This window comes from Ollibium composti, assembly GCF_004801285.1.
Taxonomy (GTDB): Bacteria; Pseudomonadota; Alphaproteobacteria; order Rhizobiales; family Rhizobiaceae; genus Mesorhizobium; species Mesorhizobium composti.
In genome coordinates this window covers 57672-112767 of record NZ_SSNY01000011.1, presented here as the reverse complement: position 1 = coordinate 112767, position 55096 = coordinate 57672, and the positions used below count along the sequence as shown (strand labels likewise).

62 protein-coding genes (2 of these 62 only partly in view) are annotated in these 55096 nt (G+C 62.8%); 22 read left to right on the top strand and 40 right to left on the bottom strand.

What is annotated here, in order from left to right:
- The 3 genes in view from ubiV to ubiT are tightly spaced (at most 3 nt apart) and all read right to left on the bottom strand, a layout consistent with a single transcriptional unit that may run on beyond the window.
- Positions 1-68: the 5' portion of a ubiquinone anaerobic biosynthesis protein UbiV gene (gene ubiV, locus E6C48_RS17920; protein WP_136359544.1), read on the bottom strand. 832 nt of this gene lie to the left of the window's left edge; 68 of the gene's 900 nt are visible here — the first part of the coding sequence; it begins with the start codon at positions 66-68; the stop codon falls past the left edge of the window.
- A gap of 3 nt (positions 69-71) precedes the next feature.
- On the bottom strand, positions 72-1067 hold the full coding sequence (gene ubiU, locus E6C48_RS17915; RefSeq protein WP_136359543.1) for a ubiquinone anaerobic biosynthesis protein UbiU: 996 nt from the start codon (positions 1065-1067) through the stop codon (positions 72-74).
- Entirely contained in the window at positions 1064-1612 is a 549-nt protein-coding gene (gene ubiT / locus E6C48_RS17910; protein ID WP_136359542.1) for a ubiquinone anaerobic biosynthesis accessory factor UbiT, read from the bottom strand. The genes ubiU and ubiT overlap by 4 nt, the downstream gene beginning before the upstream one ends.
- Positions 1613-1815: 203 nt before the next feature.
- Between ubiT and E6C48_RS17905 the strand changes: the two genes are divergently transcribed.
- The 4 genes from E6C48_RS17905 (at position 1816) to E6C48_RS17890 (ending at position 5208) form a co-directional block, all read left to right on the top strand.
- Entirely contained in the window at positions 1816-2088 is a 273-nt protein-coding gene (locus E6C48_RS17905; RefSeq protein WP_136359541.1) for a hypothetical protein, read from the top strand.
- Between the two features lie 143 nt (positions 2089-2231).
- A complete protein-coding gene (locus E6C48_RS17900) occupies positions 2232-3752 on the top strand; it encodes a UbiD family decarboxylase (RefSeq protein WP_136359540.1) in 1521 nt (506 codons plus the stop codon).
- Positions 3737-4309, top strand: a complete 573-nt coding sequence (locus E6C48_RS17895) for a UbiX family flavin prenyltransferase (RefSeq protein WP_136359539.1) — start codon at positions 3737-3739, stop codon at positions 4307-4309. Before E6C48_RS17900 ends, E6C48_RS17895 begins: the two co-directional genes overlap by 16 nt.
- Positions 4310-4959: 650 nt before the next feature.
- Positions 4960-5208, top strand: a complete 249-nt coding sequence (locus E6C48_RS17890) for a DUF2249 domain-containing protein (RefSeq protein ID WP_136359538.1) — start codon at positions 4960-4962, stop codon at positions 5206-5208.
- A 36-nt stretch (positions 5209-5244) separates the two neighbouring features.
- Here the strand turns inward: E6C48_RS17890 and E6C48_RS17885 are convergent, their stop codons facing one another.
- The gene (locus tag E6C48_RS17885) at positions 5245-5622 is read right to left on the bottom strand and encodes a hypothetical protein (protein ID WP_136359537.1); all 378 of its coding nucleotides are present in this window, start codon (positions 5620-5622) and stop codon (positions 5245-5247) included.
- 241 nt (positions 5623-5863) lie between these two features.
- On the opposite strand from E6C48_RS17885, the gene E6C48_RS17880 reads away from it, so the two are divergent.
- Complete coding sequence (locus tag E6C48_RS17880) at positions 5864-6973, top strand: NnrS family protein (RefSeq protein WP_136359536.1); 1110 nt, start codon at positions 5864-5866, stop codon at positions 6971-6973.
- A 5-nt stretch (positions 6974-6978) separates the two neighbouring features.
- Here E6C48_RS17880 and E6C48_RS17875 read toward each other — a convergent pair whose 3' ends face one another.
- From E6C48_RS17875 to E6C48_RS17840, 8 genes are all read right to left on the bottom strand, one after another.
- A complete protein-coding gene (locus E6C48_RS17875; protein WP_136359535.1) occupies positions 6979-8403 on the bottom strand; it encodes a 4Fe-4S binding protein in 1425 nt (474 codons plus the stop codon).
- A complete protein-coding gene (locus tag E6C48_RS17870) occupies positions 8400-9254 on the bottom strand; it encodes an FTR1 family iron permease (protein ID WP_136359534.1) in 855 nt (284 codons plus the stop codon). Before E6C48_RS17870 ends, E6C48_RS17875 begins: the two co-directional genes overlap by 4 nt.
- The gene (locus E6C48_RS17865) at positions 9251-9583 is read right to left on the bottom strand and encodes a cupredoxin domain-containing protein (protein ID WP_230978836.1); all 333 of its coding nucleotides are present in this window, start codon (positions 9581-9583) and stop codon (positions 9251-9253) included. The genes E6C48_RS17870 and E6C48_RS17865 overlap by 4 nt, the downstream gene beginning before the upstream one ends.
- A gap of 72 nt (positions 9584-9655) precedes the next feature.
- On the bottom strand, positions 9656-10198 hold the full coding sequence (locus E6C48_RS17860) for an iron transporter (RefSeq protein ID WP_136359533.1): 543 nt from the start codon (positions 10196-10198) through the stop codon (positions 9656-9658).
- Positions 10199-10377: 179 nt separating this feature from the next.
- Entirely contained in the window at positions 10378-11730 is a 1353-nt protein-coding gene (gene hemN / locus E6C48_RS17855; RefSeq protein WP_136359532.1) for an oxygen-independent coproporphyrinogen III oxidase, read from the bottom strand.
- A 236-nt stretch (positions 11731-11966) separates the two neighbouring features.
- Positions 11967-12308 carry a ferredoxin FdxA gene (fdxA, locus tag E6C48_RS17850; RefSeq protein WP_136359531.1) on the bottom strand — a complete coding sequence of 114 codons (342 nt, stop codon included), beginning with the start codon at positions 12306-12308 and terminating at the stop codon, positions 11967-11969.
- Positions 12309-12326: 18 nt separating this feature from the next.
- On the bottom strand, positions 12327-12563 hold the full coding sequence (locus tag E6C48_RS17845; protein ID WP_136359530.1) for a hypothetical protein: 237 nt from the start codon (positions 12561-12563) through the stop codon (positions 12327-12329).
- A 338-nt stretch (positions 12564-12901) separates the two neighbouring features.
- Positions 12902-13330, bottom strand: a complete 429-nt coding sequence (locus E6C48_RS17840) for an RrF2 family transcriptional regulator (RefSeq protein ID WP_136359529.1) — start codon at positions 13328-13330, stop codon at positions 12902-12904.
- 227 nt (positions 13331-13557) lie between these two features.
- Here E6C48_RS17840 and E6C48_RS17835 point away from each other — a divergent pair, with 227 nt between their 5' ends.
- The 7 genes from E6C48_RS17835 (at position 13558) to E6C48_RS17805 (ending at position 18769) form a co-directional block, all read left to right on the top strand.
- On the top strand, positions 13558-13815 hold the full coding sequence (locus E6C48_RS17835) for a DUF2249 domain-containing protein (RefSeq protein WP_136359528.1): 258 nt from the start codon (positions 13558-13560) through the stop codon (positions 13813-13815).
- 67 nt (positions 13816-13882) lie between these two features.
- Positions 13883-14221, top strand: a complete 339-nt coding sequence (locus E6C48_RS17830; protein ID WP_136359527.1) for a metal-sulfur cluster assembly factor — start codon at positions 13883-13885, stop codon at positions 14219-14221.
- Between the two features lie 453 nt (positions 14222-14674).
- A complete protein-coding gene (locus E6C48_RS17825; protein WP_136359526.1) occupies positions 14675-15439 on the top strand; it encodes a GGDEF domain-containing protein in 765 nt (254 codons plus the stop codon).
- 9 nt (positions 15440-15448) lie between these two features.
- Positions 15449-15625 carry a hypothetical protein gene (locus E6C48_RS22605; protein WP_168734572.1) on the top strand — a complete coding sequence of 59 codons (177 nt, stop codon included), beginning with the start codon at positions 15449-15451 and terminating at the stop codon, positions 15623-15625.
- A 670-nt stretch (positions 15626-16295) separates the two neighbouring features.
- Complete coding sequence (locus tag E6C48_RS17815; RefSeq protein WP_136359524.1) at positions 16296-16583, top strand: DUF6522 family protein; 288 nt, start codon at positions 16296-16298, stop codon at positions 16581-16583.
- A 57-nt stretch (positions 16584-16640) separates the two neighbouring features.
- Positions 16641-18314 (top strand): dihydroxy-acid dehydratase, encoded by a 1674-nt coding sequence (ilvD, locus tag E6C48_RS17810; protein ID WP_136359523.1) that lies wholly within the window; start codon positions 16641-16643, stop codon positions 18312-18314.
- A 14-nt stretch (positions 18315-18328) separates the two neighbouring features.
- Positions 18329-18769, top strand: coding sequence for a CopD family copper resistance protein (locus E6C48_RS17805; protein ID WP_136359522.1), 441 nt, complete (start codon positions 18329-18331; stop codon positions 18767-18769).
- A gap of 30 nt (positions 18770-18799) precedes the next feature.
- Here E6C48_RS17805 and E6C48_RS17800 read toward each other — a convergent pair whose 3' ends face one another.
- From E6C48_RS17800 to E6C48_RS17765, 8 genes are all read right to left on the bottom strand, one after another.
- Positions 18800-19156, bottom strand: a complete 357-nt coding sequence (locus tag E6C48_RS17800; RefSeq protein ID WP_136359521.1) for a YbaN family protein — start codon at positions 19154-19156, stop codon at positions 18800-18802.
- 30 nt (positions 19157-19186) lie between these two features.
- Entirely contained in the window at positions 19187-19882 is a 696-nt protein-coding gene (gene ytfE, locus E6C48_RS17795) for an iron-sulfur cluster repair protein YtfE (RefSeq protein ID WP_136359520.1), read from the bottom strand.
- Between the two features lie 41 nt (positions 19883-19923).
- Complete coding sequence (locus tag E6C48_RS17790; RefSeq protein WP_230978835.1) at positions 19924-20454, bottom strand: cytochrome b; 531 nt, start codon at positions 20452-20454, stop codon at positions 19924-19926.
- Between the two features lie 145 nt (positions 20455-20599).
- Entirely contained in the window at positions 20600-21100 is a 501-nt protein-coding gene (locus E6C48_RS17785) for an NUDIX domain-containing protein (RefSeq protein WP_136359519.1), read from the bottom strand.
- 111 nt (positions 21101-21211) lie between these two features.
- On the bottom strand, positions 21212-21661 hold the full coding sequence (locus E6C48_RS17780) for a universal stress protein (RefSeq protein ID WP_136359518.1): 450 nt from the start codon (positions 21659-21661) through the stop codon (positions 21212-21214).
- A gap of 53 nt (positions 21662-21714) precedes the next feature.
- Positions 21715-22119 carry a baeRF12 domain-containing protein gene (locus tag E6C48_RS17775; protein ID WP_136359517.1) on the bottom strand — a complete coding sequence of 135 codons (405 nt, stop codon included), beginning with the start codon at positions 22117-22119 and terminating at the stop codon, positions 21715-21717.
- 126 nt (positions 22120-22245) lie between these two features.
- The gene (locus tag E6C48_RS17770; protein WP_136359516.1) at positions 22246-22695 is read right to left on the bottom strand and encodes a universal stress protein; all 450 of its coding nucleotides are present in this window, start codon (positions 22693-22695) and stop codon (positions 22246-22248) included.
- A 148-nt stretch (positions 22696-22843) separates the two neighbouring features.
- The gene (locus E6C48_RS17765) at positions 22844-23290 is read right to left on the bottom strand and encodes a universal stress protein (protein WP_136359515.1); all 447 of its coding nucleotides are present in this window, start codon (positions 23288-23290) and stop codon (positions 22844-22846) included.
- 260 nt (positions 23291-23550) lie between these two features.
- Here E6C48_RS17765 and E6C48_RS17760 point away from each other — a divergent pair, with 260 nt between their 5' ends.
- Positions 23551-24177 (top strand): YitT family protein, encoded by a 627-nt coding sequence (locus E6C48_RS17760; RefSeq protein ID WP_136359514.1) that lies wholly within the window; start codon positions 23551-23553, stop codon positions 24175-24177.
- An 85-nt stretch (positions 24178-24262) separates the two neighbouring features.
- Here the strand turns inward: E6C48_RS17760 and E6C48_RS17755 are convergent, their stop codons facing one another.
- Together E6C48_RS17755 and E6C48_RS17750 are read right to left on the bottom strand one after the other, a co-directional pair.
- Positions 24263-25630 (bottom strand): trypsin-like peptidase domain-containing protein, encoded by a 1368-nt coding sequence (locus tag E6C48_RS17755; RefSeq protein ID WP_136359513.1) that lies wholly within the window; start codon positions 25628-25630, stop codon positions 24263-24265.
- Positions 25631-25706: 76 nt separating this feature from the next.
- Positions 25707-26414: a CBS domain-containing protein gene (locus E6C48_RS17750; protein ID WP_136359512.1), complete on the bottom strand. Its 708-nt coding sequence runs from the start codon at positions 26412-26414 to the stop codon at positions 25707-25709.
- 263 nt (positions 26415-26677) lie between these two features.
- Between E6C48_RS17750 and E6C48_RS17745 the strand changes: the two genes are divergently transcribed.
- Both E6C48_RS17745 and E6C48_RS17740 read left to right on the top strand, forming a co-directional pair.
- Positions 26678-27013: a Rap1a/Tai family immunity protein gene (locus E6C48_RS17745; RefSeq protein ID WP_136359511.1), complete on the top strand. Its 336-nt coding sequence runs from the start codon at positions 26678-26680 to the stop codon at positions 27011-27013.
- Between the two features lie 80 nt (positions 27014-27093).
- Positions 27094-27848, top strand: a protein-coding gene (locus tag E6C48_RS17740) for an IS5 family transposase (RefSeq protein WP_407941015.1) whose coding sequence is annotated in 2 segments (ribosomal slippage) — positions 27094-27421 and positions 27421-27848 — 756 coding nt in all. Because the reading frame shifts where the segments join, the coding sequence is not laid out codon by codon here.
- 175 nt (positions 27849-28023) lie between these two features.
- Here the strand turns inward: E6C48_RS17740 and E6C48_RS17735 are convergent.
- A complete protein-coding gene (locus E6C48_RS17735; protein WP_136359509.1) occupies positions 28024-28425 on the bottom strand; it encodes a c-type cytochrome in 402 nt (133 codons plus the stop codon).
- A gap of 226 nt (positions 28426-28651) precedes the next feature.
- Positions 28652-29338: a VIT1/CCC1 transporter family protein gene (locus E6C48_RS17730; RefSeq protein WP_136359613.1), complete on the bottom strand. Its 687-nt coding sequence runs from the start codon at positions 29336-29338 to the stop codon at positions 28652-28654.
- Between the two features lie 308 nt (positions 29339-29646).
- Here E6C48_RS17730 and E6C48_RS17725 point away from each other — a divergent pair, with 308 nt between their 5' ends.
- The 3 genes from E6C48_RS17725 to E6C48_RS17715 are packed head-to-tail and all read left to right on the top strand — an operon-like array spanning position 29647 to position 33295.
- Positions 29647-30117, top strand: a complete 471-nt coding sequence (locus E6C48_RS17725; RefSeq protein WP_136359508.1) for a DUF2271 domain-containing protein — start codon at positions 29647-29649, stop codon at positions 30115-30117.
- Positions 30118-30141: 24 nt separating this feature from the next.
- Positions 30142-32346: a PepSY domain-containing protein gene (locus E6C48_RS17720; RefSeq protein ID WP_136359507.1), complete on the top strand. Its 2205-nt coding sequence runs from the start codon at positions 30142-30144 to the stop codon at positions 32344-32346.
- A complete protein-coding gene (locus E6C48_RS17715) occupies positions 32327-33295 on the top strand; it encodes an FAD:protein FMN transferase (protein WP_136359506.1) in 969 nt (322 codons plus the stop codon). Before E6C48_RS17720 ends, E6C48_RS17715 begins: the two co-directional genes overlap by 20 nt.
- A gap of 79 nt (positions 33296-33374) precedes the next feature.
- Here the strand turns inward: E6C48_RS17715 and E6C48_RS17710 are convergent, their stop codons facing one another.
- Both E6C48_RS17710 and E6C48_RS17705 read right to left on the bottom strand, forming a co-directional pair.
- The gene (locus tag E6C48_RS17710; RefSeq protein ID WP_230978834.1) at positions 33375-33893 is read right to left on the bottom strand and encodes a cytochrome b; all 519 of its coding nucleotides are present in this window, start codon (positions 33891-33893) and stop codon (positions 33375-33377) included.
- 64 nt (positions 33894-33957) lie between these two features.
- Positions 33958-34347 (bottom strand): PepSY domain-containing protein, encoded by a 390-nt coding sequence (locus tag E6C48_RS17705; RefSeq protein WP_136359504.1) that lies wholly within the window; start codon positions 34345-34347, stop codon positions 33958-33960.
- 143 nt (positions 34348-34490) lie between these two features.
- Here E6C48_RS17705 and E6C48_RS17700 point away from each other — a divergent pair, with 143 nt between their 5' ends.
- The 3 genes from E6C48_RS17700 (at position 34491) to E6C48_RS17690 (ending at position 39163) form a co-directional block, all read left to right on the top strand.
- Positions 34491-35153 carry a response regulator transcription factor gene (locus tag E6C48_RS17700; protein WP_136359612.1) on the top strand — a complete coding sequence of 221 codons (663 nt, stop codon included), beginning with the start codon at positions 34491-34493 and terminating at the stop codon, positions 35151-35153.
- Positions 35150-36481 (top strand): sensor histidine kinase, encoded by a 1332-nt coding sequence (locus E6C48_RS17695; protein ID WP_136359503.1) that lies wholly within the window; start codon positions 35150-35152, stop codon positions 36479-36481. The genes E6C48_RS17700 and E6C48_RS17695 overlap by 4 nt, the downstream gene beginning before the upstream one ends.
- 126 nt (positions 36482-36607) lie before the next feature.
- Entirely contained in the window at positions 36608-39163 is a 2556-nt protein-coding gene (locus E6C48_RS17690) for a cation-translocating P-type ATPase (protein WP_136359502.1), read from the top strand.
- A 17-nt stretch (positions 39164-39180) separates the two neighbouring features.
- Here the strand turns inward: E6C48_RS17690 and E6C48_RS17685 are convergent, their stop codons facing one another.
- The 8 genes from E6C48_RS17685 to E6C48_RS17650 all read right to left on the bottom strand — a co-directional run bounded on the left by E6C48_RS17685 (position 39181) and on the right by E6C48_RS17650 (position 48696).
- A complete protein-coding gene (locus E6C48_RS17685) occupies positions 39181-40023 on the bottom strand; it encodes an endonuclease/exonuclease/phosphatase family protein (protein ID WP_136359501.1) in 843 nt (280 codons plus the stop codon).
- A 108-nt stretch (positions 40024-40131) separates the two neighbouring features.
- Positions 40132-41592: a phospholipase D-like domain-containing protein gene (locus E6C48_RS17680; RefSeq protein ID WP_136359500.1), complete on the bottom strand. Its 1461-nt coding sequence runs from the start codon at positions 41590-41592 to the stop codon at positions 40132-40134.
- Between the two features lie 103 nt (positions 41593-41695).
- A complete protein-coding gene (locus E6C48_RS17675; protein ID WP_168734571.1) occupies positions 41696-42202 on the bottom strand; it encodes a Spy/CpxP family protein refolding chaperone in 507 nt (168 codons plus the stop codon).
- 225 nt (positions 42203-42427) lie between these two features.
- The gene (locus tag E6C48_RS17670) at positions 42428-42814 is read right to left on the bottom strand and encodes a DUF302 domain-containing protein (RefSeq protein WP_136359498.1); all 387 of its coding nucleotides are present in this window, start codon (positions 42812-42814) and stop codon (positions 42428-42430) included.
- On the bottom strand, positions 42811-46101 hold the full coding sequence (locus E6C48_RS17665; RefSeq protein ID WP_136359497.1) for an efflux RND transporter permease subunit: 3291 nt from the start codon (positions 46099-46101) through the stop codon (positions 42811-42813). The genes E6C48_RS17670 and E6C48_RS17665 overlap by 4 nt, the downstream gene beginning before the upstream one ends.
- A complete protein-coding gene (locus E6C48_RS17660) occupies positions 46098-47072 on the bottom strand; it encodes an efflux RND transporter periplasmic adaptor subunit (protein WP_330998630.1) in 975 nt (324 codons plus the stop codon). Before E6C48_RS17660 ends, E6C48_RS17665 begins: the two co-directional genes overlap by 4 nt.
- Positions 47073-47171: 99 nt before the next feature.
- Positions 47172-47375 (bottom strand): YgaP family membrane protein, encoded by a 204-nt coding sequence (locus tag E6C48_RS17655; protein WP_136359495.1) that lies wholly within the window; start codon positions 47373-47375, stop codon positions 47172-47174.
- A gap of 28 nt (positions 47376-47403) precedes the next feature.
- A complete protein-coding gene (locus E6C48_RS17650) occupies positions 47404-48696 on the bottom strand; it encodes an NAD(P)/FAD-dependent oxidoreductase (RefSeq protein WP_136359494.1) in 1293 nt (430 codons plus the stop codon).
- Positions 48697-48789: 93 nt separating this feature from the next.
- Between E6C48_RS17650 and E6C48_RS17645 the strand changes: the two genes are divergently transcribed.
- Positions 48790-49149, top strand: coding sequence for an ArsR/SmtB family transcription factor (locus E6C48_RS17645; protein WP_230978832.1), 360 nt, complete (start codon positions 48790-48792; stop codon positions 49147-49149).
- Positions 49150-49216: 67 nt separating this feature from the next.
- Here the strand turns inward: E6C48_RS17645 and E6C48_RS17640 are convergent, their stop codons facing one another.
- The 6 genes from E6C48_RS17640 to rbbA form a co-directional block, all read right to left on the bottom strand.
- The gene (locus tag E6C48_RS17640) at positions 49217-50470 is read right to left on the bottom strand and encodes an MgtC/SapB family protein (protein WP_136359493.1); all 1254 of its coding nucleotides are present in this window, start codon (positions 50468-50470) and stop codon (positions 49217-49219) included.
- 7 nt (positions 50471-50477) lie between these two features.
- Positions 50478-50924, bottom strand: coding sequence for a thioredoxin TrxC (trxC, locus tag E6C48_RS17635; RefSeq protein WP_136359492.1), 447 nt, complete (start codon positions 50922-50924; stop codon positions 50478-50480).
- Positions 50925-51034: 110 nt separating this feature from the next.
- Positions 51035-52579, bottom strand: a complete 1545-nt coding sequence (locus E6C48_RS17630) for a bifunctional aminoglycoside phosphotransferase/ATP-binding protein (protein WP_136359491.1) — start codon at positions 52577-52579, stop codon at positions 51035-51037.
- Between the two features lie 246 nt (positions 52580-52825).
- The gene (locus E6C48_RS17625; RefSeq protein ID WP_136359490.1) at positions 52826-53356 is read right to left on the bottom strand and encodes a sigma factor-like helix-turn-helix DNA-binding protein; all 531 of its coding nucleotides are present in this window, start codon (positions 53354-53356) and stop codon (positions 52826-52828) included.
- 137 nt (positions 53357-53493) lie between these two features.
- Positions 53494-54606 carry an ABC transporter permease gene (locus E6C48_RS17620; RefSeq protein WP_136359489.1) on the bottom strand — a complete coding sequence of 371 codons (1113 nt, stop codon included), beginning with the start codon at positions 54604-54606 and terminating at the stop codon, positions 53494-53496.
- A protein-coding gene (rbbA, locus tag E6C48_RS17615; protein WP_230978831.1) for a ribosome-associated ATPase/putative transporter RbbA crosses the window boundary here: on the bottom strand, positions 54606-55096 show its 3' end. It continues 2260 nt past the right edge of the window; 491 of the gene's 2751 nt are visible here — the last part of the coding sequence; the start codon falls outside the window, past its right edge; its stop codon occupies positions 54606-54608. Before rbbA ends, E6C48_RS17620 begins: the two co-directional genes overlap by 1 nt.

Here is a 55096-nt window from a genome sequence, read left to right as displayed (position 1 = left end):
AAGGTCGACAGCCGGTCTGCCGGCCAGTGGAAGAACAGCGGCCCCAAAGTGAGCTTGAGCGATGGCACGGCCTACCTCCACGTCTTGCGGTAGGCGCCGGTGGTCTGCCGGCCGCCTTCGGACAGGCTGGCCACGATGCCGTCGATCTCGACCGGGTCGCCGCCGTTCTCGGCGGCGTCGACCGCCCGCCGGAAGGCGCGCACCACCTCTGTGACGTAGCCCTTGCCGCGTTGGCGGCCCTCGATCTTGAGGGCGGTGACGCCGGCGTCCTTAAGCGCCACGATCATCGAGCCGGCGTTGAGGCTAACCGGATCCTCGAACAGGTAGCCGGTCTTGTCTCCAGCCGTGAACCTGCCTTTGCAGAGCGTCGGGTAGCCTGCAGGCTCGCCGGCGGCGAAACGGTCGATTGTAAAGCCGGCCAGCCGCGCGGTGGTGCCTTCAGCGTCCTCGACGTAGCTGACCGCCTCTGGCGGCGAACAGACGCCGTTGAGATTGGGCGACTTGCCCGTGGCGTAGGACGACAGGTGGCAACGGCCTTCCATCATCACGCACAGGCCGCCGAAGACGAAAGCTTCCGTTTCCACGTCGATCGCCCTGTTGAGCGCGGCGATCTCCTGAACCGAAAGCACGCGCGGCAGCACGACGCGGCGCACGCCGAAGCTCTTCGCGTAGAAGCCGATCGCTTCCGGCGTTGCCGCGGCGGCCTGCACGGAGAGGTGAAGGCGCGTGCCGGGGTGACTGCTCGCCATGTGGTCGAGCACGGCGATGTCGGCGGCGATGACGGCGTCCGCGCCGCAGGCCGCCGCCGTGTCCGCCGCCTTGCGCCAGAGGTCCGTGCTTTCTGCGCGCGCGAAGGTGTTGATCGCGACCAGCACCTTGCTGCCGTTGCCATGCGCGAAGCGGATGCCTTCGGCCATCTCCTGAGGCGAAAAGTTGAGGCCGGGAAAGTTGCGGGCGTTGGTCTCGTCGCGGAAGCCGCAATAGACGGCGTCGGCGCCCGCCAGCACCGCGGCCCTGAGCGTAGCCGGTGTTCCCGCCGGGCAGACCAGTTCTATGCGACCGCTCATGCCTGCCTCGCCCTGGCGACAGGCGCGTCCGCAGCGAGGTGCCGCGCGGCGCTGAGGCCGCCCAGGATGCCGGCGTCGGCGACGCGCGCGAGCGCGCCACGCAGCCCGAGCAGGTCGGAGGGGCGAAGCTCCGCGTCCTCGATGGCATTGCGCAGCGCCACCACGGCTTCGGTCTTGCCGTTGACCGAGATGGCACGGTGGAAGAACAGGGCGTCGCCGTCCAGCGTGCCGTCGAGGACGCCCAGCAGCGTCAGCAGCGGACCGCGGATCACCACGTCGCAAGGGGCTGATCCGCTCTTGCCGGTGACGCGGACGACAGCTGATACACCGTCAGGCACGACATTGAAGGCAAAGGACAGGTCCGTCGGATCGATCAGGAAGCGGGCGGTACTATGTTCGCCGAGCCGATCGAACAGACTTGGGCGACGCCGGGCCAGCGATCGCAACGACAGGGTCAGCAGAGGACCGAACGGAGCGGCGGCAAATGGCGGCAGAAGGCGCCGGACCGACGCCGGCAAACAGACTTCTTCGTTTCCTGCCGCCATTCTGCCCTCCGGTCCATTGTGGACGGGTGACGATAGGTCGAGTTGCGCGGAAGAAGTTTGCGCAGGATCAAAGACGGGTGCGAAGGACCACAGTGCCGCCCGCTCTCGCGGCGAGATGGCGCGGCGACTGGACACATGGAGTCGGGACGCGGCTTTGGAGTAGATCTTGTTCGTGAAGTTCAGTCCGACGCATGGAGGTCATCATGCGCTCCGTTGAACGTTGGCCGCAGACCGAGCTGGTGTGGCGGCAGTTTGCGCGATTGGACATTGTCCTCGAGCGGCTGGAGATCGATCCTATGGTTGCTGCCCGCAAGTCCGGCGGGACAGCAATGGCGACAGCACGCAACGTCTGCCTGGCGTGCATCCATCAGCGCGAGTGCAGCCAACGGCTGCAAGGGGAGCAGCAGGTCTTCACCATCCTCGAATTCTGCCCGAACGCCGAGTTTCTCAAGGAGTGCACGCAGTCAGACGAATGACGCGCCGGGTTTGCGTGCATAACGGCGGCAGTTGCTCGAACCGTAGCCGTCTCGGCGTCCTGTTTGCGGAATGTCAACGACCGGTTCGGGAGTCCATGGCATCGGAACGGCGCCGGTGAGTTGCTGGCGCCGGATATCTTCCAATGCACGAGCGCAATCTTCCCCGGTTTCATACTCTTGGCGCCTACCTTTTTCATCTGGAAAGTATGGGGCGTCTGGAGACGATCCGGGCGCCGGTCTCGATGCGGCTGGAGATCACCGAGATACACCGCAGGGTGATCGCTACCGGCGGGCCGGCCCTACGGCTGACGCAGCCGCTGGACCAAAGCGGCCTCGTGTCAAAACTCCCGGTGGTCACCAACCTTTTCGGTACTGTCGAACGGGTCGCGTGGGGGCTCGGCACGGACGTCGAGGGACTCGCCAAGCTAGGCGAACTGCTGGCCTGGATGCGGTCGCCGCAACCGCCGCAGAACCTGAAGCAGTTCAGCACGATGCTGCCGGCCGCCCGCAGAGCGTTCCAGACGCGGCCGAAGATCGTTTCTGCGACGAAGGAGTGGAAAGAGGCTGAGCCGGACTTCTCGTTTCTGCCAGTCCAGACCTGCTGGCCTGGCGACGCCGGACCTCTGATCACTTGGCCGATTGTCGTCACCCGGCCGCCGGGCGACGACGATTTCAGCGCCTACAATCTGGGAATCTACCGCATGCAGGTGATCGGCCGCGACCGCGCCATCCTGCGCTGGCTACCCATGCGCGGCGGTGCGGCGCATCATCGAGCCTGGCAGGCGAGGGGTCTTGAGATGCCAGTTGCGGTCGTGATCGGGGCGGATCCCGCGACACTGCTTGCTTCAGTGATGCCGGCCCCGGAAGGCGTGTCGGAACTCGCGCTGTCAGGCATGATCAGCGATCGCCGCGTGCGGATGGTGCCCTGCAGGGAGATCATACTACATGTCCCGGCAAGCGCTGAGATCGTCCTGGAAGGGACAGTGTCGCCCACGGAAACGGCGCTCGAAGGCCCGTTCGGCGATCATACCGGCTATTACAACGCGCCGAAGCGCTATCCCGTCTTCAAGCTCAAACGCATGCGCGTCCGCGAAGGGGCCAGTTATCTGACGACCTTCACCGGGCGTGCGCCCGACGAACCCGCCGTGCTGGGAAGCGCCCTGTTAGAGGTGTTCAAGCCGCTGCTGCGAAAGCAGATGCCGGAGATTCTGGATGTCTGGCTCCCGCCGGAAGCTTGTTCCTACCGGATCGCGGTAATCTCCATCGCCAAGAAATATGCGGGTCAGGCCCGACGCGTCATGATGGGCTTCTGGTCGACGTTGCCTCAATTCTCCATGACCAAGATGATCGTCGTGGTCGACGACGATATAGATATCCGCTCCTGGGACGATGTGATGTGGGCGCTCGCTACACGCATGGATCCCGGCCGCGACATCATGCAGGTGGACCACATGCCCATCGACCAGCTCGACTTCGCCTCGCCGCTTGAGGGACTCGGCGGCAAGATAGGCTTTGACGCCACCCGCAAGATCGGCGCCGAGACCTCACGCGAATGGGGCGTCGAACTCGGCATGGATGCCGCCGTGGAGCGGCGCGTCGATGAGCGCTGGCGCGAATTGTTTCCGGACCGTGCGAAGCGCGAAGCCCAATGCGAAAACGCTTGATTGTCGGCGTGGCCGGCGCTTCCGGTTCAGCCCTTGCGCTCGAAACGCTCAGGCAGCTGGCTGCCGCAGATATTGAGACGCACCTGGTCATTTCTGACGGCGCCCGAGCGACGATCGAGCATGAGCTCGGCGCTGACGGCATCGTTCAGTTTACGGCTATTGCCGAGCATGTGCATCGAGCCGGCAATCTGGGAGCTCCCATCGCCAGTGGATCCTTCCGCACCGACGGCATGATCGTGGTGCCGTGTTCGATGCGCAGCCTCGCCGCCATGGCATACGGGCTCGGCGACAACCTGCTGGTGCGGGCGGCCGACGTGGTGTTGAAAGAGAAGCGACGGTTGGTGATCGCTCCGCGCGAGGCACCGTTACACGAAGGGCATCTCGAGGCCATGTTGCGGCTCGCGCGGATGGGTGCCGTCGTGGCGCCGCCTGTGCCGCCGTTCTACGCCCGTCCCCTATCTATGGACGACATCATACGCGAGATCGCGGCACGGCTCGTTAATTGGGCGGGCGTCGATCCCGGAGAGCGGATGACGCGTTGGAGCGGCGGCTCATGAGTTCTCCGGTGGCGGCATGTCGGTTTTTTTTCGGTTCGATGCCTCGCAAGGGTCCGCCTGCTCCTCGTCTTCACCCAGGCAGGATGGACACATATAGGAGTACGGCTTGATCAAGATTAGCACGGGCGCGGACTTGCCGCATCGGGCGCAGACAGCGAAAACGCGCCGTCCGGGTTGTTCAGAAGACCGTGGCATTGCAAGGATCGAGGGACTTTGTAACGCTTCAGAGTGGCTGGCGTGGTGCTCAGTAAGCCATGGCGAATCCGGTTCTCAAAAGCCCACAACAAACGGGATTAGGTCGAGCGCCTAGCCGCGCTCTCGATCAATGCTTCGTCAATGGCCAGCGCAGGCTTCCAGCGACCCGTCCGAGGCCGGATAAGGCAACGAGCAACGGACGCTCGCGACGGCGCATGTCATTCCCAGGCCGCCGTTCTCTATCGGCGCACCGTTCGGTCGAGGCCATCGCCGCCGGGTGACACGCCATCAGCCGCAGAACCTCTAACAATCCGAACGCTCCATCGTTACCCATCGCCCGAACCTCTTAGACGAAAATAGGCAGCCCGCTGCATCCGTCTTTGCAGATTCGCAAAGAAGCGATTGTTGGTTGTCACAAGACTGTCGCAACTTGGAGATCGGCAGCGAGAACGAAGATGATGGTCTATGATGTGCGCAGACTGGCTTCTGCGAACAAGGATTCCGCCATCCTGTCGATGTTCGACGGATTGCATACCGGCGAGGCGGTGCAGGTGGTCTGCGATTTCGACCCATCGCGCCTCGAGCGCAAGTTCAGGGCCTTCTTCGCCGAGGGATACGAATGGACATGCTTGCGGAGCGGGCCGCCGGACTGGCACATTGAGATAGGGAAGATATCGACCCTTCCGGAGTGCGGATGCAAATGAAGGATCCGTTTTGGTCAAGTCGATAATGGGGCCTTGCTATTCGTCATTCGACGAGTAGAGCCGGCGCATCGCCTCCGAGCCCCGCTTGGCAGCGTCGGCGATATCATCGAAGAGAAGCGCAACGTCTTTGAATACGCTGTAGTCCTGTTCCGTCGCTTTCAAATCGTCCAGATCCTGAAGAAAGAGCAGAATCGCCTCGATCTTTCGGCGCTGGCTGCAAGCATTGGAAAGATCGCTGCGCATCGTACGCCTTCGTTCCATCACCGCAAACCGATCCAGCGCCTCGTCAAGCTGGGAACGGCATTCACAGTCGAACCGTGCGTTCTTCATGGCCGCCGTCAGCCTGGTGACGACATCCCTGTCCGTGCCGGTTCTCTGCCTCGGCGCCGTCGCGTTCGACACAAGGATTTTCATGGTGAACCCGCCACTGTTTCCAGCGATCCCAATCAGTCGCTTCCAGACGGGTGATACCATCGACTGATGACCGCCAAGGATCGCACCGCCCGTTTGCCTCGAGCGATAGCCTAGCGGTCCATTCCGTCGCGAGTTTGCGTTTGCGCAAACATTTCCATTGCGCCGTGCGATTCTGTCTTCAACTTCGTTCGCTTTCTCCGCGTCCATCACGCGGGCATGCCCGCTCCAAGGGAGGCTCTGAATGCCGTCTCATCCCTACAAGCCGTTCTTCTTAATTGCGGCCCTCGACGCCACGTTGGGCATCGCAGTCTGGCTGCCGTGGGAATCGATGAGCGGCCGTATCGATACAACAGGAACGAATGCGGGCGACTGGCACAGAAACGTGCTCCTGTTCGGCACGATCCCCGCCATCCTGGCCGGCTTTCTTCTCACCGCTCTGCCGCGCTGGACCGGCCGGCCGGTCGTACCGCCGCCATTGCCCAGGGGGCTCGTCGGATTGTGGCTCGGCGTTCGCGTGGCGTCGCTGATCTCGACAGCGGCTGGGCTTGCACTTTCGGCCACTTTCATGCTGGCGGTTTCCTCCATAGCGGCGGCACAGATCATTGCCGCGCGCGATCGCCGCGACTTCAAGATCCTCGGACTGCTCTGCGTCTTTTGCGGCAGCATCATGCTGACCGCAACGGGCGGCGCTCCCGCGAGCTACCGGCTTGCCGTCGCGTCGCTCCTCGGACTCGTCATGGTGATCGGGGGCAGGGTGACACCCGCCCTGACATGCGCATTCCTCGGTGGACGAGGGGTCTCCGTCGACCCTGAGCCGTCGAGGGCGGTCGAAGGTCTCTCGGCGGCATTGGCCGGCGCGGCTTTGATAGTCTGGGTTCTGGCGCCGCAGCATCCAGCGACCGGCATTCTGGGCGCCGGGGCGGCTGTGGCGCACGCCGTCCGTCTCCTTCGGTGGCGAGGCTGGCGAAGCCGGGCCTCCGCGTCGGTGACGGCGCTGCATTTCGGTTACGGCTGGATTGTCGTCGGTTTCATCCTGCTTGGCCTGTATGTCTTGAATCCTAATCGCTTTTCGCAGGCTGCGGCGGTGCACGCCTGGACGATAGGAGCGATCGGCACGATGAGCATCGCCATCATGTCGAGCATGATCCGCAAGCACAGCCGCCGGCCATTCTCGCGAAATGGGGCGGCGGCAGCAGCCTTTGTCTCCGTCACGGTCTCTGCCGTCGCGCGCGTTCTGGCGGAAGCGTTCCCAGCCTGGGCGTCAGCTGGGACGGAATTGTCGGCAACCTTTTGGATCGCGGCCTTCGTTCTGTTCCTCTGGGCTTTCCGTGATGTGCTGTTGCGCAGGTGAACCGGTCACCATGCCGCGAAAAGCAGGAACCAGCCGGTATTGGCCGGCGCCATCGCCGCACAGAACGCAAATAGAGCGAGCACGCGACGGGCCCGCCGGGTCGTGTAGAGCGCCGTTATCTGCCAGGAGAGCACCGCGGACCACAAGGTCGCCATCGCCAGCAGAACCGCGCGCGTTTCGCCGACGAAAGGAACGGGGATGCCATCGGAACGAAGCTGGCCGATGGTCAAGCTGGAAAGGCCGAGAAAAACTCCTGCGCCGGCCAGCGGGATCAGGGCCTGCGCGAGATGATGGAAACGCGAGGGGTTCCATTTTCCCAGGCACCGCTCTGACACCAGGAGCATCAGCAGCGTCGCTGCGCCGCTCGCCAGTGCGACCGTGACCACATACGCAACCAGCAAGGTGCCGTCGAGTAGCGTCAGCACGTCGTTGCGATCCGGATAGTTGGTCAGAGCCCACCACGGTGCAGTCGCGTCGAGCGGCCAAAGGATACCTGCTTCGGCCAGTCGCGTCGCCGCCCACTGCTTTGCGGCGACGAACCAGGGGCTGGCGGACCATTGGAAGGCGCCGAGCGCCAAGCCCATGAGGCCAAAGACGATGAGCACGGTCTCCCAGGGTTTTGCCGTCTGCCCTGCGACATGGACGATCTCGTGGTTCGGCGAGCGGCGCGCCAGCCGGATCGCGCCTCGGAAGCCGCTGCAGCGGCCACACATGTGGCAGTCGGATCCGCCGCGCATCGTCCGGAGCGGCACCAGCGGCGCGCAATTCACCGGGCCGGGCTTTTCCCTGGCGAGTTGCGAGCGCTGCCACAGCGCAGGCTCGACGCGGAAATGCAGCGGCGCGATCTTGGCAAAAAGGGCGAAGACGCCGCCTGCCGGGCAAAGATAACGACACCAGATGCGCTTGTTGCGGCCGTAGAGATAGCCGACCAACGCCGCGGCAGCGGTCGAACCGCCGAGGATCAGCAGCGTCGGCCGCGGATACTGGTAGACGCTGGTCATCTGGCCGTAGAGCGTGGTCGAGGCGAAGGCCACGGTCGGCCAGCCCGGCCATGTCATCCACTTTGGCGTTGCCTTGCCAAGGCCGTGGCCGCTGGCGAATTCGGTGATCGACCCTTCGGGGCAGAGCAGGCCGCACCACATGCGCCCGACCAGCGCCGTGCCTACGAGCACGAACGGCCACCATATCCCCCAGAAGACGAACTGCGCGAAGCGTGCGAGGTTCGACCACAGATAGGCCGTCCTGTCCGGCAGCGGCAGCAGCACAGGGACGATCAGCAGCACCGCATAGACCGACACGACGCCCCACTGGACGGTCCGGATCGTCCGCTGGTGGATCTGGAGCCAATCTCCGATCCGTGCCCAGACATCGGGCAGCGGCGCACCCGTTACCGGTCGCCCGGCGATATCCGGTATGATCCGAATGGTCATGGGGCGCTTGCGACGGCACGGGTGCGCTTCGGAAGCGACAGCAATGCGGCCACGACCAGCCAATAGAGCACATAGACGAGAACGGACGCCAATTCGGGCCTCGCCCTGTAGCCGGTCATCGCCGAAACGAAACCGCCGATCCCCGCCATGTCGTCGAGCAGCCATGACGTGTCCCATAGCGGCGGCGACAGGGTCGGCGCCAGGTCGAGACCGATGGCCCGGTCGAGCGCCGTCATCACCAGCGAGGCGGCGAGGAACAGCAACAGGACTTCGGTGACTCGGAAAAAGACGCGCCATGAAAAACGCCGGGAGCCGAATTGCAGTAGCCAGTAGAGCGCGCCAGCCGCTGCCAACCCCACGGCTGCGGCGGCAATGCCTGCCGGCAAGCTGGTTCCCCTGGCGGAAGCAAGGATGCCATAGAGAAAGACGGCCGTCTCGCTGCCTTCTCGGGCCACGGCGATCGCGGCCAGAAAGAGGAGGCCCCACCAGTTCTGCCGGCTGGCGGCGCGCTCGGCGCCGCGGTTCAGTTCATCCTGAAGGCGGCAGCCCTGCCTGTGCATCCACGTGACCATCTGCAGGATGAGCGCGGCGGCGAAGCCGGTGACGACAAGCTGGAAAAGGTCCTCGCGGTCCCCTTCGAGCAGGCTGGCGAACCCCAGCATCGCCGCCGCCAGCAGCGCCGACGCGACCAGGCCGGCGGCGACGCCCGCCCAAAGGAAGCGCTTTCCCGTTCTGGCCGAGGCGGGATCCGCGCGATGGCCGATCCATGCGTTGAGGATGCCGACGACCAGCAGCGCCTCCACGCTCTCGCGCCCGACGACGAGGGCGATCTGTCCAAGCGATCCGGTCATTGGCCGCCTGCCTCGCGGGCGACGAGCCTGGCTGGCGGGGTGTCCGGATGGAAATCGTCGAAGAAACGATATTCGCCGGGATCGAGCCGGCGGATGACGATGAAGGACGTCACGCCGGGGCCAAGCACCTTCTCCTTGCGCAGTTCGATGCTTTCGAATTCGACCGGATCGGCGCCGCTGTTGCGCAACTCCAGCTTGAAGCGGCTGCCGGCCGGAACATCGAGGACGGCCGGGTTGATCGCCCCGTTTGCGAATTCGATCACGAAGACGGGATCTTCGCCCGCTTGGACCGTGCCTGCGGAAAGGACGGCAAGAAGGACGATCGGCATCAGGCGGGCGCATGTGGGCATGGCTTGCATACGCTTTCGGGACCTTGTGATGGCCTGTGCGGCGGGCTCGCGTCAGTAGCCGCCTTTCTTGCCGGTACCGGCGAAGGTGAACTCGTAGTCGACGGTGAAGGGTGCCGGCCATGCGCCGACGCCGGTCTCTTTGTCCACGTGCCGGCCGAAATGCGCGGAACCGTTGGTCGTGTCGATGGTGAAGGTCAGCCTGTACTTTCCCGGACCCGCCAGCTTGACGTTGTCGCCATAGTGCGGACCGTCGCTGGCGACCATCGGCATCAGCATGCCGCCGATGCGCTTGTTGTCGTCCATCCGGACCAGCACGTATTCGATCTTGAGATTCGGGATCCAGTCGCCTTCGGCAAAGCCGTTCGCATTGTCCGCGGTTGCGTGTATGTCGGCCTCCAGATGGATGTCGGAATTGGCCGCCGGACGCATGATGTCGGCCGGCTCCATCTCGATCGGCTGCAGGTAAACGGCCGCCACCTCCATGCCGTTCAGAAGGCCCGGCTGCCCGATCGGATATTCCAGCGCAGACGCGGCCGCGCTTCCTGCGAGCAGGACGGCTGCGGTCGAAGAGATAAATGTCGAGAGACGGGACATGGTTTGCTTCCTATCGTGGCGAGGCGTCCGATCCTGGAACGGACGTAACGGGCTAAATCATGACTATGTCAGTCAACTTATTGCCGCTCTCGCATCGATCTTTGCGCTGACGCAAAGAACCACGATTTTTCTTGCTCGCGTTTTCGCCCTTCAACGCGTGTTAACCGCCCCTATGGCGGTCAGGCTGCCTGGCTATGGCTCCTGCCTGACCTGTAAAGATAGCCATCGAAGGCGGCCGCCGCTGCCCGAACCAAGAAGCGATAGTCGCGCCGAACACGAATGACGCCCTCGGCCAGATCGACTACTCCATCCTCGGTAAGTTCGAGCAGCTTCCCGTTACCGATGATAAGTTCAGCCGCGTCGAACCCGTGTCGGGCGCAGACCGCCGGTACGTCGACCTCGAAATCGCACATGAGGCGCTGGATGATTTCCGCGCGCAGGCGGTCCTCGGCGGTCAGGCGATAGCCTCGCGCTGTCGCGAGCTCTCCTCTCGAAATCGACCCGGCGTAGAAGCCGAGCCCTACCTGGTTCTGGACGTAGCCCTGTTGCGTCCGGCCTATGGCCGAGGCGCCGAAGCCGATCAGCGTTTCGCAATTGTCGGTGGTATAGCCCTGGAAGTTGCGCCGCAGTTTTCCCGCTGCTTGCGACCGCGCGAGCTCGTCTTCGGGAAGCGCAAAGTGGTCGAGCCCGATCTGGACGTAGCCGGCGTCGACGAGAGTTTCGGCGATCGCTAATGCCTGTTCCATGCGCGCGGCGCTGCCGGGCAGGGCTGCCTCCTCGATCATGCGTTGGTGCTTCTTGAAGGAGGGAACATGCGCATAGCCGAACACGGCAAACCGGTCCGGGCGCATGGCTGCCGCGGCACTGGCCGTATCGATGCAGGAATGGACGGTCTGGTACGGAAGCCCATAGATCAGATCGAAGTTGATGCTTTCTACACCCGACTGGCGCAGCCGGTCGACAGCTTCGATCGTTGTCTCCTCGCTCTGGATTCGGTTCACCGCCTTCTGGACGATCGGGTCGAAGCTTTGCACGCCAAGGCTGGCGCGGCCGACACCTGCGCCGCCCAGCGCGCCTGCCATCTCGATCGACAGCGTGCGCGGATCGATCTCGACCGCGATCTCCGCAGCGGCCGAGAAGCCGAAGCGATCACGAAGGAGGTCCGTCAACGCGACGAAATCCATTGGCGCAACGATGGTTGGCGTGCCGCCGCCGAAATGCACGTGATCGACCCGCAAGGGTTGCCGCACCTGCGTTGCCACCATGTCGATCTCCCTGCGCAGCAAGTCCAGATACTCGACGACGGGCTGGTCCTTGGCGGTGATCGTGGTGTGGCAGCCGCAATACCAGCACATCGACCGGCAGAACGGGACGTGCAGATAGAGCGAAGAAGGGGTGTCGCATGGCATTTGCGAGAGCCATTCGCCATAAATCTCAAAGCCCACGGCTGGCGAAAACTCGGGGGAGGGCGGGTAGCTGGTGTAGCGTGGCAGGCGAGCCTCGCCATACTTTTGCAGAACGGATAGTTGCACGGCCTTGGTCGCCTCCAGTGAGTGCCGACAACCTAACCGTGTTCCGGTCCCGCTTCTTTGCGGAATACCAAATACATCCAGTTTGGGACGAGACTCAGGAACAGCTACGCTTGCCGCGGCGCACGCAGCGGCAGCATTCGTTCGTGGGTACGCATGTCGGCGCTATGACCTGTCAGAAGCCGACGCTCCGATAGGAGGCGCCTGCAGACATCGGATGCCAGAACGAGAGCAACGGCTCACTCGCCATCGCCGGGACTATCGCTGAAATGCGCGTCGAATTTTCCGGGTACGCCGTTCCATGCGTCCGCGTCGGCAGGTGGATCCTTCTTGCGTGTTATGTTGGGCCATGCTGACGCATATTGATGGTTGAGTGAAAGCCATGCCGGCGTCGCCGATGGATCCGTGTCAGGATAGATCGCCTCCGCCGGGCACTCCGGGACGCAAACGCCACAATCGATACACTCGTCGGGATGAATGACGAGCATGTTCTCACCTTCGTAGAAGCAGTCCACCGGGCACACTTCCACGCAGTCCATGAATTTGCATTTTATGCAATTGTCGGTAACGACGTAAGTCATCGAGAATGCCTCTGGACGTCAGGCGGCCAGCAGGTTCGGGTCCGCCGCACGCGCAGCCTTGGCTCGCTCTGCGGCGATTGCTAGCCAATCGCGGTAAAGGCCCTTGTCTTCCCTGGAAAAGGAGCGACGGCGCTTCATGTCATCGAAGGTTTCGCCGGGATGGCTCTTGTCGTAGTCGGCGCGCACCAGGGATTCGAGATAGGCGCGTTCGGCTTCGTCCACAGGCTGGACGAATTCGTGTGAATTGCTCAGCATGGCAATCTCCTTTCGTTTGGTTCCGCATCCCACGATGTCCGGAATCTGTCCTGCTCCAGCGCCCAGATCGCGCAGGCCGGGCAATCGGCGCCACAGCGGTCGATGGCCGAAAAGATCAGTCCGAGCCGCTCTTGCCGCGACAGGCGGCAGGAGCAGTCCTTTTGCCTGAAGGGCGGCAGCACGGCTCGGGCAACGCGCAAGGCGTGATCGAATACGGAAGACAGGATAGACATCATAGGCATCCTAAAAGATGTATTTGAAATGTATCTTTTAGGATGTGACCTGGCAAGAGGGTGCCGATGCGACGTGGTGAAGCGGGATGGAGCCTCCCACCATCCTTATGCCGCCGGCTGTATGCCGAAATCTTCGGGATTGAGCAGGAGGTCAGCCAGGGTGTAGCGGTCGAGTGTGCCCGAGAAGGCGGCGAGCGCTTCCTTCAACATGCCGCGCAAGCGGCAACGCGGGGTGATGAGGCAACGGTTGTCGCTTCGGAAGCATTCGACCAGAGCGAAGTCCGGCTCTGTCGCCCGCAGCACATCGCCTAACCCGATGCGTTCGGGCCGCATGGCAAGAGCCAGTCCACCGGAGCGGCCGCGCACCGCCTTAAGGAAGCCCGCGCGCGTCAACTGGTTCGCCACCTTCATGAGGTGCGCGCGCGATATTCCGTAGACCTGGGCGGTTTCCTCGATGGTGATCAGCTGATCAGCCCGGGCCGCGGCATACATCAGCAGTCGCAGCGAATAGTCGGAAAAATCCGTCAGCCTCATTCAGACCTCGTGTGGGATTGCAGTCGCCGTCGGTGCGATCGGTCCCAAAGATGCACGCTGAATACATCTTTTGCAAGGGATGCTGAAGCGATCCATAAAACATATATTGACAATGTATCTTTTAATGCCAACTATCTACGATCGTCGGTGCAACGGAAGTTGTCCGCCACGGTACACCGCGACAAGGTCGCGTCGGCCGTTCATCTCGCACTCAAAGGATCAAGCCCATGGCGCAGGCCGCAAATGCAGCACCCAACGAAATCGATGTCCGAACCCTGGTGCCGATGCAGAGGCATCAGAAGATCTTCGAGCTTGTCGACCAGCTCGCGCCAGGAGGGAAGTTCGTTCTCGTCAACGACCACGATCCAAAGCCTCTCTACTACCAGATCGAGGCCGAGCATCCGCAGCAGTTCTCCTGGACCTATCTTGAGCGCGGGCCGGAGGTCTGGCGCGTCGAGATCGGCCGTCTTTCAAAGGCCGCATGAAGCAGGCATCACAACCGCGTACGCCGCCCGCAACCCGCGCGGGCGGCGATGTGACAGGGATCGTGCCATGGCCGATGAAGCGGAACCAAAACTGGACGACGAGAAGGTCACGGATGCGCTTCGTCTCGTGATCGATCCGGAGCTCGGCTACAACATCGTTGATCTTGGGCTGGTCTATGCGGTTCTGGTCAATGACGGCGGCGTCGTCAACATCGTGATGACCACGACGACGCGCGGCTGCCCGGCAACCAACTACCTGAAGGAGGGCGCCCGCGACGCCGCCTGGAGTGTTCCCGGCGTCGAGTTCGTCGACGTCACGCTGACCTATGAGCCACCCTGGTCGCCCGAGAAGATGAGTTCGGGCGCCAAGGAACATCTCGGTATAGCCGACAGCGGTGGCTGGTGACATGCAAGCGGATCAACCGAATGCAACGGGACCGGGCGCAGAGAACAGCGGAGAAGCTCAGCTTGCCGAGTTGGCGGATCTCTTGGTCGCAAATCTTGAGGCCCTAGCGAGACTCGGACAGGCCGATGCAGCCTGCCGTGGGGCGGGCAAGGCCTGTTCGGTGCTGCGCGGAACCAATCCAGTCCAATGGCGAAAGTTCAACACGCTGCTGCATCGGCTGAGCAGACGCGTGCCGGACGAACACTAAGCGTTTCGTGAATGAGGGGCATGATTTTCAGTGTCGGAGCCCCGACCTGTCAGCGCGCGCTAAGGACAGGTGCTTTGACGTACGATCATGGTCGGCGGACGTCGCGGCTCGACGCCGTCGACCTTCGAGTAACAAGCACGCCTCAATGAAAACTTCACGCAATCGATGAGGCGACTATTTACTATTGGCGGTTAGCGTCAACTGCGATGCTCGGGCCTGATCGTATAGCCGCGCGCTTCAACGCGCTTACCGTTTTGGGGCAATCGTGCCTCATAGTGGCCGTTGCCGCGGCTGGCGCTGATCTGCTGACCCTGGTTTTCTACTCGATCTTTTTCTCAGACCGGTTGGTCCTCGACCTCCTGCTGACCAGCGTGATTGTTCTCTTCGTGGCATCCCCGCTGATCTATTTCTTTTTGAGACGAAGCGCGCGATTTGCCGAACTGGCTGCGGAATTAGAGACGGCCAACAGGACGGGCGAATTGACCGGTTTGCTAAACAGAAAGACTTTCTTGGGCGAAACCAGGCGTCTTGTTGGGACAAGGGAAACGAACGGCTCAACTGGTGCGATGTTGTTCATCGATGCGGACCATTTCAAGGCGATCAACGACAGCTTCGGTCATGCAACTGGCGATGCGGTCCTGCGGGAAATCGGCTCTGCTCTGAAATCATGTATTCGTGAGTCCGACGTTGTGGGGCGCCTTGGAGGCGAGGAATTTGCCGTTTTCGTGGATAAGGCCGACTTCGCCCAAGCAGCGGCGCTCTGTGGTCGCATTCACCAGAAGGTGAAAGAGATTTCCCGTACACTGGGTCTCGGCAGCCGAAGCGTAACGGTCAGTATAGGTCTATCGGCTCACGAATTCGGACAGGAGCTTGAGGCTCTGCTATCGGCCGCGGATCGTGCGCTCTATGTGGCGAAGTCGAAGGGCCGAGACTGCACAGCTCAGGCGGTGGAGGTGCGGGCTGCCGCATAGGAGCCCGTCGTGATCACGGATAAAGGTGCGGCACGATTGTTCTTTTCGGAAACGACTTTCTCTCGTATTACCATCGTTCTTTGGGTTGGCACTTTCGCCGCAGCATACTCCAAGCCAAATTCATGGTATTTGCCTTGGCCGCAACGAGACGTATTCGATTTTTTGCAATCGGGTATGTTTTTATGATGTTGACGCAAAGACCTCATTTGGATGCAGATGCCACATGCTCGGAGATCTGATTGCTGCCCTCGATCGGCCAGAGGTGATCTCCAACGTCTTAGCGACTCTCGACCCTGAACTTGCCGCGAACCTCGCCGAACGGGCAGCGCGAGTCTCGATGCCAGTGGGTGACTTTTCCGCCGGCGCCGTGCGAGCGTTTCTCGACGAAGCTGACGACGATCTGTGGTTCCAACTTGTGACCGTAATGCGGAAATCAGAAGACCCCGGCCTTGCTGCCGTAGAGACGATACTGCGTTGGGTCGTAGGGACGTAGCTTTGTAAGGCCTATTCCATGTCCCATCTCTAGGAGATGATGGGACCGAAGCCTCCCCTGTTGGCAACGACCATTCCTCGGACACAGCGGAAATCGGATTCCTTGCAATCGCACCGATAAGATGTAGATTATATGTATCTTATAACTTCGATGCAAAGAACGACCATGACATGTGATCATAATGCTGTATCGGAAAGCACTCAGCACGTGCCGAGGAAACCGACGCCGGTCTCCAGCTACGATGAAACAGAATGGGATGAAGTGGCGCGGGCTTCGTGGGAATCCTTCCCCGCCAGCGACCCTCCTGGTTGGATTGGCGGTGGACGCCGTCCAGCCGGCCCCCTCTCATCGTAGGGTCGGCCGATGCAAATCGAGATTGGGACGAATGGCATCCTCGTCGATGCGAAGCTGCTCGCCGATCTGCTGCGCCTTGACCCGGCGGCCGTGCACGCGCTCATGAAAGCCCAGGAGATCACGTCCTTCTGCGAACGCGGGATCGAGGAGCACGAAGGCCAATACCGATTGAGTTTCTTCTACGGCAACCGTCGCGCGCGTCTGAATGTCGATGCCGCCGGCAACGTCATCCGGCGCTCGATGATCGACTTTGGAGAAGCCGCCTTACCGCGCCAGTTGCATCGCACGGGTGGATAGCAACACGCTTTCCCGGACCGCCGCGGCGGTCTTCGGCCTTCAAACAGGGTTTTCACCATGCCTTTCAACGAGCGCTCGAAGCACATCACTCAAGGTATCGCCCGTTCCCCGAACCGGGCGATGTATTATGCGCTGGGCTACGAGAAGGCCGATTTCGACAAGCCGATGATCGGCGTCGCCAACGCGCACTCCACGATCACGCCGTGCAACGCCGGCCTGCAGCCGCTCGCCGACGCGGCGATTGCCGCCATCAAGGCCGCTGGCGGTAATCCGCAGGTATTCGGCACGCCGACCATATCCGACGGCATGTCGATGGGCACGGAAGGCATGAAATATTCGCTGGTGTCGCGCGAGGTGATCGCCGATTGCGTCGAAACCTGCGTGCAGGGCCAGTGGATGGACGGCGTGCTGGTTCTGGGCGGCTGCGACAAGAACATGCCGGGCGGCATGATCGGCATCCTGCGCGCCAACGCGCCGGCCATCTATGTCTATGGCGGCACCATCAAGCCGGGTACGTGGAAGGGGCAGGACCTGTCCATCGTTTCAGCCTTCGAGGCCGTGGGCGCCTTCATGGCCGGCACCATGAGCGAGGAGGATTTCGAGGGCATCGAACGCAACGCCTGCCCTTGCAACGGTTCCTGCGGCGGCATGTACACGGCCAACACCATGAGTTCGTCGTTCGAGGCGCTCGGCATGGCGCTGATGTATTCCTCGACCATGGCCAGCCCCGACCGCGAGAAGCTCGAAAGTGCCGCCGAGTCCGGCCGCGTGCTGGTCGAGGCGGTAAAGAAGAACATCAAGCCGCTCGATATCGTGACGCGCAAATCGATCGAGAACGCGGTGGCGCTGATCATGGCGATCGGCGGCTCGACCAACGCGGTGCTGCATTATCTCGCCATCGCGCACGCCGCCGGGGTCGACTGGACGCTGGACGATTTCGAGCGCGTGCGCCGCAAGGTGCCGGTGCTGTGCGACCTGAAACCGTCCGGAAAATACATGGCGGTCGATCTGCACCGGGCCGGCGGCATCCCGCAGGTGCTGAAAATCCTGCTCAACGCCGGCCTCTTGCACGGCGACTGCCTGACCGTCACCGGCCGCACGCTGGCCGAGGAACTGGCCGATGTGCCGGACAAGCCGCGCGCCGACCAGCAGGTCATCAGGTCGATCGACAAGGCGCTTTACCGCGAGGGCCACCTCGCCATACTCAAGGGCAACCTCGCCGAGGACGGCGCTGTCGCCAAGATCACTGGCCTGAAAAGCCCGGCGATCACCGGCCCTGCGCGCGTCTTCGACGACGAGCAGTCAGCCATGGAGGCGATCCTCGCCGACAGGATCAGGCCGGGCGATGTGGTGGTGCTGCGCTATCTCGGGCCTAAAGGCGGCCCCGGCATGCCGGAAATGCTCGCTCCCACCTCCGCTCTCGTCGGGCGCGGCCTCGGCGAAAGCATCGGCCTCATCACCGACGGGCGCTTTTCCGGCGGCACGTGGGGGATGGTGGTCGGCCACGTCGCGCCGGAAGCCTATGTCGGCGGCACGATCGCGCTGGTCGAGGAAGGCGACACCATCACCATCGACGCGCACAGGTTGTTGCTGCAATTGGAGGTTGACGAGGCCGAGATGTCGCGCCGCCGCGCCAGCTGGAAGCAGCCGGCACCCCGCTATCGCCACGGGGTGCTGGCGAAGTTCGCAGCGCTCGCCCGCCCCGCCAACGAAGGAGCCGTAACCGGCTGAAGGCGGCGTCTATCATGAGCCATTTCGTCCTCGTCACCTTGCATCTTTTTGCCGCCATCATGTTCGTCGGCACCGTCTTCTTCGAGGTCATCATCCTCGAAGGCATCCGCAAACCGGTGGGGCGCGACGCCATTCGGACGGTAGAGACCGCCATCGGCCGGCGCGCCCGCCGCGTCATGCCATTCGTCATGGCGGTCCTCTACGGAGCGGGCATCGTCATGGCCTGGCAATATCGCGACGACCTCGCGCATCCGTTCGAAAGCAGCTTCGCGACGCTGCTTTCGATCAAGATCGTCCTGGCGCTCAGCGTCCTCGTGCATTTTATCACAGCCATAACGCTCAGCGCGCGCGGCAAGCTCAAGTCCCGCCACTTCAAGCTCATCCACCTCAGCGTCTTCTGCCATGTGGTGCTGATCGTCTTCCTGGCCAAAGCGATGTTTTACATCGCCTGGTAGAGGCGGGCGCCCTGGTCGCGCGACGACGGCCTATGTCGAGGTGTTACGGGTCAAGATGAAGGCAGCGGCGGCGGATGCCGCCAGCGCCTGTAGGCCGACAACGGCAAGATCGACGGCGAGAACGAGCGAGGCGGCCAGTGACAACGCCATGGCGAGCACGCTCGCTGTCTTGCCCTTGCGGCTGATGGCGCGATGTGTGCGCCAGTCGCGGATCAACTTGCCGAACGTGCGGCTGTCGAGGAGCCGGTCATGCAAGGCTGGCGACGAGCGCGCGAAGCAGAGGGCCGCCAGGATGACGAAGGGCGTCGTCGGCAGCAGCGGCAACACCGCGCCCAATCCTCCCAGCACCAGGCTGGCCAGGCCGACGATCAGCCAGACGATCCGCATTCCGTCGTTCCCAACGGCCGCTCCAAGCAACTAGGCACGGTTTTCCATTGATGCAAATCTGGGAAACAGTATGTTGTTCTCCAAGTGAATGTGCTCCATCAGATCCTCGGCAAGCTGGGCCGTTCCGACGTAGAGCGCCTGCCACGAACGGCAGGCGCCTTCGGGCAAGGTGAAATCGTCGGTCAGGCTTTCGAGCAACCTGAGTTGCGTGCCCTGGTCGTCATGTTCGTGCCGAAAGTCAGCGGTGGTGATGGCGACGTTTTCCTTTGCCGACTGACGCATCGCCGGAAACAGGACAGTCTCCTCCTTTGCCATATGCTCCTCGAGTTCGCCCTGCATTTGCCGTAACGCATCTGAAAGACCCGCCGGCACCTTGGGGTGCTCGCGATGAACTGCTTCCACTTTGCGGGACAGCGCGATGAGCTCGGGCAGGGCACGGCGGTGCGCTTCGTGGTAGCAAGTCTGGATGTGATCGATCAGTTCATCGCTGCTCATAGCGGCCGAAGCGGCTGTCCCGCCCGTGCCCGAGGCGAGGGCCTCCAACGCCTGTTCAAGTGCGTCGGAATCGACGCCACGGCGTTGTGCGGCGCTGTCGAGGGTGAGATCGCCGTTGCAGCAGAAATCGATCTTGTACTTGCGGAAAATTGCGGTGGCCCCGGGCAGCGTCGCGGCGATGTCGCCGACGGTACGCTCCCAAAGCTCCGGACCGGGAATATGCGTGTTCATGATAAAGCTCCGTACATGTTTGTAGACGAACGCCCTGAAACTCAGAGCGGGCTCATCCGGCGCAACGTACCGTCGCGCAGGACGATGTGGTGCCAGCCCGCTATCAGGGCGTGGAGGCCCGCTAGGTAGAGGATGAGGGTGCCAGCGTTCTCATGAATTTCGGCTATCAGTCCGGGCGCACCCTGAACGGGCGCAGCGATCATCGGTAGGCCGATGCCGAAGAAGGACGCGGAGACGCCAAGGCGCGAAGCCGCGTACCAGCCGCTGAGCGGCAAGCCGATCAGGAATCCATAGAGAAGCGCATGGCCGATTTTCGCCGCTGTGGCTAACCAGGGACGCTGCTCGTCAAGTGCGGGCGGCGTCTGACCGGCAACGCGCAGGATCATGCGGGGAACCATCAGAGCGAGCACCGCCAGTCCCAACGAGAAATGCAGCATAGGCGGGTTTTTGACGACGTCCCGGCCCCCTTCGGCCGTAAACCAGGCCGCTACAATGAGCACGGCAGTCGCCCAATGAATGGCGATCATGCCTCTGGAATAGCGGCCGATATATTCGTTCTTTGCATCCACCACATTCCGCGCCTTTGGATATCCCGGGAATATTCGCCGCCCGGTTGAGGATCTGGGTCTCGACCAATCGGGCGGGTAACCCAAAGCGTGACACAATGAATTACGCATGTTCCGATCCTCGTCTTTGCGCTGGATCAATGAGAGTCGATCACCCTTTGCTTTGGGCGCGCTTAGGACCTCCGTTGTGCAGACGAGCGAGTCCCAACGCGAGTCGATCGAGGAATCCGGTCTGACCAGGAACGATCTTGGCGCTCGCCTCCGTCAATGCGAACCAACCCGCGCGGTCGATCTCGGGAAAAAACTGCATCCTTTTGCTGCCTGGCGGCCATTCCATTTCAAACATGTTGCTGCTCAGCGTCGCTGGGTCCATATCCGCTTGTGCGGCGTACGCGATGATTGTCTTTCCGCTGCGTTGCCTGATCTCGCCGAGCGGCTCCAGTGGCACTGATAATGTCCATCCCGACTCCTCCATGAATTCGCGTCGCGCCGCTGCTTCCGGGTTTTCGCCTTCCTCGTACTCGCCCTTCAGAATGGACCAGGCACCTTGATCGCGGTGATTCCAGTACGGTCCGCCTGGATGTCCAAGAAGGACTTCCAGCCTGCGGTCCTTCCAGTGGTACGCGAGGATTCCCGCACTGCGTTTAGGCATATGCATTTCCGTCCTTCGCCAGGTCGCCTTTGCGCTTTTAGGTTCCTATCTCGGCGAAGCGTTTCGCTGTCCGCGGGTCCGATGTAACCTTGGTGCCCTACATGGCAGCTTTCAGCGATATACAATCACCGGAATTTCGGCGCAGGCCAAGACCTCTGCGGTGTGGCTGCCCAGCATGACGCGACTCATGCCGGTACGACCATGCGAAGCCATCACGATGACGTCGCAACCGCATGTGTGAGCGGTATCAAGGATGGCTCGCGCCGCCCGGCGGTCGGGTACGTGGATAGCCTCGATTTCGAGCCCCAATTGCTCGGCGCTTGCCTTCACGGGCGCGAGGATCGCTTCGGCATCTCGGTGTTGGTCTCGTTCGTATGCCGCCATTTCGGCCTCGCCCGGCGTCCACAGGTCGCACGAATAGGCGAACTGTCCGCCGGGCGCTTCCGTCGCCGTCATCGCCGTGACCCGTGCACCATGCTCCTTAGCGAGCGACAGGCCGTGGACAACACCAGCCTGGGCAAGTTCTGACCCGTCGGTGGGGATGAGGACGTGCGTGTACATAGGAGTGTCTCCGTACGAACGCGTCGATGTTGATTTTTGGACGGCCGAATGAGTCAGGCCCTGGCGAGCGCAGCCTCGATCGTCTCGATGCTCCCGCCGGTGAAATCCTTGGCGAGGTCGCCGATCAGGTTTTCCCTGGTCACGTCATGGAAGTGGCGTCGCAATTCCCCCAACGTCCGTGGGTCGGCGATGACGAACAGCGAGACGACCTCCCCGTCCAGCATCAGCCGGTTCAGGTATGCTGCCGCGCTCGCCGCGAAGTCGTCTTCCTCCAGCCGCCACCGGTCGGGGTTGGCGGAGGTGCTGCGATGCCGCGCGCCCGAGCCCTGGTTGACCGGCTGCACGCCGGCCACGGTCTCCTCGACCAACTGGATGCGCGGTTCGACGCCCTTGTTGCGGAATAGGCGCAACTTCTCGCCATCGACGACGGCAACTGTGGTGTCATTCGGCAGTATCATTTTTCCGTCCTGCGGTTTCGTGCGGCCTCTGCATCCCTTCCCATATCGGTCACCGGCCGGTACATCATTGATCCTGGTCATGTAGCCCGCGACCGCGCGCGCAGCGCGCTTGGCGTCCGGCTGCTCTTATTTGACGACGAGGACCGGGACGGCGGCACGCGCCAGCACCTCTGCCGTTTGGCTGCCGAGCAGCAGCCTGTTGACGCCGCGTCGGCCGTGAGAGCCGATGACGATCAGGTGGGCGCCTCGCGCTCCTGCCGTCTGAAGTATGGCCTCGGCCGGCCGAGCCTCGGAAACGTGAACGAGCGCAACGTCGACCCCCACCTTACCGGCGTCGACCTTCACCTTGTTCAAGACTTTGTCGGCCGCGTCTTTCTGTCTGCGGTTGAATTCGTCCATTTCCTCGTCCGAACGTCTCCAACTCGCTCTGGCAGTCATGCCAACGCGAGAATAGGGGTCGGTTATGGTGAGGACGGTGACCTTGGCGCCAAGATCCCTGGCGAGCGCCAGGGCATAGTCGACCCCCCTCTGGGCGGTTTCCGAGCCGTCAGTCGGAATGAGGATGTGCTTATGCATTCTGCTACCCTTCGGGCGCTGCGCCGGCAATCCGTGCCGAAGAGCGGACGCCTTGATCGGATCAAGAGTTCGATATGTCGCGCTCACGAATTGAAGGAGCCTTTTTAGGCAACTTCAGTCCCGTCGTGCTGCGATGACGTAATCCTGACTACCGGACAACCAAAACCGGAAGGGTCGTATGCGCGAGCACCTCGGCAGTCTGACTCCCGAGCATCAGCCGGTCGACGCCGCGCCGACCATGAGACGACATGATGATCAGATCGCAATCCTTCAAGTTGGCGGTCCTAACGATCGCTTCTGCCGGGGAACCGTCGATTTCGTGCAGGAGTTCAACGGCGACGCCATGCTCGGACGCTCGTTCCTTGATCGGCGCGAAGAGCGCTCTCATCTGTTCTTCGATTTGCTGATCAAATCGGATGGTCGGGTCGTGAACGCCACCGGCAATCGCGGCTCGCGCGACTTGCGGCGACAACGGCTGGGTGACGGTCAGGACCGTTATTCTGGCGTTAAGTGGCACGGCGAGCGCCAACCCCTGTTCGATGCCCTTTGATGCCAGTGCTGAACCATCTGTGGCAATCAGGATGCGCTTGTACATCTTTGGCTCTTTCAATGAGATCGAAATACCATCGCCGCGAACGTCAATTGTTGGCGGTCATGATCTCTGTGCCTTCGTTCTCCACAGAGCAGGTGTGAGCACACCGCGCCTTGATCGACGTCAAAGCGACATCGCTTTCAGTCGGACGCAAGACGACCCGCGCCTGGACCAATGTGGAGAACTTTCCCGTGATGTTTGCGCCCGGACAAAGACCTCCGGTCCGGCATGAGACAGGTTCCCAGCCAGACGGGAACAGGTTCATGTCTCAACGCGAAGTTGGAAGCATGCTAGTAGTGCGGCATGGTCTGCACGAAGACGCGCTTGCACTAATCCTTGGCAGCCTCATGGTGGCGCTAGGCATGACCATCTACGCCCAGGCGGTGCTGGTAGTCGGCGGGGTGGCGGGAGTGGCGCTCCTGCTCCAGTACACCGGCGGTATCAACTTCTGGCTCGGATTTTCGCTGATCAACCTGCCCTTCTACCTGTTGGGCTGGAAGCGGCTGGGCGGCGCCTTCATCGTGCGGACATTCATTGCGGTCAGTCTTGTCTCGCTATTTTCACGCCTTACGTCCGAATGGGTGGAATTTGCTCGGTTGAACGCCGCCTATGCCGCAGTCATGGCTGGAACGTTGTGCGGAACCGGTATGCTGATGCTGTTCCGGCATCGCACCAGCCTGGGCGGCAATAACATCCTGGCCATTTTCCTCCAGGAAAATTTTGGGCTACGAGCGGGCTATTTTCAGCTTGCCGTCGATCTCGCCATTCTATCTACCTCGTTCCTTGTCCTGGCCCCCGGCAAGGTATTTCTGTCGACCCTGAGTGCCACGATTCTCAATCTCATCCTGGCACTCAATCATCGGCCCGGCCGCTATCTCGGCGTAAGCTAACGTCGGTCGAGCCGTCCGCCCGGCGGTGCTCGACAATCGTGGGCGCGGCGGCCTTTGATAGTTCGCGACCCGTTGATATATGACGTCAACCGTTGCGCCGCCGAATAACGATAAAGAGCATTCGGTCGTCTCGAAAGATGCCAAGCAAAAGGAATTCCTTAGTGCCGGCGGTAAGGCGGGCGGCCTGCTCCGGCCCGTCGATTGGCTTGCGGTCGAGAGTTGCGATAACGTCGCCGTCCATAAGACCGCTGTTCGCTGCGGCGCTGCCTGGACTGACGGATACCACAGCCGCGCCTTGGATCTTGCCGTAGGCCGGCGAACCGGGTGCGACAGTGGCCAACACCACCGATCGTAGGAGTCCCGCCCCATCGTAGGTGGTTGGGGGGCGAATCTTCAGCGTCACCGTTGCATCGCGCCCGATTTGCCGTCCATCTCTGACTGCAGTGATATGAATTCTCGTTTGCGGCGCGAGATTGCCGATCAAGCGGCGCAATTCGCCAGCGTCCGCCACGCTGTGGCCATTGATGCCGATAATCACGTCGCCGGCAGTCAGGCCGACAGTCGCGGCCGCCGAACCCGGAAGTACCTGGCTGACGACGGCGCCCTTTGTCGTGCCCGCATGGAGCGCCGTCGCGAGATCCTCGGTCAAGTTCTGCGTTACGACGCCAAGCTGTCCGCGCTTGACTTCTCCGTGCGCGATCAGTTCCGGAAGAATCTGCTTAGCGGCAGCAGAGGGAATAGAAAAGCCGAGGCCGACGCTGCCGCTCGACGAACCGATGATAGCGCTGTTGACGCCGACCATGCGCCCATCGAGGTCCAACAACGGACCGCCGGAATTGCCCGGGTTGATGGCGGCATCCGTCTGGATGTACCCTTCATAGGCACCCGTCTCAAAACCGGTTCGCCCAAGCGCGCTGACAATGCCATGCGTAACGGTCTGTGAAAGGCCAAAGGGATTGCCAACCGCGACTACATAGTCGCCTATCCGCAGGCCGTCCGAATCCCCAATGGTCAATTGGGTAAGGCCAACGGCATCGATCTTGATGACGGCGAGATCGGTAGCGGCATCTGTCCCTACGGTTTGCGCCTCGAAGCTGCGTCCATCCGAAAGCGTGACCGAGATCGTTTCGGCTTCCTGGATGACGTGGTAGTCAGTGAGGATGAGTCCTTTCGCGGCGTCGATGATCGAGCCGGAACCCACGGAAGACGGAGCGTCGGACAGGGCAGACTGGCTGTCCGACATAGCACCTTCAGTCGAGATGCTCACAACTGCCGGAATGACGCGGGCAAGCATTGGAGTCAGTGATTTTTCGGCTGCGGCCGGCATCGGGCTGATAAGCGTGACGGCGACACAGCCCAAAACTGAAAGAACTCGGATCGACGTCATCGGTTCACGCTCAACATGGGGTTTTACCAATTGCCCTGACATTGGCGCGCCAAAGAGGATTGACATTGACCGGTGTCAAACCTGTTCTACTAACGCGCCACGATCTCCGACAGGCGCTTAGTCAAGATCGTTCGAATGAGTGTCATTGCGCAGCAGATTGATGTCGCTCCTTGTCGTCGCTTTTGATAAGGGAAACGCGGGTGTGGTCGACGACGCCGGCAACGCCGGCAACGCCGTGCACACCTTCAGAGACGACACGCGCGGCCTCTCTCTCGCTGATCGAGTCGAGGTCGCCCCACAAATGCACCACGCCGTCCGAAACGATAACGGAAAGTTTGACGAAGTCGTCGAGCGCCATCTCGCCCAGGCGGCTGAGGATACTGCGTCTGATGGCGGTATCGCCGGGCGCACAGTCATCCGGTTCCGCCGTCGCTATCAGATGCAGCAGATCGACGCGGCTGACGATACCGACGAGCCGCCCGTCGTGCGTCACCGGTAACCGCTTCACATGATAATCATTCATAAGCGCGGCGACCCGACCGATCGAAGCTCCTTCCTCGACCGCGATGACGCCTCGGGTCATGACATCGGCGACTTTCCAGCTATGGTTCTTGACGAAAGCGGCCGCCCATTCCTCGACGCTTCCTTTCCCGCTCTGATGGCTCGCGGCGCCGATCTCGCTCCTGCCAAGCAGATCACCTTCTGTGATTATGCCTACCAGCACATCGTGATCGTCCACCACCGGCAGTCCGCCTATTCCCCTGGTCAGCATAATCTGTGCAGCGTGTTTCACGCTGTTGTCCGGCTTCACGGTGACGACATTGGATTTCATCAGATCCTTGACGCGCATCTTTCACTCCGCTGGCGAGACTGAGCCGTGCCTGCTCGAGCACGACAACTATCCGGTCTGCTTTTTGATAAGCTGGTTCATTTTGACTTGCGACAAGCCGGTCGCCTTGCGCTGGATCAAGGTCAGCGGAAGATCCGGTCGTGTACCTTTGATTGGTAGCTAACCGGCGCGAGTGCTCGAGCCGTGCCTCGAAATCCACCTCGATCCGTCGACGCGAGCTTGCCAAGATAAGTCCAACTCCTGCCGAATTGTTCGGAGGAAAAATGAAAGTGGAAATCCTTGCTTTGATGGCTGGCCTGCTATGGTGCGGGGTTGGTCCAGCACGTGCCGATCTTACTGTTTCCGAGTTCCGAAAAAGCAAGGCAACCACCGAGGAGACCAATTATCTGGAAGGTCTCATGGACGGCATCGAGATCACCAATGCTCTCGCCCAGACAGGCCATCCTGTCTTCTGCACGCAGGTTTTTTTCACATCCGTGGAGGAATTTCGTGAGTTCCTCGATAGTTACATTCAGGCGAATGCCTCCGCCGGCAAGGAGCACATCGCATCGGTCGCGACGTCCGCACTAATGGCTGCCTATCCCTGCTCTGGCCGCTAGGACCAACCGACATTTAGGATTCCTCGCCTGATCGTTGTGTGATTCATGGGTTTCCAGATTTCATGATCTGGAGACCTGTGATGGCCAAGCGCTATGAACTGACGCCGGTCCAATGGCGGCGGATATGCGGCCTTCTTCCCGGAAAGCCCGGCGACCGGGGCCGTTGCGGCGAAGACAACCGATTGTTCGTCAACGCTGTTTTGTGGGTCCTGCGCTCCGGCGCCCACTGGCACGACCTGCCCGAGCGCTACGGCAAGTACAAGACCGCCCACAAACGCTTCACCCGATGGGCCAAAGCGGGTGTATGGGAGAAGGTGCTCGCCCATCTCATTGATGATCCGGACAACGATTACCTGATGCTCGACAGCACCCTGGTTCGCGCTCACCAGCAGGCAGCGACCGGAAAAGGGGGGACCAGAACCAGGCTCTGGGGCGTTCCCGAGGTGGACTGACCACCAAGATCCACATGGCCGTGGACGGGAAGGGACGACCGCTGCGGATGATCCTCACTCCCGGCCAACGCGGTGACGTCACCCAGGCTCCGGCTCTGCTCGAAGGCCTGTCCGCGCGCCGTGTCCTCGCCGACAAGGCCTATGATTCCAATGCCCTGCGCCAGATCATCAGCGATATGGATGCCGAGGCCGTCATTCCTTGCAACCCCACGCGCAAGCGCCTGATCCCGTATGATTTCGAGGTCTACAAAGCCCGCAATCTCATCGAGCGCTGTTTCAATAAGCTCAAGCACTTCCGTCGCATCGCAACCCGATATGACAGGCGGGCCATCCACTTCCTCAGCTTCATCCATCTCGCAGCCGCTATGATCTGGATGCGCTAAATGTCGATTCTGCCTAGGGTTGCTGCCGGCGGTGGAAATTGACTTGTGCCAGGATTCGACGGCAGACCGAAGAGGTCAACCTCGCACCGCCGTCCGATCGGCGATCCCTGAAATGCATCGGCCTCTACGGTCTGCCCGATCGTTGCAGGCAGAAATCGGACCTCGAAAGATACGCCTATCTTTGCAATGACTGGACGTAGCCCGCGAGCTCGTTGATGCGCTCGATCGTGACGATTTCTCCGCCGGCTGGACCATACAGGCGCTGGTCATCCTCAAGGAACTGACGTCCCCAGACAGGCATGTCGCGATTGCCGTGACCCGGCACGTCATATCGTCCATCGATCACGGCGATGACGCGGGCATATGGAAACCTGCCTCCATTGCGCTTGCTGATGCTTGTGAGATCGGCGGGACGCTTGACGAGCAAATCCCTCAGCGGCCCGTCACCCTTGCCTTCGACACCGTGACAGGTTGCACAGGAATTCAGATATTCGGCTTTGCCATAGCTCATCCGCTCGCCGGCAACTGAGCCGGCAATGCCGAAGCCAATCAACAACGCTGCTATGACCCTTTTCATCGCCATATCCGACCGTGCGGCAGCCGGCCCAAAGACTGGGACTGCGGCCGCCGCACCGCCTTGATCTGAATCAATTGTCACCCGTACTATGCCGTCGCGAGGCCGTGTTGGATCCCCTTGCGTCAAAAGGCATCGGTTGGGATCAGGATATGCCTGTGCGGCCCCGCCGCGTGATGGCGGACCCTTCGGCCATGTCGGCAGATAGTCTTGCAAAAATTGCGGGTCGTCAGACCGCTGTTCCGAAGACCGCCCCGATTCCTGCCGTCAGCGCCATCGCTATCGCGCCCCAGAAGGTCACCCGCACCGTTGCCTTGCCTATGTTCGCGCCGCCGGCCTGTGCTCCGATCGCGCCGAGCAGGGCAAGGAAGAAAAGGGAAGCGACGGATACGCCGAGGATAAGGATGGAGTGCGGTAGGAGAAGAGCCGTGAGCAGGGGCAAGGCCGCTCCGGTAGCGAACGTCGCCGCCGATGTGATTGCGGCCTGGATCGGCCGTGCCGCCGTCACCTCGGACATGCCGAGTTCATCGCGTGCGTGAGCGCCGAGCGCGTCCTTGGCCATGAGTTGATCCGCGACCTCATATGCGAGTTTAGGATCAAGGCCGCGTTGCATGTAGATCTGTGCGAGTTCATCGCGTTCGAAATCCGGCTGACTGGCAAGCTCCGCCCGTTCGCGCGCGAGATCGGCCTGTTCCGTATCGGATTGGGAACTGACCGAAACATACTCGCCGGCGGCCATCGACATCGCGCCGGCAACCAGTCCGGCGATACCGGCGACAAGGACCTCGGATGTCGAGGATGAAGCAGCCGCGACGCCCACGATCAGGCTTGCCGTCGAGACGATCCCGTCATTGGCGCCCAATATGGCGGCGCGCAGCCAGCCGATACGTTTTACGAGATGGTTCTCCGGATGCATATGCGGGGGCACGACGCGATGTCTCCTTGCAGGTTTTGCTCCCGGTTGCGGGCTTCCGGGATGATGGAGCGAAAACGGACTTCCGGGAATGGCTGCTGCCCCTGCCAAGCTTGCGATAACGGCAGGGCAAATGCTTTGAACAATGCGGACGCCCGACGTTACGGATCGGGAGCGGCGAAATCCTATCTGTAATGCCTGTGGCGTTTCAAGCTGACGGCCACCTTAAGAGCTTTTTCCCGCCTCTTCAGGAATGCGTCAGACTGAGCCGGCAGCTTCGGCGCAGTGAAAATCCGCTGCGGAGTTTGCCGATGAAATCGCTTGTCGCCGTGCTGGCCCTGACTACGGCGCTGACTTTCCCCGCGCTGGCGTTGGCTCGTCCGGTCACACTGACCACGACCATCAATGATTATGGCGGCAACGGCGCCTATCTGGCGCTCTATGTCACCGATGCGGCGGGAGCCTACAAGGGCACGCTTTGGATGGCCGGCGGCAGGTCGAAATACTACCGCCACCTCGGCGGCTGGCTGCGGGGATCGGGCGGGAACCTTGGCGAGATCAACGGCATCACCGGCGCGAGTGTCGGCTCCGGACGCTCCTTGAAGATTTCCCTCGACCTCGCCGATGCCCTCTTCGACGCCGGCTATGAAATTCATGTGGACGCGGCTGCCGAAGATATGCGCGACAGCCCCTCCGACGTGGTGGCTCCGCTCACGTCCGGCGGGGCGGGGAAACCTGTGGCCGGCCGGCGCTATATCAGCGCCTTCACCTACGACATGTAAGCCCGGCCGGTCCGGGTCTGCAAGATGCGTCTGTTTCACAGGCTTCTCGGCCTCTTCGCCGCGATCTTGATCACCATCCTGGCGCTCAGTGGGACGTATCTGTCGGTCCTGCCCGCGCTGGAAAGGGCCGGAACGGTCGCCGCTTCCGGCCGGCTCAGCGTCGCCGAGGTCGCCGGTCGGATCGAAAGAGCCTATCCGGATGTCGAACAGATCGTGCGTTCGCCTTCGGGCGGGATCGTCGCCTCCTACCTGGAGAACGGCCGCGCCGTTTCCAGCGTGATCGATCCCGCTTCCGGCCGGGCCATCGGCGAAGTCGCGCCTTCGGCGGTCGAACGCTGGGTGAAGAACCTGCACCGGTCGCTCTTTCTTGGCAATGGCGGCCGCGCGACGGCGGCGATCGGTGCGCTGGCCCTTTTGCTGCTGAACCTGTCGGGCTTGCAAATGACCGCCCGGCGCGCGGGCGGCTGGCGGCGCATGCTCGGCCGCGCCCGCGGCACCGGCGCACAACGGCTGCACATCGGCCTCGGGAAGCTGACCGCTCTCGGCGTTTTTTTGTCCACCGTGACGGCGCTCTACATGTCGCTTGCCACGTTCGGACTGGTCCCTGACGGTAGCTCGCAGGCCGCTCCTGTCTTGCAGGTCGCGGCGGGTGCCGGACCGGCGCTGCCGGCTGACCGGCTCGCGGCATTGCAGGATATCGACCTTGGCCAGCTTCGCGAACTCACCTTTCCCGATCGATCCGTCCCGTCCGATGTGTATGAACTCAGCACTGCGACGGGAGAGGGGTTTGTCGATCCGGCGACGGGACAGATGCTGGCTTGGCAGGACAGCGGCGCCGCCAGGCAGATCTATGAGTTCATTTACATGATTCACACCGGCCAGGGCCTGTGGTGGCTCGGGCTGCTGTTGGGCGCCAGCGCCCTCGGCGTGCCCGTGCTCGGCGGCGCTGGAACAGCGATCTGGTGGAGTCAACGCCGGGGCCGCGTCCGCATCGCCCGCAACGCCGCGGCGGCGGCAGCGGATACGGTGATCCTGGTGGGCAGCGAAAGCGGCAGCACCTGGGGCTTCGCCCGCACTCTACACGAGGCGCTCGCCGCCCTCGGCCACCGTGTCCACACCGCACCCATGAACGACATTGCCGCCCGCTACCCCGCCGCCAGACGCATGTTCGTGCTTGCGGCGACCTACGGCGACGGCGAGGCGCCTGCCGGCGCCGACTCCTTCCTGAGACGGATCGATCGGATGGAGCCCCCGCATTTCCCGGTGGCTGTTCTCGGCTTCGGCGACCGGCAGTTCCCGGCGTTCTGCCGGTTCGCCCGCGACGTGGAGAGGGCCTTGCGCAGCAAGGGCTGGAAGCGGCTGATGCCGCTCGCGGCGATCGACCGCCAGTCCGCGCAGGAATTCTCCCACTGGGGAGAGGTTTTGTCCGCCGTCATGGGTAAGACCATCAGGCTGGCGCATGTGGCGGAGGTTCCGCGCACGCAGACACTGACGCTGATCGAGCGTGTCGACTACGGCGCGGAAGTGCAGGTGCCCACCGCCATCCTGCGCTTTTCCATGCCGAACGCGGGGCTGATGGCCCGTCTTTCCGGGCGCGCCTGGCCCCGGTTCGCGGCGGGCGACCTGCTCGGCGTCGTGGCGCCTGGCTGTACGACCCCGCGATACTATTCGCTGGCGAGCTCGAGCTGCGACGGAGCCGTCGAAATCTGCGTGCGCAAACAGCCCGGCGGCGCCTGTTCGACCTTGCTCCACGCCCTTCGTCCGGGCGACGGCATCCGGGCCTTCGTCAGGCGCAATTCCGGTTTCCGCCCTTTGCCCGGTCGCATGCCGGTCATCCTGGTCGGCGCCGGCACTGGAATAGGCCCTTTGGCGGGCTTCATCCGGGGGAACGGAAAGGCCCGCCCCATGCACCTGTATTTCGGTGGACGCCATCCGGCATCCGATTTCCTCTACCGGGATGAGATCGCGGGCTGGCTGGGCGACGGGCGGCTTACCTGCATCAGCGCTATCTTCTCGCGCATCGCGGGCGGTGGCTACGTGCAGGACCTGCTGCGTGAGGACGCCGAGCGCCTGCGCGCTCTGATTGCCGACGGCGCCCAGATCATGGTGTGCGGCGGCCGTGAGATGGCGGCCGGCGTCATGGAGGCGCTCGCGCAGGTGATTTCACCTCTCGGCCTGACCCCGCAGGCCCTCAAGGCGCAGGGAAAATATGTCGAAGACGTCTACTGAACCGGTTCGCCGCACCCTGAGCGGTCTCGTTATGGGCACGAGGTGGTCGGCGCTGTTCCATGTTCCCGAAACCTTCGGGCTGGCCGCGCCGGAAGCTGCGCTCGCCCGCACTGTGGCCGACGTCGACCGCCAGATGTCGACATGGAAGCCCGACAGTGACCTCATGCGCCTGAACGCGGCGGCGCCGGGAAAATGGGTTGCGATGCCCGCCGAATTGATGCTCGTGCTTGAAAAGGGCGTCGAGATCGGCCGGGCTTCGGCCGGAGCCTTCGACATCGGCCTGGGAGACCTGGTGAATGCCTGGGGCTTCGGCCCTTCCGGCAAGGCGCCAGACGAGGAGGCCGTCCGGCGCTGGGTCGGCAAAGGGCGGCCGCCTGCCCATGAGGTGCTGGAGCTGGACCCTTCGGGCGGCCGGGCGCGCAAGCACGCGCCGGTGACGCTCGACCTGTCGGGCATCGCCAAGGGCTTTGCCGTGGATGCGATGGCGGAAGTTATGCGGGATTTCGGTATCGACAGTGCCCTCGTCGCCTTGGACGGCGAGCTGAAGGCGACAGGCACCAAGCCGGACGGAGCGCCATGGATCGTCGCGGTGGAAAAGCCGGACTACGACGTGCGCGCGCCGTTCGGCGCAGTTGCGTTGCACAATGCAGCCATCGCGACTTCGGGCGATTACCGGCACTGGATCGAGATCGGGCGGAGCCGCCTTTCCCATACGATGGATCGGGCGCGCGGTGGGCCGGTGATCAATGATGTCGCGTCGGTTTCCGTTGTTTGCCCAGCTTGCATGGAAGCCGATGCATGGGCGACGGCGCTTCTGGTCCTGGGGCAGGGAGAAGGGCGAGAACTGGCCCGGCGCAACGGTCTGGATGCACTGTTCATCCTAAGGTCGGGTGATACCCTTAGCCAAGTCGCGGTCGGTGAGGTTTTCGAGGAATCCTACGCAGCCTGACGCGTTGAGACCCGGCGCGAGCCTTGTCGCGCCGGGGCCGTGGACAAGCGGAGGAAGCCACTTGGCGTGAGAAAAAACCTCAGCGCGGACTCATGCGCTGGAGCGTGCCGTCGCGCAGGACGAACTGGTGCCAGATCGCCATCAGGGCATGCAGGCCGGCGAGATAGAGGATCACCGTCCCGCCATTTTCATGGAGATCGGCGATCAGGCCCGGCTGGCCCTGGACCTGCTCGGCGATGGCCGGCAGGTGCAGGCCAAAAAATGATACGGGCACGCCCATGCGCGAAGCGGCGTACCAGCCGGTCAGCGGCAGGACGATCAGGAACAGGTAGAGCACCGCATGGCCGGCCCTGGCGGTCGCGCCAAGCCAGCCGCCCTGGGGTTCCACGTCGGGCGCGCCACCCGCGAGGCGCAGGATCAGGCGGGGCACGACCAGCACGAGCACCGCCAGCCCAAGCGAGAAATGCAGCAGCGGCGGATCTTCGGCTATGTCCCGGCCACCTTCCGAGGTCAGCCATGCGCCCAGCACGGCCAGAGCGGTCACCCAATGGATGACGATCATGCTTTTCGAATAGCGGGCGGAATTGCGGGTTCTCACGCGTTCTTCCTGCATCTTGTTCACCTTTGAAAATTCGTCGTCGTGACTGGGGTGAGACGGTTCGTCATTTCACTTCGGCTTTCGGGGCGCCCTTGCCGAAGAGTCCGTTGGAAGGCGGCGCGACCATTCCGGCGGGCGCCGCCTGCAATCGGCTGGAGCCATTGTCGTCATCGTCTTCATCCTGCCCTTCTCGCTTCATCTTGACGATCTCCAGCGAGCCGGGATCCACTTTGACCTTAAGGCCGCGGCCGTTCTCGTCGGTGCCACTGATCTGGTAGCAGCCGTCGTCGGCCCTGATCCTGCGGACGGTCCAGCCGCGGGCTTCGGCCATCTTCTGCACAGCCTCGCGCGGCTGCCACTGGTCCATCGGAAGGTGGCAGTCGTCGTCGGCCATCGCGGCGCCCGATCCGGCAAATACGAGAAATGCAGCCGCTGCCAGTGTATGCTTCCTCATATTTGTTTGTCCTTGCTCGATGTTCGGTCGCGGTGACCATGGCAGTCTTGCCTGACGAACACCTGAAGCTGAGTGGACATACCCGTCAGCTTGCTGACAGGATTCGATGGCAATCGCACGGTAAGGAACAGGACGGTCCCTTCATGAGAATCCTGCTGGTGGAAGACGACTCGATCCTGGGCGCGGCCGTGCGTGACCACATCGTCGCGTCAAGCCATTCGGTCGACTGGGTGACGCGACTCGACGCTGCGACAACCTACCTCGAGAGTGCGGCTTACGACCTTGTCCTCTTGGACATGATGCTCCCGGACGGGCGGGGCATCAGCTTTTTGCGCAGCATGCGCATGAAGGGCTGCGCTACGCCGGTCATCATCCTGACGGCGCTGGACCAGATCTCCGATCGTATCCAGGGGCTCAACGCCGGGGCGGACGACTACATGACCAAGCCCTTCGACCTATCGGAGCTTTCGGCACGGCTGAACGCCGTGGCACGGCGCTACAGCGGCAATCCGAACCCGCTCGTCGAGATCGGCGACCTGCAGATCGATCTCGCGGCTAGGACTGTCGCGCGCGGCGGCCGGCCGATCGATCTGACTGCGCGCGAATGGGCGCTGTTCGAGGCCTTCGTCCAGCGCCCCGGCCAAATCATGTCCAAGGTGCAGCTTGAGGAGCGGCTCTATGCCTTCGGCGCCGAGGTGGAAAGCAACACGATCGAGGTCCATGTCAGTCGCCTGCGCAAGAAGCTGGGACATTCAGTGATCGATACCGTGCGCGGTATCGGATACCGGCTTGGAAATGCCAGATGATGCTGCCCAGAAGTCTGCAATGGCGGCTTTCGCTGTGGCTCGGGTTGGGGGTGGCGCTGCTGTGGGCGGTTGCGGCCGCGGTGACGGCGCACAAGCTGCGCCACGAGATGAACGAGGTGTTCGACAGCGCACTGGAGGAAACGGCGCAACGCATCCTGCCGTTGGCCGTTCTCGACATCATCGGCCGCGATCATGATGGCGACGACGATGCGGAGCAGAGCGTGGCTACGCTGCGCCGGCACGACGAATATTTCACCTACGTCGTGAGGGATTCCGAGGGCAAGGTCCTGTTGCGGTCACACAATGCCGATCTGGCCGTCTTTCCGCCTTTCGCCGGCACGGGCTTCGCCGATACCTCGACCCACCGAATCTATTTCGACGCCGCGTTGCGCGGTACGGTGACGATCGCCGTGGCCGAGCCCCTCGTCCACCGGCGCGCGGTGGCCGAGGAGGTTCTGCTCGGCCTGGCACTGCCGCTCGGCCTGGTCATCCCTCTCAGCCTGCTCGGCGTCTGGGCCGTCGTGCGACTTTCAATGGCGCCTATAAGGACCTTCCGTTCGGGTATAGAGGCCCGCGGCGGCGGTGACCTGACGGCGGTCGCGGCCGATGGCCTGCCATCCGAAATCCGGCCGATAGCAATGGCGGTAAACCACTTGCTGGAGCGGCTCAGGCGCACGCTGGAAGCAGAGCGAAGCTTTACGGCCAATTCCGCGCACGAACTGCGTACGCCAGTCGCTGCGGCGCTGGCGCAGACGCAGCGCCTGATCGCCGAGGCGCCGAACGAGGCCACCCGCAGAAGGGCGCGGCACATCGAGACGGCGTTGCGACGGCTTTCCAGGCTGTCGGAGAAACTGATGCAGCTTGCACGGGCCGAAGGGGGGCGGCTTCAGGCGGCCCAGCCGGTGAACGTAGCGACCGTGTTGCGGGTGCTGGTCGATGAGATGACGATGGACGATCCGAAGCAGATCGAGCTGGTTCTGGCTGACGCTCCGGTGTTCTCAGACATCGACGCCGACGCATTTGCGATCCTGGCGCGGAATCTCATCGAGAATGCGCTGAAGCATGGCTCGCGGCACGAGCCGGTGCGTGTCGCCTTGTCGGCGGACGGCGTGCTGCGGGTCTTCAACGCGGGAAGCGCAGTCCCGGCGGACATGCTTGCCCGCCTGGCCGAGCCTTTCGAGCGAGGCGGCGCGCAGGGGGAAGGCGCCGGCCTCGGGCTCGCCATCGCCAAGGCGATCGCTTCGGGCATCGGTGGGCGGATAGAACTGGTCTCTCCGCGCGAAGGGCGCCAGGACGGCTTCGAAGCCAGATTCATCCCCGGCAAATGAGAAGAACTGGCAAAGGCCATCCTGATGCCATGATAGACAGATGCTGCGGAAAGTAGCCGACAAGTTTCGGCCGGTCAGTTCGGGAGGTCGAGCGTTCCGCCGCCCGCAGGGAGCCTGAGTTGGACGATGAAACCGCCCGAGCCTTCTCGTTTCCAGGGAATCGCCGAGGAAGAAGCGGCCCGCCGCCTCAAGGCAGAAGGTTACAACGAGCTTCCGAGACATGAGCATCGGACCGCGCTCGCGATCGTGCTGGAGGTCCTGCGCGAGCCGATGCTGGCGCTGCTGCTCGCGGGCGGAGTGATCTACTTCCTGCTGGGCGACCGCGAGGAAGCGCTCATCCTGCTCGCCTTCGCAAGCATGTCGGTCATCATCACCGTGATCCAGGAAACGCGCACCGAGCGCGTGCTGGAGGCGTTGCGCGATCTTACAAGTCCGCGAGCCCTGGTTATACGGAGCGGCGTCCACCGGCGCATTCCGGGACGCGAGGTGGTGCGCGGTGACCTTGTCATCCTCGGCGAAGGTGATCGCGTGCCGGCCGACGCGACGATCCTGCAGGGCCGCGACCTTCAAGCCGACGAGTCGCTGCTGACGGGAGAGTCCCTGCCGGTCCGCAAATCCGTCACGGTTGGCCGGCCTTCGTCCGGCGTCAGGCCGGGGGGCGACGATCTTCCCTACGTATATTCCGGCTCGCTGATCGTGCGTGGCAGCGGCGTCGCAGAGGTCTTCGCCACCGGACCGCGAAGCGAGATCGGCAAGATCGGCCAGTCATTGCACGGCCTTGAGGCGGAACCGCCGCGCCTTCGCGCTCAAATCTTGCGGCTGGTGCAGCTTTCGGCCATCGGCGGAGGGCTGGTAAGCCTCGTCGTGCTGGTGCTCTACGGCATGCTGCGCGGCGGCTGGCTGGATGCGGTACTCGCCGCCATCACCATCGGCATGGCCATGCTCCCGGAAGAATTTCCGGTCGTGCTCACCGTATTCATGGCCATGGGCGCATGGCGGATCTCACGCGCTCGCGTCCTGACGCGCCGGGCGGCGGCCATCGAGACGCTCGGTTCAGCAACGGTGCTGTGCACCGACAAGACGGGCACGCTCACCGAGAACCGCATGTCCGTCGCCGAACTGCGTCCGAGGAGCGACAACGGGCTCGGCCGTTACGAAGTCTCCGACGCCCCGGCACCGGAAGACGCACAGAACCTGGCTTTCCAAGGACTCCTGGCCAGCGCGCCCGAGCCGTTCGACCCGATGGAGAAGGCTTTCCACGACTTCGCCAAGGAGCGGATCGCAGGCCACTCGAGAACCGCCTGGACGCTGGTCCGAAGCTACGGGCTGCGTCCGGAACTCCTCGCCGTCACCAACGTCTGGCGCGACGACGGCGCAGCGAAGCCGAAATTCACCGTCGCAGCGAAGGGCGCCCCGGAGGCAATCGCCAAGATCTCCAATCTCGGAGAGGCAGAGAGTACCATGGTCCGTCAGGCAGTCGACGCAATGGCCGCGGAAGGGCTCCGCGTCCTGGGTGTCGCTAAAGCGGCCCATGAAGGCGAGGCTTTACCGGACACGCCGCATGGTTTCGCCTTCGCATTCCTCGGCCTCGTCGGGCTGGCCGACCCGTTGCGGCAGAGCGTCTCGCAGGCGATCGACGACTGCCGCTCCGCCGGCATCCGCGTCGTCATGATCACCGGCGACTACCCGGCGACGGCTTGCGCCATTGCGCACCGTGCAGGCCTCGCTGAAGGTGCCGCCGCGGTCACCGGCGAAATGATGGAGAAGCTCGGAAACGAAGATCTGCGGAAACGTGCCCGGAGCGCAACGGTGTTCGCCCGCATCATGCCGGAACAGAAGCTTCGCATCGTCCAGGCGATGAAAGCGGACAACGAAATCGTTGCGATGACCGGAGACGGCGTCAACGATGCACCGTCGCTGAAGGCCGCACATATCGGCATCGCCATGGGCGGCCGCGGTACGGACGTGGCGCGCGAAGCGTCCTCCATAGTCCTCCTCGATGACGATTTCAGCTCGATCGTCTCAGCCATCAGGCTCGGGCGGCGCATCTATGATAACATCCGCAAGGCTATGGGTTTCATCTTCGCCGTTCACGTGCCGATCGCGGGCCTGGCGTTGTTACCGCTGGTCTTCGGCTTTCCGATCATCTTCAGCCCGATTCACATTGCGTTCCTCGAGATGGTGATCGATCCAGTATGCACGCTGGTCTTCGAGGCGGAAGGCGAGGAAGAAGATGTCATGCGCCGCCCGCCGCGGCAACCATCGGAGCCATTGTTCTCCTGGTCGTTGATCTTCTGGAGCGTGCTCCAGGGTGCGTTGGTCTTGGCGCTGACCGGCACGATTTTCATCTACACCTTTGGGCGCGGCACGCCGGCAGACGAGGTACGGGCACTTACATTCGTTGCCTTGATTTTCTGCCTAGCCAGCCTCGTCCTCGTCAATCGCTCCTTCAGTTCGTCGCCTATCGTGGCGATCCGAAGGCCCAACCCTGCGCTTGCGTGGATTTTCGCCGCGGTCGCGCTCGTCCTCGCGCTCGGCCTGCTGGAGCCGTCCGTGCGGAGCCTGTTCAGCTTCGGCCCGCTACATGGGGACGATATCGGCCTTGCGTTGGCAGCGGCGATGATCGCTTTGATCGTACTCGAACTCGCCAAGTCAATCTGGCGCGACCGGCTCCGATTCTGAACAAGCCGTCTCTTGCCTCAGGCCGCCTCGAGATCGGGTTTGGCCGTCGAGTGCGCGGATGCGAGGCTGACATACGCCTTGATCGGCAGGTGGTCCGAGGCCAGACGTGCCAGCGGCGTATCGTGGACCATGATCGGCGAGAGAATGTCCCTACGGTTTGCGATCATGCGGTCGAGTGCCAGGAGAGGCAATCGGGAGGGGAAACTGGGAACAGGCTCTGGCAACGGACCGAATGCGGCATTAAACGTGTTGAGCGCGGAACGGCCGTTAAGTCGCCATTCGTTGAGGTCGCCCATCAGCAATGCCGGGACTTCGTCTCTGGCGTTCATGATTTGCTGGATCAAATGCGCCTGATGGGTGCGAGAGCGGCGGAGAAGCCCGAAATGCGCTGCGATGATCCTGACGGCGCCGCCGGCTTCCAGTTCGATTTCTGCGACAATCGCGCCGCGCGGCTCCAGCCCCGGAAGGGCTATCTGATGCACGTCGCGGATAACGCCCCGCCTGAAAAGCAGGACGTTTCCGTGCCAGCCATGCGTTCGCATGTTTCCCGATACCGGCACAAGCGCCAGGCCAGACTCGCGCTCGAGACGCGCGAGGTCGAGCAGGCCCTCGCGATTGCCGAAACGCTTATCAGCTTCCTGCAGAGCTATGACGTCCGCATCTATTTCATGAATGACCCGGAAAGTTCGTTCGGGATCAAACCTTCCGTCGGTGCCGACGCATTTGTGGACGTTGTAGGAAGCCACCAGCACGCCCGGCTGTTCCATGCCTTCCGCCGTCGTCGATTGTCCGGCGCGCTGCCGACGCATTCGAAGCTGTTCGAGGACCTTTGTGGGGAAACCCGGGCCGAACCTGTGCATGATCATTCTCGTCTTTCTGTCGATTTCGCGCCTAAATCTCAAGCCGCCTCTGTTATCTGGGTGCCGGTGAATTCCACTGCAATCGATAGATGACGCATAGTTGGTGCGTCAAAGGTAAGGCGATCCGAGCCACAAAATACGGTCGATCAGGCGTTCGAGGAACGGTCTGGCGCGCAGGCTTTCCAGAGTCACCTCGACAGCCGAGCCGATCGCGGCGTCGATGCGCCGCTCGATCCGTGTCGCGAAGCCGGCGTCCAGCACTTCGAGATCGATCTCGAAGTTCAGCCTCAGCGAGCGCGGATCGAGATTGGAGGAGCCGACGAAGGCCCAGATGGAATCGACGACGAGCAGCTTGGAATGGTCGAAAGGGCCCTGCGCACGCCAGACCCGGCAATAGCTCCTGACGACCTGGTCGAACTGGGCTGTCATCGCGCGGTCAACGAGCAGCAGATTGTTGGCTGACGGGACCACGATGTCGATGTCGATCCCGCGCCGGGCAGCAGTGGTCAGCGCACTGATCAGTTCGCGGTCGGGCAGAAAGTAGGGCGACATGATGCGGATGGAGCGGCGTGCAATGGAGAAGGCGGCCATCAGCATCTTGTGGTTGGCTTCGAGGCTCGCATCGGGGCCTGAAGGAAGTGCGCGCATGAAGATGGGCGAGCCGGGCTCGCCGGACGCCTCCATGGCGATACGCCAGGCATCGCCATGGAGGCGCTCGCCGCTGGCGAAATACCAATCCTCGGCGGCGACCGAGAAGATATCTGCGATCACCGGCCCTTCGATACGGAAATGCGTGTCGTGCGCCATGGCCGCCCCGGCGAATTCCGCAGTGAAGCCTTGCCGGATGTTCATCCCGCCGACGAAGCCGACGGCGCCGTCCACCACGAGAATCTTCCGGTGCGTCCGCAGATTGGCGTAGGGCAGCCGCAGCCCGCTGATGATGCGCCCATTGAACACGCGGGTGGTGACACCACCCTCGCTCAGATGATCGACGATACTGGGCACGGAGTAGCGGGCTCCGACCGCGTCGATCAGCACGCGCACGGCGACACCACGCCGTGCGGCAGCGACCAAGGCATCTGCAAGACGCAGCCCGATCGGATCGCGGTCGAAAATATAGGTTTCGAGAACGACGCTGCGCTGCGCGGCGGAAATCGCCGCGATCATCGCAGCGTAGGCCTCGTCGCCGGTATCCAAATCGGTGATGGCGTTTGCCGTCGTCAGCGCGTGATGGGTTATCCTGTCGCCTGCGATCTTCAGTGCGGCGAACCGCCTGCCGAAGCGGCTGGCGACTGCTTCGGAAGTTGCATCGAAGCGCGGATGTTCCAGCACTTCGTGTCCGGCCGCCGACCGCTCCGCCGCGATCGAGACGCGGCGGATACGGTTGATGCCGGCTACGGCGTAGAGTAGCGCGCCGATGAAAGGCGACAGGAGAATGACGCCGACCCAGCCAATGGCTGCGCGTACTTCGTCTTTTGTCATCGCGGCGTGCACCGCGGCCGCCGCCGCGATCAACGTTGAGACGACCGCGAGGATATGAGGCCAATGGGTGACGATGAGCGTCCACATACGGACAACTTACGTAATCATCCACGCTACCGTCGATGGGGTGGGCATCCAAAGTCAGAGTTCAAAACGGTACCCGATAGCGCCCTTCCGCTCACGCGGCCTCTCACCAGCGCATCATGTGCCGGCCCTGGCTGCGTCCCATTCCCAGACCCGTCAACGGGAGAACGACATCGTCGGCGGCTGCCTTCTGTTCGTTCGTGAGAACGGCGTAAAGATCGTCGGCGGCTACCTTGACGGATTTGATCTGCGCCAAGCGCGCCTCCATCCGCGTGATCTGCGATGCGAGTCGCTCGGGCAGGGGCTTGTCGAATATGGTTCCATCGTCGAATTCCTCGGTAGTCGAGCGCATCATTTCGTTGTGTGCCTCGACCGAGGTTCGAACGACTGCGGCAAACGCATCCCATGCCGCTGTCTGTTCGGGCGTTATCTTGAGTTCGGTTTTCATGTAGGCAAGTCGCCCGTCGACGCGCTCGACCATGCCATCCGGCCGCCCCCACCATCCCATCATGCCGGGGCCCCAGCCGTCGCTCGTCATGTGCTCCCAGCCCCAGTGCGGCCACCAGCTGCGATCGTCGCCGGCAGCTGGGCCGCTGATCACGGTGGCGGTCACCACAGTCGCAAGCACTGCTCCAATCCACGATCTTGACATCTGGACCTCCAATGATTGTGCGTTCAGTCGAACATGTCCGAGCCAGGCCGGCCTTGATCGACGTCAATTCATAGGGAGGTAGTGTGAAATCGGTCTTGCGGCTGATCTTTAACGCTCGCCCGATCGAAGCGAGCATCTCCGGTTGGACGAGCAATGTCAGGAGGTCAAACGGCGCTGTCGTTAAGTTCAGAGGCTTTCAACCACGGATTTGAGCATCTCCCGCACGCGGTCGGCAACCTGCAGTAAAGTTGGATTCCCGACGGCGGCCATCGACGCCACGGGATCGACCGCAGCCACTTCGACATGGCCGTCGCCCATGTCCTGCACGACGACGTTGCAGGGCAACATGGTGCCAATCTTGTCCTCGATCTCCAGCGCCTCGCGCGCCATGGTCGGATTGCAGGCGCCGAGAATGCGGTAGTTGCGGAAATCGGCGTTCAGCTTCCTTTTGAAGGTTTCTCTTACGTCGATCTCGGTAATGATGCCGAACCCGGCACCCTTGAGCGCCAGTGTGACGCGTTCCACGGTCTTGTCGAAATCGCAGGTCAGAACTTTCGAGAAATAATAGCTCATGGCAGACTCCTGGTTGCGGCGGGTTCAAGAATGTTGTGAACCGAGCCGGCGGCCGGCAGCGGGTGCATCCCATCATCCTGACGGCGCTCGCCCCGCAATGCGATATAGATGGCGGGGATGACGAGCACGGTAAGGGCCGTGGAGGATGCGAGACCGAAAAGCAGCGAGATGGCCAGACCCTGGAAGATCGGATCGGCAAGGATCACGGCCGCGCCGATCATCGCCGCCAGTGCGGTGAGAAGGATCGGCTTGAAGCGGATCGCTCCAGCCTCCAGCAGCACATCAATGAGGGAGCGGTCGGTGCCGCTTGCATGTCGGATGAAGTCGACCAGCAGGATCGAGTTTCGCACGATGATGCCGGCAAGCGCAATGAAGCCGATCATCGAGGTAGCCGTGAAGGCGGCGTCGAACAGCCAGTGCCCGAACATGATGCCGACGAAGGTGAGTGGAATCGGCGTCAGGATGACTAGCGGCAGCCTGAAGGAGCCGAACTGGGCCACCACCAGGATGTAGATGCCAAGGATCGCCACCATGAAGGCCGCACCCATGTCCCGGAAGGTCACCCAGGTCACCTCCCATTCGCCGTCCCACAGCAGCGTAGGCCGGCTCTCGTCGTCGGGCTGGCCGTGCAGCGCGATGGCAGGCTTCGGCAGATTGCCCCAGTCGGCTCTGGCGATGGCGTCGTCAACCGCGAGCATGCCGTAGATCGGCGCCTCGTAGGCGCCTGCCAGCTCGGCCATCACCATTTCCGCCGGGCGGCCGTTGTGGCGGAAGATCGGCCAGGAAGCGGGCTCTCGCGAAACCGAGACGACGTCGCCAAGTTCGAGAACGTCACGCCCGCCGGGCAAAGCGTTGGCCGGCACCGGCGTCGTCAGCGTGCGCTCGTCGACCACGGAACCGCCCTTGGCGAGCGCGATGCGGATCGGGATCGGTTGGCGGCCGCCCCCGCGATGCGAGTAGCCGACGGTCCTGCCGGCATAGAGTGCGTTCAGCGTATCGTAGACGTCCGACTGCTCGACCCGGTAGAATTCCATATTGTCCTGGTCGATGGAAACACGCACGCGCTCGGGCCGGTTGTGGTAGCTGTCGTCGACATCGACGATGAACGGCACGCTGGCGAAGGCTTCGCGCACCTTCTCGGCCACGGCGCGGCGGGTTTCGGGGTCGGGGCCGTAGATTTCCGCCAGCAGCGTGCCGAGCACCGGCGGGCCGGGCGGCGGTTCCACCACCTTGACCACGGCGCCTTTCGGCAGCGCGAGTCCCTTCAGGCGCTGGCGGATGTCGAGGGCGATGGCATGGCTCGCGCGCTTACGCTCGCCCTTGGCGAGAAGGTTGACGGCGATGTCGCCCTGCTCGGGGCCGGAGCGCAGATAGTAGTGCCGCACCAGGCCGTTGAAGTCGAAGGGCGAGGAAGTGCCGGCATAGGTCTGGAACGAGACGATCTCCGGTACGCTCTCCAGGCGCCCGGCCATGTCTTGAAGGGTCCGGTCGGTGTCCTCCACCGACGAACCTTTCGGCAGGTCGAGCACGACCTGGAGGTTCGCCTTGTTGTCGAACGGCAGGAGCTTCACCGTCACGTTCTGGGTGTAGAACAGGGCCAGCGACCCGAGCGTGGCCGCGCCGACGAGGAGCAGGAAGGTCCAGGCGCGCGCCCGGCTCCTGAGGATCGGCCGCGCGACCGCGACGTAGAGTCGCCCGAGCCGGCCGCCGTCCGCGGCTTGCGCATGGCCATGGCCGGCGGATGCGTCGGTCCTCGCGATCCGGACCATCAGCCACGGCGTGAGGATGACGGCGACGAAGAAGGAGAACAGCATCGCCGCCGAGGCGTTGGCCGGGATCGGGCTCATGTAAGGCCCCATCATGCCCGACACGAACAGCATGGGCAGGAGCGCGGCCACCACCGTCAGCGTGGCGACGATGGTCGGGTTGCCGACCTCGGCCACGGCGTCGACGGCCGCCGCCACGCGCGAGCGGCCGTTGCGCATGGCCCAGTGGCGGGCGATGTTCTCGATGACAACGATGGCGTCGTCGACGAGGATGCCGATCGAGAAGATCAGCGCGAAGAGGCTGACGCGATTGAGCGTGTAGCCCATGATCCACGAGGCGAAGAGCGTCAGAAGGATCGTCGTCGGGATGACGACCGCCACCACGAGCGCCTCGCGCCAGCCGATGGCCACGGCGACCAGCACCACGATCGAGATCGTGGCGAGGCCGAGATGGAAGAGCAGTTCGTTCGCCTTTTCGTTGGCGGTCTCGCCGTAGTTGCGCGTGACCGTCATCTCGACGTCCTTGGGAAAGATCTCGCCGCGCGCCTGCTCCAGGCGCCGGACGATCTCGTCGGCGATGACGACGGCGTTGGTTCCGGGCCGCTTGGCGATGGCGAGCGAGACCGCGGGAGTCCGCATGAGGCCGGCATCGGTCCGGCTGATGTTGGTGACGCGGTTTTCCGCCGGCGACGTCGCCAGCACGACCTTCGCCACATCGCGCACGTAGACGGGGCGGCCGTCGCGCGCCGTCAGGAGAAGATTGCTGATTTCGGGCAGGTCGCGCAGGGTCTGGCCGGCCACGATCGCCCGCTGCTGGCCGTCTTCGCGCACCGTGCCCACCCGGAAGGAACGGTTGGCGCCGTCGATCTTGGCGGCGAGCTGTTGCAGCGTGATGCCGTAGAGCGACAGTTTCTCGGGGTCGGGCTCGACCTCGATCGCTTCCGGCTGTTCGCCGACGATGTAGGTGAGCCCAACATCGGGAAGCTTCGAGACCTCGACCTGCAATTCGCGGGTCAGCCGGGTCAGGCCGTTGGCGGTCCAGCGCGCCGCCGCTTCCGGAGCAGGGTGCAGGGTGACGGTCACGATCGCCACGTCGTCGATGTCGCGCCGCACGATCAGCGGCTCGGGGATGCCGACCGGAATCCGATCCATGTTGGCGCCGATCTTCTCGCGCACCCTGAGCACCGCCGCATCGGCATCGGTGCCGACCTTGAAGCGAGCCGTCACCAGCGCGCCGTCGTCCTCGGTTTGCGAATAGATATGCTCGACGCCGTCGATGCTCTTGACGATGGTCTCCAACGGTTCGGTGACCAGCTTGACGGCGTCCTCCGCCTTGAGGCCGTTGGCGGCGACGTGGATATCCACCATCGGAACGGAGATCTGAGGCTCCTCCTCGCGCGGCAGCGTGACCAGCGCGATCAGTCCGAGCGCGAGCGCGGAGAGGAGAAAGAGCGGCGTCAGCGAAGACGCGATGAAAGCGCGCGTCAACCCGCCGGCGATGCCGAGGCCGGGCCCCTTCATGGCAGCATGATCCGGTCGCCGTCCTTCAGGCCGGTCAGGATCTCGACAAGCGTCCCGCTTTGGCTTTCGAAGGTCTCGCCGAGGATGACCGCGACGTCCATCGGCCCGTCCGTCGCAGCAAGCCGAACGTAGTCGATGCCGTGCAGGGAGGTCACCGCCTTCTGCGGCACCGCAAGCACGGAACGCTTGCCGACCGGGATCGAGACCAGCGTGCGTTCGTTGACGAAATAGCTGCCGATGCCGGCGACATCGACATCGGCGATGACCCGCCCGTCGGCGATCTCGGGATAGACCTTGACGATCCTCCCTTGCGCCGTGGCTCCAGGTGCCCCGGAAGCCTGTGCTCGGCCGCGCACGCCCACTTCCACGATGGCGCCCTCGGCGATTTCCGCGGCATGCCGCTCCGGCAGCGACAGGCGAAGATAGTAGGGGCCGGTGGCGATGCGGGCGACGGGCTCGCCGGCCATGATGACCGAGCCTGCGGTAACGGGGACGGTGAGCACTCGGCCTGTAGCCGGCGCCAGCACGTCGCCCTCCTTCGCCCCTTGCGCGATCACGGCCTTGTCGGCCTCCGCCGCCGCGACCTGGTTGGTCGCGACTTCGAGCGCGGTCCTCGCCGCGTCGAGCCGGCTTTGAGTGGCGACGCCCTGCGCGACGAGCTGCTCGGCCCGTTCCAGTTCGGTGCGCGCGTTGGCGAACTCGGACTTCAGTGCCGCGATCTTGGCGTCGGCGGCGGCGAGCTGGAGCGCCATCTTGTCGTCGACCACCACGCCGATGACGTCGCCTTCCCTGACCTCGCTGCCCTCGCTGACGCGGATTTCACGGATGGTTCCGCCGATGCGGGCGCGCGCCGGCACGACGGTTCGGCTTTCAACCTGACCGAATACGGCCTTCATCTCGGGGATGGTGATGGCGTGTACTGCGAATTCGGCGGTGAAGGCCGCTTGCGGAACGGCGGCAGCCGCAGCCACCAGGGCGACCGTGAGAAAGCAACGGAACATTGGAAAACCCGGAAAGCTGGAAAATCTGGGCCTGGTCGGTCCCGTGGGCGAGGCACGGAACCGCCGGCGCTACTTGAAGGCCACGCCCGCCTTGCAGCCCAGGCGCTTGAAGACGATGGCCGCCGGGCAGAAGCCGGTCACCGACGCCTGAAGCAGGTTGAGGCCGACGAAGGCAGTGAGCAGGTACCACCACGGCGATACGAAGTAGGCGAGCGCCAGCGAAGCCAGCACCATGAAGCCGGCGAACATCAGGACGGCGCGGTCGATGGTCATTTCATTCTCCTTGTGTGCGGCCGGCGGGTTATTCCGTCGGCTCCAGATGGATGTCCTTGAGTTTGCGGATGCCGAGCAGATCGAGCGTCAGGTTCTCGTAGAAGGTCCCGGCCTTGCCCTGCCGGACCTTGTGCAGGAAATATTTCTCGAAGCCGACCTTGGCGGCGTGCACCCACTTGCCCTGCGAGGACCAGTTGACGTTGCGCGGCGGTATCTGCGGCTGCGCGACGAAGGCGATGCCCTCGTCGCCGAAATCGGCCAGGCACACGGCGTTCCAGGTGGCGACGGCGCGCGGCTGTTCGCCGCGCAGCAGCGCGGCGATGTTCTCCACCGTCGCGGTGACCATCGATTCGATCATGAAGCCGGTCTTCGGCACGCCGACCGGCAACGGCGTCTTGCCGACCGGACGGATGGCGACGCACACGCCGATGCCGAAGACGTTCGGGTAGGCGGGATTGCGCTGGTGCCTGTCGATGACGATGAAGCCGCGGGGATTGGTCAGTCCCTCGATGCCGGCGACGGCCGGCACGCCGCGGAACGCCGGCAATATCATCGAGAAGGCGAAGGGCAGGTCGTGCGTGGCCTTGACCGTGCCGTCCTGGTCGACTTCCTCGACCGTCATCCGCCCGGCCTCGACCTTCACGACACGAGCGTTGGTGATCCATTTGATGTGCCGCTCGCGCAGGGCGCCTTCGAGCAGACCCTTGGTGTCGCCCACGCCGTCGAGGCCGAGATGGCCGATATAGGGCTCGGGCGTGACGAAGGTCATCGGCACCTGGTCGCGCTTTTTCGCGTTCCTGAGCGCGGTATCGAGGATGAACGCGAATTCGTAGGCCGGCCCGAAGCAGGAGGCTCCCTGGGCTGCGCCCACCACGATCGGTCCAGGCGCCTTTACCAATGCGTCGAAGGCCACCCTGGTCTGCTCGGCGTGGTCGACCTGGCAGATCGATTGCGTATGGGCCTCCGGTCCCAGACCAGACACTTCATCGAACGCCAGGTCGGGACCGGTGGCGATTACGAGATAGTCGTAGTCGAGAAAGGAACCGTCGTTGAGTTCGATCCGGCTCTCCTTAGGATGGACGCGGCGCGCGCCCTCCGGCCGGAACTCAATTCCACGCCGGGCGAGCACCGGCGCAAGGTCGACCGCGATGTCATTGCGCTCGCGCCAGCCGACCGCGACCCAGGGATTTGACGGGACAAAGGAATAAGTGCTGCCCTGGTTGACGACGGTCAGCCGATCCTGCGGACGCAACTTCTCCTTCATTTCGTAGGCCATGATGGTGCCGCCGAGACCTGCGCCGAGGATAACGATGTGCGACATGGGCATTCCCTCTTTTCGCCTTTGGCCTATTGTGGCGTCTCCGTGGCCCCGCGCCTTGATCCGGCTCAAATCCGCTGCGGGGGGCATTCGCGAATGAACGCCTTGCATCTAACATTCAAAGAATATAAATTCAAGAATATGAATGTAAAAGAAATGATCCCGGCCTCTGGCAAAGCCGCTGAGCTTTTGCGTAGCCTGTCGCATCCACAGCGGCTGCTGGTGCTGTGCGCATTGGGCGGGCAGGAAAAATCAGTGGCGCAGCTTCGCGAGGAACTTGGCATCGAGCAGGTACCGATGTCGCAGCAACTCATGCGGCTCAGGGCCGACGGCCTGGTGGAATCGCGACGGGAAGGAACGACAGTCCATTACCGCATCGCGCGCCCGGAGGTGCTGACCGTGGTCGAGGCCCTCCATGAAGCGTATTGTCCAGGCGAGGGAATTGGCCCGACATAGAGGCCATGAGGACATGAGCCCGAAGCTATCGTTACTCAGGCGCGGAGCCTTGGTACCGAGACACGTCTCAAAGCGATGGGACAAGGATGAACGCCGTCGCGCCACCGGTGATCCCAAATGCTGTTCCCAGCAGAAACGAAATCCAGAAGCGAAACGGGGAAGACGCAATCGCCAGAGCGACCCTCGCGAGAGAGTTGACGAGGATGGCGGCAAGTACGGCATGCCCGGCGACGACCGGTGTGGTTATGGTTCCTACGAGGCGCAGGGCGCTCAGTGCGGCGACATCGACATCCAACAGACCGGAAACGGCAGAGGTGGCCACTAGACCTTGAGCGCCGATCAGTGTGGCCAGTGCAGCGTTTACTGTCGCCACGATCGCGAACGCCAGGGCGAACATCAACAGCGCGGCGAGATCGAAGGGGCTGCGGGCCGGCATGTCCACTTCCGCGTGAGGGCGTTGCCTTTTTATGAGAAGCGCTCCGTAAAGGCCGAAACCAAGGGCGATCCCAAGCGCTGCCGGCCCCACGGAAGCAAGAACGCCTGGTTCCACGACCGCCACGACGAGGCAGACGCGGGCGACGGAAATCATGGCAGCGAGCAAGGCCGCACCTGCCAACGGATATGCATCACCACCCGATTTTGCAGCGCGGCAAAGGGCAAGCGTAACCGCCGTCGACGAGACGAGTGCCCCGCCGAGCGCGCTGACGATTAATCCACGCGTGGTCCCGAATACGCGCACGGCGATATAGCCGAGATAGGAGATCGCCGCGACCAGAACGGTGAAGAACCAGATTTCCCACGGGTTGAGACCGCCCCATGGATCAATGGGGCGATTTGGAAGGAGTGGCAATATGATCGCTGTCATCACGGACAGGACAAGCGCCGAGCGCAATTCCACCCAAGTCAATCGCTTCAGCAGTTCGTGTAGAATCTCACGGCTGGCGAGAATGCCGGCAAGCGCGGCGCCCCCACCGGCAGCGGCCTGATAATCGCCGGAGACAGCGAGCGCGCCGAGCGCGAAAACGCCAAGCCCCGCGATAACGCCCGTCGCGCTGAAGTCGTCGTCAAATGCGGCTTCGCGTGCCTTGAAGGAGGCAAAAACGGCCGCGAAACCCAGGAACCCGGCAACAAGGACGGAAACGGCATCAAGCGACTCGGCGAGCGCGGCGAAGACACCGCCCAGCAAACCGGAGATTGCGTATGTGCGAATGCCCGCGGTGCGGCTTCGATCGGGAGCGTCACGCTCCCTCCAGCCGCGCTCAAGCCCGACTAGAAGGCCGATGGCCAGAGCAAGGCCGAGACGTGGCAGAAGCGCATCCATGCGTGTTTCAGATGGCGGCAGCGGGTAGCCGCTCGCGAACCCATTGGATTATCTGGCCAGCGGACATAGCCCCGGATGTCCGTGCGATCTCTTTGCCGCGGTGGAAGAGGATCATCGTTGGAATGCTCCGGATGCCGAGTTCTGTCGATAGAGCCTGCTCCTTGTCGGAGTTGAGCTTGATCAGGACAATGGTCGGCTCCAATTCTTTCGCGGCTGCCTCGTAGGCCGGTGCCATTGCGCGGCAAGGTCCGCACCAGGGAGCCCATACGTCCACCAGGAGAGGCACACTCGTACGTGTCAGGTGGCGCTCGAATATCGAGCGACTTACGTCCTGCGGAATGGCGGCAAACAACTTGCGTCCGCACCTCCCGCATTTCGCTGCCTGGGGGGAACGTTCCTGCAACAAGCGATTGGTGCTGCCGCAGTGGCCACAGACGATCATCCTACCGCTCATGGCGCTTCCTCTCCAAACGCACGCAGGCCGCTTCCCAAGCCAACTCTCCATCGCGGTCGTCGTTCAGGATGAACGGCGATATCGGTCGGGCATTGACAGGGATCAAAGCATCATCCTGCCTCTGTGGAACTTCGAGCGATCGGCAGGGCCAGGATATCGGAGATGATCGCGGCCGGCCGTCGCACGGCGTCGATGCGGTGCCAAGTGATCTCTCCCACGTCCCTCTCCAACTGCCGCGACAGGATCTCGACAGTTGCGTCCGACGGGCCGCCGTGCCGCTGTTCGACACGGCGCCACAACACGTCGGGAGCGACGTCCAGCCAAACGCCGAGAAAAGGCCGTTTTCGAACCGCCGCCGCTTGCTCGATGCGCGCACGATCCTGCCGTCGTTCGAATACCGCATCCGCCACAACAGAGCCGCCCTCAGATAATATGAGGTTCGATCGCCATGCCATGTCTCGATAAACCCGCTCGGATATCTCGGGTCGATAGGCTCTTTCCGGCAGGCGTGTTTCAGGCGGTACGCCGTGCATAGCCTTGCGGATACGATCGCTCTCGACGATACGCGCGCCAGGCGGCGAGCCCACATGCGCGGCAAGTGCTTCCGCTATGGTGGTCTTCCCCGAACCACTCAGTCCACCGAGCGCAATGAGCCGGACCGGACGCTCATTCAGAAGCTCCGCGGCAAGGTCGAAATAGGCGCGAGCCTGTGCCCGCAGATTGCCAGCGGGGTCGCCGCCTTCTTCCACCTGAGTACCGATGACGTGAGCACGAACCGCGGCTCTGATTGCCATCAGGAAAGATAAAAGGGCAAAGCCGTCCTCGTTGTCGGTTTCATCAAGATAGCGGTTTGCTACGAGGTTGGCCAACTCTGGAAAGCCGCGATGCCAAAGATCCATCAGCAGGAACGACAAATCGTAAAGCATGTCGACCGTCGCGATGTCGTCATTGAATTCGATGCAGTCGAAAAGACAGGGCTCGCCATTGAACAGGCAGATGTTGCGCAAATGCAAATCGCCATGGCAGCGCCGCACCTTGCCGGCCGACTCGCGCTGGTTCAACACGTCACCGTGACGCGCCAACTCCGTTCGGAAAGCGGTGTCGAGAAACTCGACTTCCGTTTCACTGAACACGTGGCTGGTGGCGAAGCCGGCCTTGTTGATGTCCAGCACTCTCGCAAGGTTCGCCATGCCTCCTCCGACATGCATCACCGGCGCCTGGCGATGGAAGCGCGCGATCATGAGCGCCGTCCGCGTCATGAGGTGGGGTGTAAGGGCGCCGGCTTCCGCCATGCGATCCAACAGGGCGGACTGCTCGAAGCGCTTCATTTCCACGACTGCGTCGGTCAGTTCCCCCTCACCGTCGAACAGCAGGCGGCCGCTTGCTTCCCGTGTGATCCGCCTTACGCCGATATAGAGATCCGGAGCAGTGGTGGAATTGAGCTCCACCTCCTTGCGGCACGCCGCGAGGCGAAGTTCGGGCGTCGAGAAGTCGACATAGGGCAGCTTGACCGCGCGCTTCATCTTGAAGACGCGGTCCCCCGCCAGGAAGATGCGCGAGATGTGAGTCTCGATGGCCTCCACGGGGGCTGAGACCTCGAAAGTCGACGGTTCGGAGAGGAAAGCAATCGTCTCCCTCTGGTCCTGAAAGTTCACGGATACATCCCCTATGCTGACACGCTCCGGACCTGCCTTCGTTTCCGCGCTCTTCCCGCGTCGCCTTTCCTGTTGATATCGAAACTAGCTCCAAGCCCGCGACATCTATTGATCTCGGTCAAATGATCGAAGCCGCCGTGGCGGGGCGTGAAAGCCCCGTACGCAGAGTTCGCCACGTTGTCCCGGCAAAGTTGGGGATTCTCGCTGACCAGAAGGAGTGCGAAGGCCCCAACTATAACCCGGCCGTCACCTCGGCATTCGAAGCGCTTCGCGAGAATCAGCCTGCAGCCGGCAGAATTGAGGCGGCATCAGTCCCGAACGCTTCAATCGGGACTGTTTACGGCGATCGCCGGTCAAATGGCTACGGGCCATGCCGAGGCGCTGATCGATCGTCTCACGGTCACAGTCACAGATCTCGGCCGCCTCGGATGGGTCGAACCTCCACGCATCGACCAATGACAGGGCTTCCCTTTCGGTTCGTGGCAGACGCTCGAAGCAAGCCTTGAAGGCATTGTCGTCTCCCGAGATCCATTGCCAAGCGAACGCCTGCGCCGACACCGGATCGACAATCACCTGCCGCAAGAAATGACGGCGCAGGGCGTTGAAGGCTCCGATCTTCAGGGCAACGCCCTTTTTGTCGGCATGGACGGACCATATCTCGGTCAAGGACGAGTGAACGAGTTCGTCGGCGTTCGCAGCGTCTTGCGTAAGACAGAATGCGAATGCCCTCAAGGAAGGAACGAGCGAAAGGAGATCGGTTTTCAATTCCTTGCGCATGACTGGCATTCTCCTCCAGGCTAACTGTTATACGGAGCCCACCATCGCCCGCGTTCCTCGAACACGCTTTGCGCGGGATCAAAGAAACGTTTCCGCCTCGATCTCTCCAACCACGTGCTATCGCAATGATGTGGCCGCTATCGCAGAAACCGGCGAAAACGTTGGAGCGAAAAGGCGAATAGCATGCCGGCTATGGCCACCAGCGCGACAAGTTGCGGCCAGACCATAGCAAGCCCGGCGCCACGGAAAAGCACGGCCTGGGCCAGGATCACGAAATGCGTGTTCGGGGCCGCGTACATGATCGCCTGGATGATCTCGGGCATGTTCTCGCGTGGCGTCACGCCGCCCGACAGCAACTGAAGCGGCATCAGCACCATCATCACGAGCAAGGCGAATTGGGGCATTGACCCCGCGACGGTCGCCAGGAACAGGCCAAGACAGGTCATGGCAAGTATGTCGAGCCCAGCCCCCAACATGAAAAGGACCGGCGATCCTTCGACCGGTACTGCAAGCAGACCCCGGACGACAACAAAAAGGCAGAATGCCGTCGCAGCCAGTACGACAAGTCCCATGGACCAAAGCTTGCCGACCATGATCTCGAAAGCGGTGACCGGCATCACCAGCAGGTGTTCGATCGTGCCGTGCTCCCGCTCACGGATCAGCGCGGCGCCCGTGAGGATGACGGAAAGCATCGTGATGGCCTCGATCATCTCGTTGATGGCGCCGAACCATCCCTTGTTCAGTTCCGGATTGAAGCGGGCGCGCAGGTCGAGTTCCACCGGCAAGCGCTTCTCGGTCCTGTGGCGGGCCAGGAATTCCTCGACCTCGCCGGTAACGATGGACTGGACATAACCGCCGCCGGTGAACGCCTGCGACATGCGTGTCGCGTCTATGTTGAGCTGGAGGGTTGGCGAACGACCCGCCAGCAGGTCACGCTGAAAGTTCGGAGGAATATCGAGGGCGAAGGTGTCGAGGCCTGCATCCATCCTGAGGTCCATCTCAGGCTGCGCGATAAGTCTGGGCGGCATGAAATAGGGAAGGTAGAAGGCACCGGCGATGCGCGAGGATACGGCCGACTGGTCCTCGTCCACGATAGCGATCGGCGCCCGGTTCAAGGTTTCGGGCATGGCCTTCGACCCGACATAGATCGCCACCGAGAAAGCATACACGACCAGCACCAGCAGCATGGCGTTCCGGCCGAGCCCCCGCAGTTCCTTCACGCCCAGATGAAAGATGTTGGCAAGCCGCATCAGCGTTCCTGTTTTCTGAGGAAAGCGGCGCTGAGGCCGATGAGCACGGGGATGGCAATCAGCAGCGGAACGAACGCTCCCGACAGATCGTCGAAGCCAAGCGCCTTCGAGAAGACGCCGCGCGAAATGGCCATGAAGTAGGTCGCCGGATAGATCTGCCCGATGAAGGCACCGACGCCCTGCAGCGATGATACGGGATCGATCATTCCCGAATATTGAGCGGCCGGAATCATGGTGATCAGCACGGTGCCGAATATCGCGGCGATCTGGCTGCGCATGAAGGTGGAGAGGAACAGGCCCATGGCTGTCGCCACCGCGACATAGAGGAAAGCGGCCGCGGTCAGCGTCGCCAGGCTGCCGGTCAGCGGCACGCGAAACACGAAGACAGCAAAGGCCGTCAGCAGCAGGCAGTTCAACATGGCGATCCCGACATAAGGGATCTGCTTGCCGAGCAGGAACTCCATCCTGGTTACCGGAGTAACGTAGAAAT

Coding starts and splice junctions, on each gene's coding strand:
- E6C48_RS17780 (WP_136359518.1), bottom strand. CDS start 21,661: ATGTACACGCACGTCCTCATCCCCACCGACGGGTCAGAACTTGCCCAG.
- E6C48_RS17825 (WP_136359526.1), top strand. CDS start 14,675: ATGCTCGGGCCTGATCGTATAGCCGCGCGCTTCAACGCGCTTACCGTT.
- E6C48_RS17695 (WP_136359503.1), top strand. CDS start 35,150: ATGATGCTGCCCAGAAGTCTGCAATGGCGGCTTTCGCTGTGGCTCGGG.
- ubiT (WP_136359542.1), bottom strand. CDS start 1,612: ATGGCGGCAGGAAACGAAGAAGTCTGTTTGCCGGCGTCGGTCCGGCGC.
- E6C48_RS17650 (WP_136359494.1), bottom strand. CDS start 48,696: ATGTCGCACATCGTTATCCTCGGCGCAGGTCTCGGCGGCACCATCATG.
- ubiU (WP_136359543.1), bottom strand. CDS start 1,067: ATGAGCGGTCGCATAGAACTGGTCTGCCCGGCGGGAACACCGGCTACG.
- E6C48_RS17835 (WP_136359528.1), top strand. CDS start 13,558: ATGGCGCAGGCCGCAAATGCAGCACCCAACGAAATCGATGTCCGAACC.
- E6C48_RS17865 (WP_230978836.1), bottom strand. CDS start 9,583: ATGCCGATCGTCCTTCTTGCCGTCCTTTCCGCAGGCACGGTCCAAGCG.
- E6C48_RS17785 (WP_136359519.1), bottom strand. CDS start 21,100: ATGCCTAAACGCAGTGCGGGAATCCTCGCGTACCACTGGAAGGACCGC.
- E6C48_RS17905 (WP_136359541.1), top strand. CDS start 1,816: ATGCGCTCCGTTGAACGTTGGCCGCAGACCGAGCTGGTGTGGCGGCAG.
- E6C48_RS17655 (WP_136359495.1), bottom strand. CDS start 47,375: ATGACCATCGACCGCGCCGTCCTGATGTTCGCCGGCTTCATGGTGCTG.
- E6C48_RS17715 (WP_136359506.1), top strand. CDS start 32,327: ATGTCGAAGACGTCTACTGAACCGGTTCGCCGCACCCTGAGCGGTCTC.
- E6C48_RS17670 (WP_136359498.1), bottom strand. CDS start 42,814: ATGAGCTATTATTTCTCGAAAGTTCTGACCTGCGATTTCGACAAGACC.
- E6C48_RS17900 (WP_136359540.1), top strand. CDS start 2,232: ATGCACGAGCGCAATCTTCCCCGGTTTCATACTCTTGGCGCCTACCTT.
- E6C48_RS17815 (WP_136359524.1), top strand. CDS start 16,296: ATGCAAATCGAGATTGGGACGAATGGCATCCTCGTCGATGCGAAGCTG.
- E6C48_RS17745 (WP_136359511.1), top strand. CDS start 26,678: ATGAAAGTGGAAATCCTTGCTTTGATGGCTGGCCTGCTATGGTGCGGG.
- E6C48_RS17620 (WP_136359489.1), bottom strand. CDS start 54,606: ATGCGGCTTGCCAACATCTTTCATCTGGGCGTGAAGGAACTGCGGGGG.
- E6C48_RS17750 (WP_136359512.1), bottom strand. CDS start 26,414: ATGCGCGTCAAGGATCTGATGAAATCCAATGTCGTCACCGTGAAGCCG.
- E6C48_RS17735 (WP_136359509.1), bottom strand. CDS start 28,425: ATGAAAAGGGTCATAGCAGCGTTGTTGATTGGCTTCGGCATTGCCGGC.
- E6C48_RS17885 (WP_136359537.1), bottom strand. CDS start 5,622: ATGAAAATCCTTGTGTCGAACGCGACGGCGCCGAGGCAGAGAACCGGC.
- E6C48_RS17775 (WP_136359517.1), bottom strand. CDS start 22,119: ATGATACTGCCGAATGACACCACAGTTGCCGTCGTCGATGGCGAGAAG.
- ytfE (WP_136359520.1), bottom strand. CDS start 19,882: ATGAACACGCATATTCCCGGTCCGGAGCTTTGGGAGCGTACCGTCGGC.
- E6C48_RS17625 (WP_136359490.1), bottom strand. CDS start 53,356: ATGCGCAAGGAATTGAAAACCGATCTCCTTTCGCTCGTTCCTTCCTTG.
- E6C48_RS17665 (WP_136359497.1), bottom strand. CDS start 46,101: ATGAAGGGGCCCGGCCTCGGCATCGCCGGCGGGTTGACGCGCGCTTTC.
- E6C48_RS17645 (WP_230978832.1), top strand. CDS start 48,790: ATGAACGCCTTGCATCTAACATTCAAAGAATATAAATTCAAGAATATG.
- E6C48_RS17860 (WP_136359533.1), bottom strand. CDS start 10,198: ATGTCCCGTCTCTCGACATTTATCTCTTCGACCGCAGCCGTCCTGCTC.
- E6C48_RS17880 (WP_136359536.1), top strand. CDS start 5,864: ATGCCGTCTCATCCCTACAAGCCGTTCTTCTTAATTGCGGCCCTCGAC.
- E6C48_RS17800 (WP_136359521.1), bottom strand. CDS start 19,156: ATGCGGATCGTCTGGCTGATCGTCGGCCTGGCCAGCCTGGTGCTGGGA.
- E6C48_RS17890 (WP_136359538.1), top strand. CDS start 4,960: ATGATGGTCTATGATGTGCGCAGACTGGCTTCTGCGAACAAGGATTCC.
- E6C48_RS17640 (WP_136359493.1), bottom strand. CDS start 50,470: ATGGATGCGCTTCTGCCACGTCTCGGCCTTGCTCTGGCCATCGGCCTT.
- E6C48_RS17680 (WP_136359500.1), bottom strand. CDS start 41,592: ATGTGGACGCTCATCGTCACCCATTGGCCTCATATCCTCGCGGTCGTC.
- E6C48_RS17690 (WP_136359502.1), top strand. CDS start 36,608: ATGAAACCGCCCGAGCCTTCTCGTTTCCAGGGAATCGCCGAGGAAGAA.
- E6C48_RS17870 (WP_136359534.1), bottom strand. CDS start 9,254: ATGACCGGATCGCTTGGACAGATCGCCCTCGTCGTCGGGCGCGAGAGC.
- E6C48_RS17765 (WP_136359515.1), bottom strand. CDS start 23,290: ATGTACAAGCGCATCCTGATTGCCACAGATGGTTCAGCACTGGCATCA.
- E6C48_RS17700 (WP_136359612.1), top strand. CDS start 34,491: ATGAGAATCCTGCTGGTGGAAGACGACTCGATCCTGGGCGCGGCCGTG.
- fdxA (WP_136359531.1), bottom strand. CDS start 12,308: ATGACTTACGTCGTTACCGACAATTGCATAAAATGCAAATTCATGGAC.
- E6C48_RS17830 (WP_136359527.1), top strand. CDS start 13,883: ATGGCCGATGAAGCGGAACCAAAACTGGACGACGAGAAGGTCACGGAT.
- E6C48_RS17730 (WP_136359613.1), bottom strand. CDS start 29,338: ATGCATCCGGAGAACCATCTCGTAAAACGTATCGGCTGGCTGCGCGCC.
- E6C48_RS17685 (WP_136359501.1), bottom strand. CDS start 40,023: ATGCACAGGTTCGGCCCGGGTTTCCCCACAAAGGTCCTCGAACAGCTT.
- E6C48_RS17845 (WP_136359530.1), bottom strand. CDS start 12,563: ATGCTGAGCAATTCACACGAATTCGTCCAGCCTGTGGACGAAGCCGAA.
- E6C48_RS17805 (WP_136359522.1), top strand. CDS start 18,329: ATGAGCCATTTCGTCCTCGTCACCTTGCATCTTTTTGCCGCCATCATG.
- E6C48_RS17895 (WP_136359539.1), top strand. CDS start 3,737: ATGCGAAAACGCTTGATTGTCGGCGTGGCCGGCGCTTCCGGTTCAGCC.
- E6C48_RS17760 (WP_136359514.1), top strand. CDS start 23,551: ATGTCTCAACGCGAAGTTGGAAGCATGCTAGTAGTGCGGCATGGTCTG.
- E6C48_RS17725 (WP_136359508.1), top strand. CDS start 29,647: ATGAAATCGCTTGTCGCCGTGCTGGCCCTGACTACGGCGCTGACTTTC.
- E6C48_RS17840 (WP_136359529.1), bottom strand. CDS start 13,330: ATGAGGCTGACGGATTTTTCCGACTATTCGCTGCGACTGCTGATGTAT.
- trxC (WP_136359492.1), bottom strand. CDS start 50,924: ATGAGCGGTAGGATGATCGTCTGTGGCCACTGCGGCAGCACCAATCGC.
- E6C48_RS17720 (WP_136359507.1), top strand. CDS start 30,142: ATGCGTCTGTTTCACAGGCTTCTCGGCCTCTTCGCCGCGATCTTGATC.
- E6C48_RS17755 (WP_136359513.1), bottom strand. CDS start 25,630: ATGTCAATCCTCTTTGGCGCGCCAATGTCAGGGCAATTGGTAAAACCC.
- E6C48_RS17770 (WP_136359516.1), bottom strand. CDS start 22,695: ATGCATAAGCACATCCTCATTCCGACTGACGGCTCGGAAACCGCCCAG.
- ilvD (WP_136359523.1), top strand. CDS start 16,641: ATGCCTTTCAACGAGCGCTCGAAGCACATCACTCAAGGTATCGCCCGT.
- E6C48_RS17705 (WP_136359504.1), bottom strand. CDS start 34,347: ATGAGGAAGCATACACTGGCAGCGGCTGCATTTCTCGTATTTGCCGGA.
- E6C48_RS17875 (WP_136359535.1), bottom strand. CDS start 8,403: ATGACCATTCGGATCATACCGGATATCGCCGGGCGACCGGTAACGGGT.